This window comes from Alcaligenes sp. Me129 (genome assembly GCF_050487245.1).
Classification (GTDB): domain Bacteria; phylum Pseudomonadota; class Gammaproteobacteria; order Burkholderiales; family Burkholderiaceae_B; genus Alcaligenes; species Alcaligenes phenolicus.
Window position 1 is genome coordinate 1 of the sequence record NZ_JBKQGX010000012.1, and the last position, 55947, is coordinate 55947.

The window sequence follows — 55947 nt, forward strand, 5'->3', positions numbered from 1 at the left end:
CGCCCCCAACAGCGCCCCGCTGTCGGTGGATGATATTCAACGGGTCGAGCGAGCACGCGATTTGCTCAGCTCGCAACTGGACCAGCAAATCACGGTGGAGTATCTGGCCACGACGGTAGGCATTAACGAGCACAAACTTAAAGAAGGTTTTCGCTATCTGTACGACAACACGCCTATCGGCCTGCTGCTTGAACTGCGTATGCGCAAAGCCTATACCTTGCTGGAGTCCGGCCAACAAGTGGCCCAGACCGCTTGGCAAGTCGGCTACAAATACCCCAATAATTTTTCCGTCGCCTTTACGCGCTACTTTGGCCGCTCGCCCAAATCCATTTTTGGCAACAAGCGCGCCTAAACCTTTGTATTTCCGCTGTTTTCGGCCTCTGCATTCATAGAGGCCCACCCTTCTTTCGGGCCGCCCCCTGCGGCCCTCTCCCTGAAAAGTTCCCCTTCTGCTTTGACAAATTCCTGCAATTGCAGCGGATTTCCGGTCCTGCATAGGAATTGCTCCGTCCTGCATATCAATCTAAGTGATAACTATTCTCATTAATGTGAATAATATCCCCGTGCCTTTCCTCACCTTTTGAGACAAGGGGTGAGCCTGGCCAGCAAACGGGAAGTATTTCCTCACGACAGATTGTTATTTTTCGCACGGAGCCCTGGTTCGTTTTATGTCCGCTACCCTTTCACCCTACACAAAAAAACACGCGCTCAAGCCGCTGGTGTATGCCTTGATTCTGGCCTCCTGGGCCGGGCAGACACAGGCCCAAAGCGTGGGCAGCGCCCCACCCTCCTTCCGTCAGGACGAGAGCCAGGAAGACACGGACAGAGCCACTCGTCTGGACACTATTACCGTCGTACGTGAAACCCGCGATGAGGCCGGCAAAACCGATGTATTCGAGAAAGACGTCTCCAATGTGTACGCCGGCAAGGAAGAAATCGAGCTGTACAAGGGCAGCTCCGTGGGGGATTTATTCAAGGGCCTGAACGGTGTGTATGCGGGGGACTCGCGCAATAGCGGCGCGCTGGACCCGAACATTCGCGGTATCCAGGGTGAAGGCCGAATTCCCCTGACGATTGACGGCACGGAACAGGCAACATCAGTCTGGCTGGGACCGGCCGGGGTGGCCAACCGCAACTATGTTGATCCCAATATGATCAGCAGCATTCTGGTGGAAAAAGGCGTGTCGGCAACGTCGGGAGCTAGCGGGATTGGCGGATCGGTGCAGATCCGCACGCTGCAGGTTGAAGATATTGTCAAACCGGGCGAGACCTTCGGGATTGAGCTGAAGGCGGAGACAGCGACAAACTCGACCAAGCCGAATGAGCGGGCTTTTGGGATTTTCGGAAAGGACTATCGCGATATTCCGGGAGCAACCTTTCATAAAGGTGGCACGAATGGTGTTGTTCTACCTGACAACATCTCGCCAGACCGTATGCCGAAAGTCGGAAATAGCGGCAAGAACTTCAATTTTGAAGACCACTCCTATCGCCTGGCCATCGCCACACAGCAAGAAAATTTTGATCTGCTAGCCGCATACAGCTACCGCAGTCGCGGCAACTATTACAGCGGTAAGAAAGGTAGTGACAAGTACGAGAACGACACCTGGCAAGAGGACGCAAATAGCGACTACAACCCGTCGTACTCCTTCCCCAGAGTGAGCTACATCGCCAAGTACTACCGTCCTGGTGAGGAAGTTCTGAACACATCCAGCGAACTGGAAACCACGCTGCTGAAAGGCACTTTGCGCCTACCTCACGATCAAGCCATTGATATGAGCTACATGCGCAGCAACCATACCTTTGGCGAAAACGTGCCATGGAACGTGGTCTGGGCAATCCATGCCCTGGATGGCTATGGTGAAAAAAATATCCTCCAAACCGAAAACCCATATAGCAAGGTCAAACAAGACACCTGGAACCTGAACTACTCCTGGAATCCCGAAGGCAGTCGTTTCATCAACTTGAAGGCCGGAGCCTGGATTACCCAAAGCGATAGTGAGCGTCATCAGAATGGCGACATCATTTATGGGATTCAAGGCCAGGGCTTGAACAACGGACGCGATGGTGACTGGGACAACTACACAAATTGCCATGTCCTGGGCACAAACGGCTCTGAATGCGCTTGGGTACCTCCTACCGCCCCAGAAAAGCTCCCCAATACAGATGGGCGCTTCAACATCGTCCCCAGAGCTTTGCAAATTACTGACCATAGGCGTAGCGGGCTGAACATCAGCAACGCCATGACATTGCACCCAACTCTGGACCTGGGCTTGTTCGCTGATTTCACCCGAGAAAAACTCAAGCAGCATGATGCTTCGGAGAAGCTCGAGAACCTGAATGAATTGACCTGGGGCGTGAACCACATGGGGCCTCGTTCAGGCACCCGCCAGCAATGGAATTTTGGTTTTAACTTCGACTGGCGGCCTGTGGACTGGCTGCAAGTGAATGCTGGCGCACGCTATAGCGACTACTGGTCGTACGACGACAAGCTGGCCGAGATGCGTAGTCAGCAGCATAAGGACTGGGCTATTCAGCCTGCCCTGAAAGGCTATAACTACCAGGTTCAGCGCTTAATGAGCAATCAAGAAGTTGCTGATTACGAAGGCCAAATCATTGAAAAAACATTGCCCATTTACAAGCAATATGAAGAAAACTGGCAGTTCATTTCTGACTTAGATCCAAGTCTACTAGAGGCCGTCTTCGGGCATACAAGCAAAAAAACATTTGAAGAAATATTAGGTAATACATTCCATGAAGGAAAAATCAACGGCTATCGCTATATCGAAGAAACGGTTTTTGTTCCCTCTGGAGAAAGTCACAAAGGTTTTACTGCCAATAACCCCTTTACCAATGGAGAAATTGACTCAACAGAGCAAGTCACCGATGCGCAGGGACAAAAGGGCACAGTAGACAAATACATTGCCTCGATAAGCAATCGCAAACCTGTTTACCAAGACGAATCTGAAATATCCAATAAATGGGAAGAACCTAAAAAACAAAAAGACCATGCATGGGTTCCCCACATTGGGCTGACAGCCTTCATTACAGACGATATTCGTCTTTATGCCCGATACAACGAATTTGTACGTTTTCCAAGCCTGTTCGAGTCCTCCATGGCCTTGGCTGGCGGCAGCAAGCGCTCGACCGGAACCGCTAATCGTCCTGAGCATGCCTACAACTGGGAAATCGGCTATGTCCACAATCTAAGCAGCTACTTTCCAAGTCTGGAATATGCAGACATCAAAATCAATTACTTCAACAACCGGATCAAAGACTATATAGACCGAGACTGGGACTTCAATACCGTGCAGTTTGACGAGAAAAAGATGTCCGGTATTGAACTGCAAGCTCGCGTGGATAGCGGTAAATACTTTGCCAACTTTGGCGGCACATACCGCTTGAAGCAGCAGCTATGCGACGCCGATTACGCCCAGACGTTTATGCCCATCCCTGGAGCCGCAGGAAGCGACCGCATACCTGCCTGCGTTGATGGCGGCTTCCCTCGCACCTTTGCCAGAACCAGCCTGCAACCGCAGTACTCCCTGAATCTGGATGTCGGTGCACGCCTGCTGGAAAAGAAACTACTGCTCGGAGCACGTGCGGTGTATCACAGCGCTGCGAAAAACAAAGATGAAGGGCATTTTGGTGGCCTTGGCTGGGCATTTAACAGAACGAACTACTGGAACCCCATTTTGGTCTTCGATGCCTACGCCAGCTATCAGGTACAGAAAAACCTGAATGTGGACGTGGCGATCAGCAATCTAACTAATCAGTACTACCTGGACCCTATGGCCCGCACCTCCATGCCGGCCCCCGGACGAACGGTACGCGTCGGTATGACAGCACGTTTTTAAGTTAATCGGTTTTTTTGGTCGTTTTCGTAAAAACGCCCTTTTTCTTCACTTAATGGAGTTCGTAATGAAAGCAAGTCTGAATGTACAAAAACTGGCTATTGTTTCGGCTTTCCTGCTGGCCTCCGCCAGCAGCTTCGCTGCCCCCGTCGCGGGTGGCTCCTCGAAAGCATTTGTAGTGGCGGATAAGCCGTCCACGATGATGGCTCAGGGCGAAGCTGGTATCTCCATGCCAGGTACTGACCCTTATGACGCCACCAAACAATCAGGAGTGGTGAGCTTCAAAAGCGGTCCTCTTTGGCAAACCAATCAAGTGCTGGGTGGTTCTGATGGCAATGGATATATTCAAATGCCGTTAGGAACAAACATTGCTGAAACATGGCGCCATACCATCACCAGCGGTGTAGGAGCAGGCACTCAAATTTACGCCTATCGCCAACTGAACAATCCTCTGCCAGGCTACCCCCACTTCGGTGGCGAAGTAGTTGCCAAGGTTTCCGGCCAGGAAGTGTATTTTGGTGAGTGGGCTCCCCGCATAGCCGGCACACCCCCAGCAAGCAGCACGGATCTGAACCTGAGCCATGCTGACCGCACGGTGTTCTACACCGGCGAAAACCCAACCACAGCCATGCCTAACCTGGTCAATGCCAAGTACGACGTTGTAGGTGTCAACCAATACAACCCCGGCACCCAGGCTGGTATCTCCAAAGGTACCCTGACCGCTAACTACGCTGGCGGCTCAGGTACGTTGACAGGCTTGGTCGGCACCGTACTCTTCAATGGCACAACCATTAGCTCCAACGGTACCTTCGCCCAAGATCTTGCCGATTCTTCCAAAATCCGCGGTCAGTTCTACGGCGCTGCCGCTGATGCGCTGGCTGGTATTTACTACAACACCCCTGGTGGCACTAAAGACATGGCCTTCGGCGGTGCCAAGCAGTAATCCGCCTCTGACAACACGCTAGTGTTGCCATAAGAAAAGGGGGATCGACAAGCTCGATCCCCTTTCTCTCCGGACCCTGCGTCCATCTCCCCTTTTTCTTGCAAGGTTTTCATTCATGCATGGGCGAGCCCTTCCCCTTTTGTGCCTGCTGCTGGCCATGGCATCCAGCGCGGTGCAAGCCAACGACGACGATACGCGCCGACTTCTGAATCAAATCGACCGCAATCTGAACGAACGCGAACGCTCCCATTTAGTGGAAGAAACCCCGCCCGATGTGGACCCGTCGGCCCTGATCACCATCAACGGCACAACCTATAGCGTCGATGCCACGCTGACCGATCTGGAACCGGCCATTTATGTCGCCATCAATCTGCAGCAGTGGGCCAAGGTGGATCAGTTTGTAGAAAAATATCAGGAGCTGCCCGGCCACAACCCTGCCCTGGTGCTGATGGCTCAAGGGATGGTGGCCCGTAGCAAAGACAATCACAGCCTGGCGATCAGCAAGCTGCGCCAAGCTCAGGAAAGCGATCCCACTATGATGCGCGCCAAGCTGGAACTGGCCCGCCTGTTGTTCGAGGACTATCAATCCAGCGAAGCCAAGGAGCTGTTCAGCCAGATTTCCTCTGCCGGTATTCCTGATGAAGTACGGCCCGTAATTGAAGGCTTCCAGGGTGCCTTGCAGGACCGCAATGCCTGGCACGGTTCCGCCTCGATTGGCTTGGGCTACAACAGCAATATCAACAAAGAAAACGGCCAGCAAGACACCTTCTTTACCTGCTATTTCTTTGGGTGCTTTCCGTCAGTGCGCAAGATGCCGGACCCGGTCAAATCCACCGCCATGGTCTACGACCTGACCTTGAACCGGCGTTTCCAGCTAAGCGGCAACCACAACCTACTACTGCGCGGCCTGAGCTACGGCAATCTGTACGACAAGCACAAGGAAGCCGAGCCCAAGAATATTTATTACAGCGACAACACCAGCATTATTTACGCGGGCTACAACTATCAGGACGCTAAAAACGATCTGTCGATTACGCCCTTGTTCGAGAACAATTACACCAACCGTCGCACCAGCTATCAGTCCTGGGGCGGGCGCGTGGACTGGAAGCACAATCTTAGCGACAGGCTGCAAGTAGGCGTGAATGCCCAGCACAAGAGCCTGTCCTACAAAGGCGATTTACGGCAGTACTTTGAAGGCGTCAAAGAGAACCAGATAGGCTTGTACGGCTCGTATCTGATTGATGCCAAAACCGTGGTCTACGGGGGCCTGAATTACACCCGTAATCTGCAGTCTCAGCAAACCGCGCAAAGCCGCAGCTATATGGCAAACCTGGGAATTTACAGGGCCTTTGATGCGGGTTTCAATATCAATGCCACGGCCCTGTACCGGCAGACCCGTCACGATGCCGAGGACTTGTTCCTGGGCGGGCTGCGCAAGGACCGTCAGCAGATTTATATCCTGAACGTAGGCATGCCGCGCTTTGCGTTCAAAGGCATTACGCCCAATTTGTATGTGAAACACACTTTCAACAACAGCAATATCGACTGGGCTTTCAAATACAAGCAAACCGAAGTCGCGCTGAAGCTGGAAAAGCGTTTTTAAGCAAGGACTTCTTCGACCTCGGCGGCTGATCGGGTGCCGTCCCTTTTTAGCATCAAGCGCCTGAAGCGACAGGTATCTTTTTTAGTGACAGGGAGCGTCGTGCCACTGTTGAAAGAAGCGTTTTCAATGAGGTATCGGGGTTCTGTGGCAGGTCTCAAGGCCCAGCGGCAGCGTGTAGATCAGCCCTTCCCGTGATGCTGCTCCAGGAGACAGGACGATAAGGTCTTATTCCCTGGATCAAACACTTAACAAGCATGAGACTATGATGAACTTGCGGGGCAGACCGCCCTGCATTTGCTTTGTCTGCTTGCGTTGCGCCCTATTGCGCCCCCAGCGCGGACAAAAAAAACCACAAAAATTGCCAAGTGAAAGCCCGGTTGACCATCAGTCGGGATATAGTCGAGCAATCGATTTTCCTTAGCAGACAGAATACTTATCCCTTGGAGTCTTTCCCCATGCTTGGCCAAGAAAAAGAAACTCGCTCTGATACCAGCCCTCAAGACAGCGCCTTTCTGGAAGAAAAAGCCTTCCGCGCCCGTACTGTGCTGGTCTTTGGCACCATCACGGATAAGCTCGCCTCGGAAACCGTGCGCAAGCTGCTGGCGCTGGATGCCGAATCCACCGCCCCCATCACCATGATCGTGTCCTCGCCGGGTGGTCACCTGGAATCGGGCGATGCCATCCATGATGTGGTGCGTTTTATTTCCTCGCCCGTCACCATGGTGGGTACCGGCTGGGTGGGCAGTGCTGCTACCCACCTGTTCCTGGGTGCCGCCCGCGAGCGTCGTGTGTGCCTGCCTCAAACCCGTTTTCTGATTCACCAACCCAGCGGTGGCGCCGGTGGTCAGGCCAGCGATATGGCCATTCAAGCCCAGGAAATCATGAAAGCGCGTGAACGTATCGCCCAGGTAATTGCCCGTGAAACCGGCCAGCCTATCGAGCGTGTGCGTGACGATATCGAGCGCGACAAATGGATGAGTGCCGAGGAAGCCATTGAATATGGCCTGATCTCACGCATTATCGAACGCCGTGACGAACTGCTGCCTGCCAGCAAGTAATGACCATTTGAGGGCCCCATCATGCTGACTATTCTTGGCAGAGAATCCTCCATCAATGTACGCAAAGTCATGTGGACCTGCGCGGAGCTGAATCTGGAATTTGAGCGGCAGGATTGGGGCATAGGCTTCAAGGACGTCAACACGGACGAATTCCGTGCGCTGAACCCCAACGCAAAAATCCCCGTCCTGCTGGATGGGGAACGTGTGCTGTGGGAATCCCATACCATTGTGCGTTATCTGGCCAACCGCCAGGCACCGACGGCCTTGTATCCGCAAGATGCCTGGCAAAGAGCCAAGGTGGATCAGTGGCTGGACTGGCAGGCCTCCGAGCTGAACCCGACCTGGACATATGCGTTCTGGAGTTTGGTGCGTCAATCGCCCAAGCATCAGGACGCCGCACAGGTTCAGGCATCCTTGGCTGCCTGGACCCAGGTAATGGGAATTTTGGAAAAACACTTGGCGCAGACCCAGGCCTATGCCGCCGGAACGGAATTCACCCTGGCCGATATCATTCTGGGCCTGTCCATTCACCGCTGGCTGAATACGCCGTTTGATCGCCCGGTACTCAAGGCAGTCGAAGACTACTACCACCGCCTGGCCGCGCGGCCTGCCTTTATAAAGCAATGTGCCGGTTTCCCCTAAGCGGTACTTTGCCTTAGCTGACCAAAGCCGCCCACTATGTTCGCGGCTTTTTTATGTGTCATTGACGCTCGGGGCCACTTGACGCCCGTTTAAAAACTAGAGATGTAGACATAGACGAAACCATACGAGTTGGCTGCGGTGCAGTCATTATGCAAAACGACAAAATCCTGCTGCTCAAGCGTGTGCGTGCACCAGAAGCTGAGCACTGGGGGATACCGGGCGGCAAAGTGGACTGGCTGGAAACCCTGGAGCAAGCCGTTACACGGGAGATTATGGAAGAAGTGGGTTTGCGTCTGGAGAGTCTGGAGCTACTGGTCAATGTGAACCAGATTGATGCCGACAAGGGCGAGCACTGGGTGGCGCCAGTTTATTTGGTCAAATCCTTCACCGGCCAGGCCGTGGTGCAGGAGCCTGAGAAGCACAGCGGCATGGACTGGTTTACATTGGATCAACTGCCAGAACCCTTGACGGTGGCGACCCAGGTGGCGGTGGCTGCAATCAAGAAACGTAGGGAGTGAAACTGCCAAGTCAGAAGCAGCACTAATACCAAGGTGGGCGGCAGGATCAGGAACAAAGACAAAGATAAACCAGCCAGATCAAGATCCACGTGTAGTTTGGTGCCAGATAACTGGCGAATGCCTCATCAGTCGGCCCCCACTTTTGTAATATACTTTTCCGCATGCGCGCCCTGGGTCCCCGTTTCGTTTCCCGCGAAATCCGAGTTTGGCAACTTCTGTTTTGCCTGGCTCTGCTGGCCTACGTCTGTCGCGCCATCGTCCCGGCAGGCTACATGCCTACCCGCTCAGGACAAGACAATGGCTTTGCCATTACCTTCTGTACGGCTGGCAATGCTGCCAATACGCTCTGGATTGATCTGGTCGGCCAGGATGGCCAGGCGGATTCCGATACGCATCACAATCAACAGGACTGCCCCTTTGGTATCGCGGCCTCCCCCGCCTTGTTGCCGACCCTGGATGCGCCTATTCTGATCAGCCTGATCAGGTACCGGCCGGTTTTGTTAGCCCAGAGCAACCAAACCCTGCCACCGCTGCCGGCACAAGGCCCTCCTTTAGGCTCACGCGCCCCGCCTTTATTCCTCGCTTGATGTGTTCCCGTCCTTTGACGGTTTCTCTTTTTTATCTAGCCGAGGTTTTCAATGTCGATTTCTTCTACGTCTTTCCGTGCCACTCTGGGCATGGCTGCCGTGCTGTTCGCCTCTTCCGCTGTGGCACACGTTTCCCTGCAAACCAAGCAAGCCCCGGTGGGCAGCAGCTACAAGGCGGTTCTGTCCGTACCGCATGGCTGCAAAGGCTCTGCCACCACCAAAATCCGTGTCCGTATTCCTGAAGGTGTGGTCGGTGTAAAGCCACAGCCCAAAGCAGGCTGGACCCTGGAAACAGTAAAAGGTGACTACAAGCAGGCCTACACGCGTTGGGGTGCCAAAGTCAGCTCCGGCGTTCAGGAAGTGGTCTGGACTGGCGGCCCCTTGCAGGACGAGCACTATGACGAGTTCGTGTTCATCAGCTATTTGGGCGATGAACTCAAGCCCAATAGCACGCTCTACTTCCCGGTTGTTCAGGAATGCGAACAAGGCGTGGAGCGCTGGATTGATCAAGCAGCTCCGGGCACCAAGGAAGCGGCTGACCATTCCGACGCCCCTGCTCCTGCGCTACAACTCTTGCCCAAGCCTTAAACACCCAGGCGGCTGGTGCCCTTGGGCATCAGCCTGAAGGAGATCTTATGCAAACGCAGACCCTGCGTAGGCAGGCAGCTTGCCACCCACTGCTCGTGCTACTGCTTGCCTTGCCGTTGCTGGCCTGGGCGCCGGTGCTGTATGCCCATGCATCCTTGGTCGCCAGCAAACCCGATAGCGGCACGGTGCTGGCCCAGGCTCCCAGTACAGCCAGCCTGAGCTTCAATGAGACCGTATCGCCCTTGCTGATGAAGTTGATTCGTCCCGATGGTTCCTCCAAGGAGCTGGAGGACGTTCTGACACAAGACCAGCGACTGGAACTGGCCTTGCCGCCCATGGAAACCGAAGGCACGTATGGGCTGAGCTGGCGGGTTATTTCTGCTGACGGTCATCCCGTAGGCGGAACGCTGACGTTTTCCATTGGGGCGCCCAGCTCAAATCTGGTGGACAGCACCCACAGCAATCCCCTCAGAAATGGACTGATCTGGCTTGCCCGACTTCTGGGCTATGTGGGCCTGTTTACGGGGATAGCTTGGGTGGTCTACCGCGCCCTGGCTCCAGCATCAAACAACACATCAGCGAGTCAAGCTCATATCGCGCCACGCATGCTGACTTTAGGGGCCGTCGCCTTATTGCTGAACCTGGGCTTGGTGGGTGTCGATGCCCTGGACTTGCCTCTGTCCGCCCTGTTCGGCACGGCCGCCTGGCAAACGGCTGCATCGACCTCCATGGGCCTGGCGGTGCTGCTGGGCTGGCTAGCTCTGGCCTGTGCCGCCTTATCCTGGAAAGCGACACACTCCGCTAGCCAGAAATGGCTGGCTGCTTTGGCGCTGATTCTTCTGGGAGCTTCCCTGGCGTCCAGCGGACATGCCAGCACAGCAGATCCCGCCTGGTTGTCCCGCCCCAGTGTCTGGCTGCATGTCGTGGCGCTGACACTGTGGATTGGTTCCTTCCTGCCTTTGGTTTATGCACTTCAGCATGCTCAAGAATCCCGCTTGCTGACGCTGTTCTCGCGCTGGATTCCCGCTGTCCTGCTGGTTCTGGTCCTGAGCGGAGCCGCGCTGATCTACGTGCAATTCGATCAACTCGCTTCGCTCTGGGAAAGCCGATATGGACAAGTGCTCAGTGCCAAGCTGATTCTGGTCCTGCTCTTGCTGGGTTTGGGAGCCTACAACCGCTATCGTCTGACTCAAGCCGTCTTGCAACAGCGTAGCGATGCCCGACAGGCTCTGCGACGTGTGGTTCGTCTGGAATATGTGTTGGCGGTGCTGATCCTGGCCGTGGCCGCATTATGGCGCTTCACCCCGCCCCCGCGCGCCCTGGCCCAACTAGTTCCACCCAGCGTTTCCAGCCATATTCATACCGAAGCCGGTATGGCAGATCTGTTGTACATCCCGGCCTCCACCCAGCACCCAGCCATTCTGACCGTCTCTTTATACGAGCCGGATTTCAGTCCCCTGAAGGCTCAAGAAGTGGAGGTGATTTTCAGCAACCCGCAAGCCGGGGTGGAGTCCATTACCTTTCCGGCGGAACTCACGCGACAAGATCAATGGGAAGTGAGTAATATCGAGCTGCCGCATCTGGCCAGCTGGAATATTCGTATTCAGGTGCTGATTTCAGACTTTGAACGCATACACCTGGATAGCACGCTGGATTTGCAAGCCAACTAAACCCGGCGTCCCGGAATCAGAACGGCTTCATAAAACGTTTGGTGGCCTCAATAAAGGCGCGAACATTGGTATGATGTTTGCGCCCGCCTTCAAACAGTAAAGACACCGGCAAGGCAGGCGCCTCATCATCGCGCAGCAAAGGCACCAGCCGCCCTGCCTCTATCTCGCCCGCTACCTGGTAAGACAAGGTGCGCAACACACCCAGACCATCCACCGCTGCGGCAATTGCCGCATCTACATGGCTGACAGACAGGCGCGGTACACCACCCACACGGCGCACTTCGTCCAGCCCCCAACCGCGATGCGGCCCGCCTTCATCCTCGACCCAAATCAAATCGTGATGCCGTAAATCTACCAATGAAGCCGGTCGGCCTTTACGCACCAGATACTCGGGACTGGCGCTGAAAACACGTCGAACTTCTCCGACCGGCACCACATGCAAGGAGCTGTCCGGCAAGTCGGCAATGCGGACCGCTATGTCAATCCCTTCCTCCACCAATCGCACCAAGCTGTCGCGCAGGATCAGGCGGATTTGCAATTGCGGATACAGGCGCAACAACTCCAAAACCACCGGCATCACATACATTTTTCCGAACATGACCGGGGCCGTTACCGTCAGGGTACCGCTGGGCTCAGAACGACTCCCCTGCACGCTTTCCACGGCCTGATCGATCTGGGCGATTCCCGCCCGACAACGCTCCAGAAACAGGCTGCCCTCTTCCGTCAGCCGCACGCTGCGCGTGGTGCGCATCAGCAATTGCACGCCCAAGCTGGCCTCCAGCGCCGCGATGGTGCGCGACACCGTAGTGGGCGACATATTCATGCGCCGCCCGGCTTCAGCAAAGCTGGCCTGCTCTGCCACACAGATAAAAGTACGTAGTGTTTTCAGCCTGTCCATGCGCCCCGCCTTTAAAGACTATCCTCAAGAATAGCAATAATGAAGTGCAATTCTAGGCGATTGTTTCGTACTGCCATAGAAAGCAGAATGAATACCTCTTGTTTATGACTGGTGAACTGCCATGAAGCTCTATCACTACGCCCTGTCCGGGCACGCCCATCGCGCCGCCCTGTTTCTGTCTTTAAGCGGCTTGCCCCATGAGTTGATCGAGGTCGACATGGCGGCCAAAGCGCACAAGCGAGCAGAATTTCTAGCCTTGAATGCTTTTGGGGAAATTCCCGTGCTGGATGACGATGGCCGGATCATTGCCGACTCGCTGGCAATTCTGGTCTATATCGCCCGCAAGATCGGACCCTCGCACTGGCTGCCCAGCGATCCCTATCAGGAAGCGCAAGTACAACGCTGGCTGTCTGTGGCCGCAGGCAAGATTGCCTACGGCGCTTGTGCAGCTCGATTGGTGACTGTGTTTGGCGCCAACTTCAACCCTGAAGAAGTGATTACTCGCGCCCATGCCACCTTGGCGACCCTGGAACACAGCCTGAAAGACCAGCGCTGGATTACCGGAACAGAAGAGCCCACGATTGCGGACATTGCCCTGTACAGCTATGTAGAACGCGCCCCCGAAGGCAATGTGGATTTGTCCAGCTACCCCTGCGTTCAAAGTTGGCTACGCCAGATCGAGGCCTTGCCCGGCTTTATTCCCTTTCAGAAAACCCGCGCCGGGCTACAAGCCTGACGGACGCCCTTGGAGCAGAAATACATCATGAACTTCAACAAACTGGAACTGGACCATATAGGCATACGGGTAACGGACCTGGACATTGCAGAGGCCTTTTACGCCAAGCTGGGTTTTCTGCGCGACCCCGACGAGTTTGCGCCTCAAGCCAAAGCTTGCGGCCTGGTTCATGCCAACGGAATGCGTATTCACTTGATCTATAACGGCTTGGCCGCAGAGGAAGGCAATGTATTGCTGGATGCACCTGTGAAGCGGCCCGGCTACACCCATGCCGCCTTCATTATCGACAGCATGGACGAGTTGCTGAGTTGGCTGGCGCGGGAGAATATTCGCGTCAGTGAAGGCCCGGTAATGATGGGGCATGGCCGTCGCATGGTCTGCTTTATCCGCGACCCGGATTTGAATGTGCTGGAATTTAACGAGATTCTGGCGGCCTAGCTTGGTCCACAACGTAGATCCATTCCAGCCCCGGCAAATATCCAAAACTTGCTGGGGCTTTACCCCAGCTTTTTCTGACAAACCTATCGCAGACTAGCGCATCAAGGCTTCGATCGTCGCAACAGCCACCGCCACCCCATCTTCCTGCTCCATATCCCGCGCGATCTGTTGAGCGCGTGCTCGCACCGAGTCTTGCTGAGCAAAGGCCAAAGCCGCTTGCAGTTGAGCGCTATTGACCCGTTTGCCCGATAAAGGCTCCGGCGCGACACCCCAGATCGCCAGCCTGTGCGCCCAAAAAAACTGATCACCGGCAAAGGGCAAAACAATGGACGGCACACCCGCTCTGGCTGCTGAATGCGTGGTTCCCGAGCCGCCATGGTGGATAACAAGGGACATGCGGGGGAATAAATGCTGATGCGGCACCTCGCCCACCTTGAAGAAATTGTCTGGCAAGACCGCCTCTTGCATACCACTCCAACCGGGGCTGAACACCACGCGGCGACCTTGCATGGCTTCAATCATCATCTGGATAAAGTGCACGCGATCAAACCCGGCCATGCTGCCAAAACCTATATAAATCGGTGCCTCCCCCGCTGCCATAAAAGCTTCCAGCTCCGCATCCATCGTCCAATCCCCAGACGGCATGATCCACTGACCACACAAGCGCGCATTGTCTGGCCAGTCCCTGGGCGGAGCCAGCAAGCTGGGAGAGACACCGTACAACATGGGATGGTCGGACCAGACCTTGTTCTGGGCGGGCAGCCCACAGATTTGTTGCCGTGCCTGATTGGTAACTCGCTTGAACGCCCGCCACAGTAGTGCATTTACCCACTCATGGCTGCGTTTGTTCAAAAAGCGCGGCACCTTGGTCGGTGGCAAGAAGGGAGAGGAAAAGGCAGCGGTGGGAGTGATGGGTATCAGCCCGGTACCAATGGCCTTAATGCCGCGACGCTCTGCCACGGACAGCCCCACAAAAGCGGCCAGACCCGAAACGATAATCGCGTCACAACCCTCGCTGGCATCCAGCACGGTTTGCATCCAAGCGGGTGTGTTGACATTGGCAATCGCCGACAGCGCCTTGGCCGTTTGTTGAAAACCGCCCTTTTCCTGCACCGCACTGGACAGAATCTGCCCAGGCATCAGGGCCTGCCGTATATCACCCGCCAGAGGCAGGCAAGGCACACCCAAGGTTCGGGCAGAGCTTAAAGTACCACCGTCCGCCAGCAGGCAGACTTCGTGCCCCGATGCCATCAAACCCGCCGCCAAGGTGGCAAGCGGACGTACATCCCCCTCGGTACCATAAGTCACAAGCGCAAATTTCATGATCTGGCCTTGATAGCGATAACAGCTAGCGATAACAGCAATGGCATCATAACATTGCACGTCGTATACTTATGCAATTCGTATACTTTTAAAACTACCATGACTACAGACCATGATCCGGGTCGCCGGGAACGCAAACGCCTGCTCATGCTGGAACAGATACGCCAGACAGCGGCCACTCTGTTTGAGCAGCACGGCTACGAGGCTGTGACCATGGAGCAGATTGCAGACCGGGCCGATATCGCCAAGCGCACCTTGTACACGCACTTCCCCAGCAAAGAGGCGGTGCTGGCGTTTCATGTGGATGCGCAGCTAAAGCAGGATCTGGCCTATCTGCAACATGAGGTGGCTCAGTGCCCTACGTTTCAGACGCAGGCTTTGTGCATTCTGCGTGCCTCGGCAGACTGGTGCACCGAACACCCAGAGTTCTTGAGAGCCTATCTGCGCCATCAATTGCTGAATACAGGCACAGCCAGCAAGGACAGTGACATCACTCAAACCTGGCAGGCATTGATTGCCTTAGCCCAAGACTCGGGGGAGTTGAATCCGTCACTAAGCCCCGAGCAACTGGCCCACTGGTTTCATCACCTGTACTTCGGAGCCATGCTGCGCTGGCTGAATCAGCCCGAGCTGTCCTTGCATCAGGAATTCGAGGACATGACCCAGTTGTTCTTGCAGGGTGCGGCAGTAAAAGGCACGGCATAAAAAAGGCAGGAAGGGCCCCTGCTTTTTCGTGACTGACCTGACGAATCAGAATCAAGTCGCGTCATCGTAAATAGCGCGGCAAATCAGAATCAAGCCGCACTATCATGGCTAAGCAGGCAAATCTGAATCAAGCCATACCATCGTGACTATCCAGGCGAATCAGGTTCAAGCCGTACCATTCAGCGCCATCAACAAGCGATCCAAAGCCTGCTCATAAACACGCTGCGCCGCTTCATCGTTCGTAATAGAAGCAGGCAGACCGCTACCATGGGCATGGTCGATCAAGATGCCCAGCCATAGTTCCGGCTCCTCGGTGCAGTCCGCCAGCAAGCTACGCAAGCGCTGGGTAATCTCCTGCGTCACCCCGGCAAAGGCAGCTGGATCGCTGAAGATGGCCACGGTCAAATGCGGATGACGGCTAACCGCCTGGTGATAGCGCAGCAAAATCCGGCGCAGTTCCGAGCCTTCCTGCTCATCCAGACCTTGCAGCACCTGGGCATACACCCGGTCGGACAAGACGCGCAACAAGCCTGCCCGATCCGGCACGTGGTTGTACAGACTCATGGGGGTCACGCCCAGACGGGCGGCCAAAGCACGCATACTCAAACCTTGCTCGCCGCCCTCGTCCAGAAGCGCCAGCCCAGCGTTCAGAATATCGTCCAATGTCAGGCCGGCACCTCCAGCCGGACGTCCTCGCCCCCGGCTCATGACTTGAACTGATAACGAGACTGTACCAAGCCGGAAGGAAAGCTCTGGCTGGAGAGCAAACGCCAATCCATATCCTGATTCACATCGCCAAACAGTCGGCGGCCTTCACCAATAAGAACCGGCATGGTGGAAAGAATCATCTCGTGCACCAGACCAGCCCGCAAGAAGGACTGGATAAGCTGGCCGCCGTCTACATAAATACGTTGCAGATTTTCTGCTGCCAATTGCTCCATCAGTTGCTCGGGAGTCTGGCGGGAGAAACGGACTTTGCCTTGCAGATGCTCAGGAACCGACGTGTCGGCCAGTTGTCTGGACAAGACCACCACAGGCAGCTGGTAAGGCCAGACGTCAAAAGTCAGGACTTTCTCGTACGTCCCACGTCCCATGACCACCGCATCCTTGTCCGCAATAAAAGCCATATAGCCGTGATCTTCCGCAGGATCGCTGCGCTCCAGTAACCAGGCAATGTCGCCGTCCGGTTTGGCGATGAATCCGTCCAGGCTGGTTCCGATGAAAACGTGTGCAGTGCTCATGATCTACCCTTTATATATACGGTGTATATTTTATAGATAAATCTGCAACTGGAAATAAAAATCTGCGCTCAGGTCTCTCCCGCTCCAGCGCTGTCTGCCTTAGCGCACAAAAAAACAGGCCGCATCACACGGCCTGTGGTCCCTCTGTTGATCGGATACCCTCTTTCTGGCAGCCATGCCGCCCGCAATTTAACGGGCCAGTAACCGACTGGCCTCAAGCCTGGCTTCGCCTTCATCAACGACAAAGCTGAATTGCAGGCCCAGCACCCGGCCCAAGGTCTGCTGTGCCAGGCGTGCTGCAGCAGGAATGGCCCGCCCCTTGTTGATCACTACCATGCCAGCGCACAAATCCTTCAAGCGCTGTTTGTTCTGCTTGAAGAACAAGGCGCGTTGCTTGCGATCCTCGTGGCTTTCCTCATGGGCATGGTCCCCACCGCCCAACCTGTCAGTCAGCAAGACAAAACGTTGGCCCCGATTCAACAAGGCCTCCAATTGATCCTGCGCCTGTTGCGGCGTTTGCTGCGAGCTGTGTTCTCTTAGAAACACCAATGGAAACTGCGTGTCATCAACTTGCATAAGCGGCTCCTTGCCATCAATAAAGACAGCCAACATCGAAGCGGCGCACGCCCAGATGCGGAGGGCTTCCGAAAGCATGCATCAAGCCGCTAGGTAAATACAGCCAAGCGGTATCGCGCAACAAATACGGTCGAACCGTTGCGCCTTCACCTCTCATCACAGTCTGGACTCCACAAAATCGCGCAGTTGGGGATCTCGAATCTCCAAGGCATCAAACAAGCCTAGTGCTTTCAGAGCCGGCAAGGCCGCCACAATATCGTTCAAGGCGCACTGGCGTTGAGCGTCGCTGACATCAGGCTGGCGCAAGGCGGCAGCATTAGCCAGAAACGCGCCTACCGTGCCTTTACGAATGGTGGTGCCATCAATCTGAACTTCACTGGCGTGATCGGGAAGAATGTCATGGGCTTGCATGTGTCACTCCTTTATTCATCAAGGTTTTCAGTGTAAGCAGAAAGGTTTTGGCAGCTGTACACTATATCGGTCAATAGATAACAAAATTACGCCATGCCTGAACGCAAGATTGGTTTGCATGATTTTCTGAACTTTCCCGAGCACCCCGTCCTGTTCGCCGTCACCGGCAACCATGACTCGGAGCTGTCCTCGCGCCCCCATCAACACGCTCGCGGGCAGTTGTTCGGCTCCCTGCGCGGCCTGCTTTCCGTTGGAGTGGAGGACGCCGTTTGGGTAGTACCTGCCATCCATGCCGTCTGGCTGCCGCCGCACGTCCTGCACTCGGGCCAATCGCATGGCCCTTTTCATGGCTGGAGCGTCTATATAGACGAAGCGGCCTGCGCCGATCTGCCTTCCCAGGCCTGCACCTTGCGCACCTCCGGCCTGCTGCGTGAAGCCGTGCTGCGCGCCTGCTCCTGGGATTTGATTCCCGCCGCGCCCTTGCCCCAAGCCCAGGCTCATATTGCCTCCGTCATTCTGGACGAAATCCGCAGTCTGCCCATCGAACCTTTTGGGCTCCCGCTCCCCCAGGACCCGCGTTTGCAACGCATTGCCCGCGCCCTGATTGCCGACCCCAGCAACAATCAGGGCATGGAACATTGGGCCGACTGGGCGGCGGTCAGCCTGCGCACTTTAAGCCGCCGTTTCGTGACAGAAACCGGCTTTAACTTCACCGCCTGGCGTCAACGCGCCCGCCTGATGCGCTCCCTGGAGATGCTGGCAGCCGGTGTGCCGGTCGCTACCATTGCCTACGATCTGGGTTATTCCAGCCCCAGCGCCTTTATCAGCCTGTTTCGGCGCAGCTTTGGTCACACCCCGGCGAACTACCGCAATCAACTGTAAGCCCCTCAAACCGCTTTACGACTCATCAGGAATGCCATAAAGTGATTGAGTAATAATCCACGCATCACTTTCAGACATGGGATGACCGAGATGGAAATGCGCCAATTACAGATTTTTTGTGCGGTTGCAGAGCATGGCAGCTTTACTGCCGCTGCCCAGAAGGTGCACACCGTGCAATCGAACGTCACCATGCGCATCAAAGAACTGGAGGCCGAACTGGAACAGCCATTGTTCATACGCCAGAAAAGTGGTGTGGTGCTGACTCCGGCTGGCCATACCTTTCTGGCCTACGCCCGCCGTATCTTGCAACTGACCGAAGAAAGCCGTGCCGCCCTGCAAGACACCGGCACTCCCAGCGGTCTGCTGCGTCTGGGCTCCATGGAGACCACGGCCGCCATCCGTCTGCCCCAGGTTTTGACCCAATACCGCGAACGCTATCCCCAGGTTCAGTTGTCCTTGCAAACCGGCACCACGGCCGAGCTGATCAAGGCCATTGAGACCCACCAGCTCGATGGTGCGTTTGTCGGTGGCTTTCATCAAAACGCCGCCCTAACTCAAGAAGAAGTGTTTGAAGAAGAACTGGTACTGGTCAGCAGCAAGGCGGTGGAATCCCTGCCTGCCTTGATTGAAAAAATTCCCCAACAAACCGTACTGGTCTTTAGAACCGGCTGCTTTTACCGCTCTACGCTGGAACACTGGTTTTATCAGGCTGGGCTGGTGCCCAACCAGATCATGGAAATGGGCACACTGGACGGCATTCTGTCCTGCGTAGCCTCGGGCATGGGCATTACCTTGCTGCCCAAAGCCATCGCCCAGAACAGCAGCTTGCGCCTGCCCGTGCAATGCCACGAACTGCCGCCTGACCTTGCGCGAGTAAAAACCGTGTTTATCCGTCGTGCTGATGCCAATCCTGGCTCGGCCCTGCGCAGCTTTGTGGCCCTGGCCCAAGCGCAGTTCGCCCAATTACCCAAACTGGATCAAGGCGAAGCCGCACTGTTGAGTTGACCGGTCAGCCTGTGGGTCTGTCCAGCCGCTCCGCACAGGCTATGCAGCTGTAAAGCGTCAGGACAAGCCCAAAACCAGCTCCTCGACCCGCTTTGCCGCAGGCACAATGCTGTGGATCTTGCCCACGCCCTGACCGGCATACAAAGACAGTTTCCTGGCCATTCTGTCCTTATCAATTGCCCGCGCCCCACCCCCGACCAGACGCAGCACATTCCACTTGTCACGGTTGGGAATCACGCGATGCGGCGTGCCATAGGTCCAGCCAAACGAATAGCCGGTGCGATATTCCGTATCGTCCGTGCTGGCTTCCAGAATCTTTTGCTTGTAGAGCGGATGCGCGTTGGACTCCTCGCTGGCCAGAAAGGCCGTGCCCACCAATACGCCGGAAGCCCCCAGGCTCATGGCCGCCCTGACATCCTGGCGGGTCGTAATCCCGCCTGCCGCCAGTACGGGACGACCTTGCGCACAGTCCAGAATCGCGGGTAGCAAAGACATCAGGCCAATCGTGCCGCGATTCAGATGGCCACCACCCTCACTGCCTTGGGCGACGATAATGTCGGCCCCATGCGCAATCGCTTTACGAGCCAGAGCCACCGTGCCGGTTTGCACCATCACAATCATGCCGGCGTCTTTGGCGCGGGGAATCATGTCGGCGGAATAGTCCTCGGCATAGAACAGCGACAAGATGCGGGGCCGCTCCTGCAGGATCACCTGGAATTGGGCCTCGAACACTTCCGGGCCACCAAACTGCGGCACTACATTCACCCCGAAAGGCTGGTCTGTCAGCGCCCTGGTTTCGCGCAGCCATTTACGCAGCATCAAAGGTGCCAGGCGCAAGCCGCCCAACACGCCCATCCCGCCCGCATTCGCTACCGCCGCCACCAGTTGCGGCCCGGAAATAGCGGCCATGCCTGCCAGAAAAATCGGGTACTGCACTCCGCACATCTGCGTGATGACATTGCCCGCAAAGTCTCGATTTGCTTCGCTCATGATTTACAACTCCACCTGTTTGCCCAAGATGCGACGCAAGGCCAGATTCTTCAGTACAAAATGGTTTTTGAATGCCCCGAAAAGGTGCAAGACCAGCCCCGCCAAAAAAGCCGTGCCGCCAATATTGAACAGCACATCAACCACGGCCTTGACCTGCTCATTCGGGCTGATCAAGGTAGGCAAAGCCAGACCACCAGGAAGCTCCACCGCCACGCCAGCCGCCGCACGGGACAGCCAGACGGCGACGGGCAGCAGCACCATCGCCAAGGTCAAGGCTGTCGCCACGGAACGGGCCACTATTACTTCCACCGGGTTGGGCGAGCCCACCGGCAAGGGATGAAAAGAGGTCACACGTGCCCAGAAGCGGTAGATGGAGATCAGAAACAGCAGCGTCCCCAGCAGATTTTGCAGCTGTACCAATCGCGCATCGCCGGGGCTTTGGGCCATGGCCACCCCCAAGCCCAGAATGGAAAACAGCAAGGCCGCTACAAGCCAGTGCAGCACAATAGTGATGGGCGAGAACCTGAGTCCGTTGTCTCGCAATTGCATGATTACCTCCTTGAAAAGGTCACCGGGGGCAAGCCCCCTGCGGTGACACGCTGATAGTGATACTTAGTGATTCACCAGACCCGACGCCCCAATGCCGGTATGCGCCCGCACAAACTGATCCTCGAAACGGGCTTGCTCCAGCGCTGCCTGGGCGCTGCGGTCGGTCACCGAGCCCAGCCAGGTAAAGAAGAACGCTACGTTCATGGAAATAATGGCGGGATAGTCATAGGGGAAAATCGCCTGCTCATTGCCCAGCACCTTGACCCAGACAGCCGGTGACAAAATCACCAGACCAACGGCACTCAACAGCCCAGCCACGCCACCGATCAAGGCACCGCGCGTGGTCAAACCCTTCCAGAACATGGACAAGGCCAGAATCGGGAAATTGACGGACGCCGCGACCCCGAAGGTCAGCGCCACCAGAAAGGCAATGTTTTGATCCTTGAACAAGATGCCCAGCACCACAGCCAGCACACCCAGGCAAACCGAGGCAATCTTGGAGACGCGGCGTTCCTTGGCCGGGTCCACCTGATTTTTCTTGATGACCATGGCGTACAAGTCATGGGAGATGGCCGAGGTTCCGGCCATGGTCAGCCCCGCGACCACCGCCAGAATCGTGGCGAAGGCAACGGCAGACAAAAAACCCAGAAACAGATCGCCGCCCAAGGCTTTGGCCAGGTGCATGACGGGCATATTGCCGCCACCAATCAAAGTGCCACCTAACTGGCCGCCTTCATAAAAGCTCGGGTCCTGGCCCACGATCACAATTGCTGCCATGCCCAGCACGCCCACAATCAAGAAGAAAAAGCCGATAAAGCCGGTTGCGACAAAAACGGATTTACGTGCCTGCTTGGCATCAGGAACGGTGAAAAAGCGCATCAGAATATGCGGCAAACCGGCAGTCCCGAATACCAGACCAATCGACAGCGAGATCATGGCAATCGGGTCGGAAACCAGCTTGCTGGGCAGCAAAATGGCCGCACCGTTCTTGTGAACCTCCACCGCTTTCACAAACAAGGCATCCAGCGAAAAACCAAAGCGACTCAAGGCCAGAACCGCCAGCAAGGTGCCACCCAGCAGCAAGAGCACAGCCTTGATGATCTGCACCCACGTCGTGGCTACCATGCCGCCAAAGGTCACGTAGATCACCATCAGCAAACCCACGGCAATCACGGCATGGTTGTATTGCAGGCCGAACAGCAATTGAATCAACTGCCCGGCTCCCACCATCTGCACCACCAGATAAAAACAGACCACGGTTAAGGAACCAAAGGCCATCAAGGTACGGATACGGTTCTGGTCCAAACGGAAAGAGCTGATGTCGGCAATCGTGATGCGGCCCAGATTGCGAATACGCTCGGCAAACAGGAACAGCAACAAAGGCCAGGCCACGAAAAAGCTGATGGCATAAATCATGCCGTCGTAGCCGTTAAAGAAAATCATGCTGGTCAGGCCCAGCAAGGCGGCGGCAGACATATAGTCTCCGGCCAGGGCCAAACCATTCTGAAAGCCCGTTACCCCGCCCCCGGCGGTGTAAAAGTCGTCCATGGATTTGGTCTTGGAAGCGGCCCAATAAGTGATGCCCAAGGTGCCAAGCACAAAGGCCAGGAACATCACAATGGCCGTGATATTGATGGGCTGCTTGTGCACCTCCTGCAAAGCAGCCGGGTCCGCTTGCACGGCAAAGGCCAGACCAGATAAAGCAAGCAGAACAGCAATGGAAGAAAGGCGGCGCATCATTTGGCCCTCTTCAGAATCAAGGCCGTCAGGGCATCAAACTCGCCATTGGCACGTCGGATATACAAGCCCGTCAGCAACCAGGTGCCCAGAATCAAGGCAAAGCCCAGCGGCCAGCCCACATTGATAATGCTATTTGCCGACAGCGTGGTCACCAGCAGCTGCGGCGCAAAACTGGCGACCAGAATAAAGGCGTAGTACGGCAGCAAAGTCAGCGCCGTCAACCAAGCTACAAAATGGCGTCTGCGTCGGACCAGTTCCTTGAATTGCGGCTGTTGCCGGATACCGGCCAGGGTTGTCATGGTGTTCACGTTGTCTCCTGAAGGCGTGTGGATGAATTTGTGTCACAGCGGCCTCAGAACCTTGGCTCTGCCACAGACCGCCGCTTATGTGCCTTGAAGATAGGCGCAGCCATAGATCAAGTAAAATGATGAATCCTGATGATTAAAATCTCTTTCCGTGATTTATAAACAGGCCATTCCCCTCGCGCCGCCAAGCTGCTGGCTTGTGGCCTCTTGGTCTCAAAGCCGCCCGGCACCGGCTCCTGCCAACATTCAGTCCGTGACTAGGGTAAATCTCAGGCCCATCTGAGCCGCCCTTGGATAGATCGTCTTTCGATTCATTATTAATGATCCATCGAATCACTATTCATCATTTTACATGATTCACTCAGTCTTCTATCTTCCCTACAGATAGCTCTGCTTTCCAGACATCAAACAAGGAGACTGAAACCATGACTCACCCTGCTGTCCATATCGATCACTATATAAATGGCCACATCGTGCCTGGCACATCGGGCCGCCACCTGGAGGTGACCAACCCGGCTACCGGCACCGTCACCGGCCATGTGGCGCTGGCCACCCATGCTGAAGTTGACGAGGCGGTTCAGGCCGCAGCGCAGGCTTTCCCTAAATGGGCCGACACCCCGCCCATTCGCCGTGCCCGAGTCATGTTCAAGTTTCTGCAATTGCTCAATGAACATAAGGACGAGCTGGCCCATCTGATTACTGCCGAGCATGGCAAGGTCTTTACTGACGCCCAGGGTGAAGTGGCACGCGGCATTGATATTGTGGAATTTGCGTGTGGCATCCCGCAGCTGCTGAAAGGCGATTACACCGAACAGGTTTCCAGCAATATCGACAACTGGACCCTGCGCCAGCCTTTGGGTGTAGTGGCCGGAGTCACCCCCTTCAACTTCCCCGTCATGGTGCCCATGTGGATGTTCCCGGTTGCCATCGCAGCCGGAAATACCTTTGTCCTTAAACCCAGCCCGACTGACCCCAGCCCCTCGCTGTTCATTGCCAATTTGTTCAAGCAAGCTGGTCTGCCCGATGGCGTCTTCAATGTGGTGCAAGGCGATAAGGAAGCAGTCGATGCCCTGCTGGAGCACCCGCAAGTACAGGCGGTGAGCTTTGTCGGCTCCACCCCGATTGCGAACTACATCTACGAAACCGGCGCCCGTCACGGCAAGCGCGTGCAAGCCCTGGGCGGTGCCAAGAACCATATGGTGGTGATGCCAGACGCGGACATCGACCAGGCCGTAGATGCCTTGATTGGCGCAGGCTACGGCTCCGCAGGCGAGCGCTGCATGGCCATCAGCGTGGCGGTATTGGTCGGTGATGTGGCTGACAAGCTCGTCCCCAAACTGATCGAGCGTACGAAAACCCTGAAAGTGCTGAACGGGGAAAACCTGGCCGCCGAAATGGGTCCCATTGTGACCCGTGCCGCACACGAACGTATCTCCAACTACATCGAGCTGGGCATACAGGAAGGTGCACAGCTGCTGGTCGATGGTCGTCACTTCCAGGGCAGCCAGGCCGGTGAAGGTTGCGAGGACGGTTTCTGGATGGGTGGCACCTTGTTCGACGGCCTGACGCCGGACATGCGCATCTACAAAGAAGAAATTTTTGGGCCGGTACTGGGCTGCCTGCGCGTGGCGGACCTGAAACAAGCCGTGGACCTGATCAATGCCCATGAATTCGGCAATGGCGTGGCCTGCTTTACCCGCGACGGCAATGTGGCCCGCGAGTTTGCGCGCCGCATCCAGGTCGGCATGGTGGGGATCAATGTCCCGATTCCGGTGCCTATGGCCTGGCACGGTTTTGGCGGCTGGAAAAAGAGCCTGTTTGGCGACATGCACGCCTATGGCGAAGAAGGAGTTCGCTTTTACACCAAGCAGAAATCCATCATGCAGCGCTGGCCAGAAAGCATCGCCAAAGGCGCGGAATTTGTGATGCCCACGGCGCAATAAGCACGGCTACCACTCATCCGCCAGCTAGTCCGGCAGCAGGTGCCCCCTGCTGCCAACGCTTCCTGTTTCACCCTCTTTACCCTTTTGATTCTTATGCTGACAGACGCTCAACGCGACATCATCAAGGCCACCGTGCCGCTGCTGGAAACCGGCGGCGAAGCCTTGACCACCCATTTTTATGAATTGATGCTGCGCGACTATCCACAGGTGCGCCCCCTGTTCAACCAGGCCCATCAAGCCAACGGCACCCAGCAACGCGCCCTGGCCAATGGCGTGCTGACTTACGCCCGCCATATCGACCAACTGGAAGCCCTGAGCCCCTTGGCCAGCCAGATCGTCAACAAACACGTTGCCCTGCAAATCCAGCCCGAGCACTACCCGATTGTGGGCACTTGCCTGCTGCAAGCCATACGCGAAGTCCTGGGCGAGAACGTCGCGACCAATGAGGTCATAGACGGCTGGGCGGCCGCCTACCAGCAACTGGCGGATTTGCTGATCGAAGCCGAACGTCTGATTTACGACGATATGGCCACCGCCCCCGGCGGCTGGCGGGGCGCACGCGCCTTTCAGGTGATACGCAAAGTCCCTGAAAGCCAGGAGATCACCTCCTTTTATCTGGAGCCGGTTGACGGCAAACCCGTACTGAACTTCAAGCCCGGCCAATACATAGGCCTGCGCCTGAAGGTCAACGGTGAAGAAATTCGCCGCAACTACTCCCTGTCTGCGGCCCCCAATGGGCGCAGCTACCGCATCAGCGTCAAGCGCGAAGCCCGTGGTCTGGCCTCCAACTTCCTGCACGATCAGATCCAGAAAGGCGACACGCTGAACCTGTTCCCACCTGCCGGACAGTTCAGCTTGCGTCACAACGACAGGCATCAGGTTTTCATCAGTGGTGGCGTCGGCATTACCCCCACCCTGGCCATGGTGGAGGCGGCCTTGCAGACCGAGCGCCCCATCACCTTTATCCACTACGCCCGCAATGTGCACGTCCACGCCTTTGCCAACCAGCTCACCACCTGGGCGAACCGCTATCCGCGTTTTCAGGCTTATGTGGTGTACGAAGAACACACAGCCCTATTCGGGCCGCAGCCCCATGCCATAGGCCGCCCTACAGCTACGCAACTGAGCCAATGGCTGCCCTGTGACGGCCAGTTCGATGCCTATTACCTGGGCCCCAAACCCTTTATGACCTTGATCAGACGCACTCTGCGCGATCTGGGCCTGCCCGACGAACAAAGCCATTACGAGTTCTTTGGCCCCGCCGAGGACCTGAACTGATACAGAGCCAACCACTTTGGCCTGCGTGTCGAGTGGATGGCCTGCCCGATTTCCCTACACTCTCATCAAGGTGAACCACCATGCCATTACTGAAATTTGATCTGATCCAAGGCCGCAACGACGAAGAACTGCGCCTGCTGCTGGACACCACGCACCAAGCCATGGTGCAAGCCTTTGATGTTCCTGCCAGCGACCGCTACCAATGCGTCACCCAGCATCGTCCCGGCGAACTGGTGCTGGAAGACACTGGCCTGGGCTACTCGCGTAGCAACAAAGTGGTGCTGCTGCACATCGTGTCCCGCCCCCGCAGCGAGATCCAGAAAGTCCAGTTCTACCGCTTGCTGGCAGAGCGGCTGGAACAGAACTGTGGCGTGTCGCCCAATGACCTGATCATCGCTCTGGTAGAAAACAGCGATGCAGATTGGTCCTTCGGACGTGGGCGAGCGCAGTTTTTGACGGGAGAGCTGTAATCCGGCGGCTGTGCATCAACTTTCCTGCCAGCCAGCTCCCAAGGATTTATACAGAGCAATGGCAGCCAGCACCTCGTCCCACTGGCTAAGCGTCAAGGCATCTCGTGCCTGATTGGCGCTACGCTGTGCCACCAGGATCGGCAAGTAGGCGCTTAAGCCTGCTTTATACAGTTGCGTCGCGTGCTCCAAAGCCTGTTCGCTATCGAGCAGTGCGGCCTGCAAAGACTTCTGACGTTGTACCTGGCTGTGCAGAGAGGTCAAGGCATCTTCCACCTCCCGCAAAGCCAGATGCACATCACGCTCATAAATCAGTTCAGCGGCTTGCGCCTTCGCTTGTGCCGCTTCGATGCCCGATTGCGCAAGGCCACCATCGTACAAGCTGTGCTCCGCTTGCAGCCCTGCCGCCCACAACAGACTGGCACTGGAAAAGATGTCGTGAATCACGCTGACGGCAGTCCCTATTCCCAAGGGAATCCGGAACGTCGGAAAGCGTTGTGCCTGGGCTTGACCTATATGCGCCGTGGCCGCAGCCAAACGCCGTTCATCTGCTCGCAAGTCTGGCCGGGAGCGAATCAGATCCGAGGGCAGGAACGCGGGCAATTGCGGCGGCACGGGCAAGGCAGGCGCGGGTTGCGTCAGAACCGCATGCCAGTCGCCCGGAAAGCCGCCCGCCAACACACCAATGCCATGACTGAAACGGGCAATGTCGGCTTCCAGTATCGGGAGCTGCGCCTGTGCCATTTCACGCTCGGCTCTGGCCTGCAAAAGTTCAGACTGACGAGCCAACCCGCGACGTCGGGATTGCTCCACCAACTGTTCGGTATCGCGCAGATTGCGCACATTGTCCCTGGCAATATCCAGCCGTCTTTGCGTCGCCCGCAAACCGGCGTAATGGCTGACCAACTCGGCAATCAAGCTGACCTGCAAAGCACCGTGGTCCTGCGCCAACGCTTCAATACCGGCATCGGCGGCCTCTATCGCCCGGCGAGTGCCACCAAACAAATCCAGCTCCCAACTGACATCCAGCCCCAACTGCCAGTTTCGTAACTCCCCTCCAGGTGGCGAGTCCAGAGCTTTACTATTGCGGCGCGCCTGCCCCGACGCCCCGGCTGATACCTGAGGGCCAAGATCAGCTGCAATCTGGCCGCGTTCAGCCTTGGCCTGCTTCAAACGAGCCACCGCAATATCCAGATCCTGATTACGGCTCAACGCTCTTTCCACCAGCGCATCCAGCGTCGGGTCCTGGAATTGCTGCCACCAGCGACGCAAGCTGTCCTGATCCTGCCTGGCAAAGCCTGTTTGTTCATGCAGCCACGCAGCGGGAAGCGGCTGTTTGGGCTCCACATAATCGGGGCCTACCGTCGTGCAAGCGGACAAGCTCAGAAGCAGCAGCACATAGGGTAAAAAGCGGCGTGCGCGGTGACGTTCAGGCATCAAAAAATTATCCATGCCCGCCTCTTAAAGCCAGCGCTGCAAAAAGGAACTGATGCGGCCTTGTGCACTGCCCGCACCCAGCGCGGGGCCGACAGCCACACTGCCTGTCATCCCGGCCGCCAACAGCACATCCGCCGGCAAATCATCAAACTCCACCCGTACCGGAATCCGTTGCGCTAAACGAATCCAGCTGAAGTTGGGCTCCACGCTGGGCAAGCCCTGCGCATCCGCTTGCTGATTGGCATCAGTAATACCGCGCCCGATGCTGCTGACATGGCCGGCTATCAAGCCTTCATAGCCCATCAAACGAATACGAGCCTCAGCTCCCGGCTCAATACCCTGCAGCTTGGTTTCCTCAAAATAGCCCGTCATCCAGAAACTATGGGCATCCAGCAAAGCCATATTGGCCTGCCCCGCCACCGCATAATCACCCGCGTTCAAACGCAGGCGAGTCACATAGCCATCAACAGGCGCGTACAGCACCGAACGCTCCAGGTCCAGCTTGGCCGCGTCCACAGCCAATTGCCGACTGCGCTGCTCGGCCTGGGCAATACGCACTGCGTGCTGGGCTTGCTGGATTTCTTCAGCAGGCAGCAGGCTTTCCATACCGCGACGGCGCTTGGCCTCTGCCGCCCTCTGGTTCAGGATGGCTGTTGCCGCCGCCAGTTCGGACTGCGCATGCTCCAGCGCCAGCTGAAAACGCGCCGGGTCCAGGCGATACAAGACATCCCCCTTGTGAACCCGCTGATTATCAGTAACCGCCATCTCCCGCACCGTCCCCGAGACTTCGGGCGCGATACGCACAATTTGTGCGCTGACCCGGCCATCCCGCGTCCAGGGCGCCCGCACATAGGCGTTCCACAAAGCCATCAGCAAATAGGCTGTTATCAACAGCAAGAAGGCCGTCAGCACAAACCGGCTGACTGGCTTGATCAAAGCAGAAAATTTAGACATACAGAATCAAGGCCGAGACAAGGGACAAGGACAAGGCAAACTCAAACAAGGCCGGGTGCCAAACATGGCGCAACACGCCTGTGTGCACCAGCACGTAACGCAACCCTAGATAAATAGGCACCGCCAGGCAGACGTAGACAAAAAAAGGCGGGACATACATGCCCGCCAGGGCAACTTCACTAAGCATGAACAGCACTTCCTGATTGAAGGGAAACAGACGCCGGGTGGCGCTCCAGCAGCATCGCAATATCCAGCAGCACAGCAGCCAGACGCAGGCCATCATGTTGCGGCTCAGCGTCCCGGCACTGCACGGCCTGAGCAAGACGCCGGGCATGGCGCGCTGCCAAACGGGGTTGATCAGCCCGGCGAGCCATATGACGCAAGGTAGTTTTCAGGGGCTGGGACACATGGGCAGGCACCTGGGCTTGTCGTACATACGACTGCAAGCGCAGCAGTTCCCAACCCAGATGCACGCTGTCCAGAGCCTGCGACAAGGCTTGCTGCATTTGCGCAGGCTGCGCCTTTAATCCGGCTCCCAATTGCGCAAGGCGATGTTGCTGTCGCCAGCGCCAGATCTGCGGTTGGAAACGTTTGCCCCGCAGAACCGCCAGACTGTTGGCGCGAATACGCATTTGCAGACGGCTTAGATCCCGACTCAGTTTGCGAGGCCAAAACAGCTGAAAACCCAGCAAGGTAAAGAAAGTGCACAGCAACCAGGCCACAGAACCATTCACGAACAGTTCGAAGTCGTAGTGCATGGGGTTGGATGGCGATGCCAAGGTCGTAAACGACACCAGATAGGCCACACCGACCATGGCGTATTTGGGCACCGTGGTGGCATAAATGGCGGGTAACCAGAACAGCGCCAGCACAATCAGCAGCAGTGGCAAGCCTTCGATCAAAGGCAGGACCACAAAGGTGCATAAAAAGGCCGCCACAATCGAAAGCGCAATGCCCTTGATAAACGCCATCGCCGCCGCAGGAGGATTGGGTGCCGGGGACAACAAGGCGCAGGCTGCCGCCAGACCGGCTAGCATCATATTGCCGTCCGTCCAGCCCGTCAGAATCCAGAATGTGCCCCCCAAGAGCACCGTCAGCATGGCGCGAACCCCGTTTTCCAGTGCCAGCGAAATATCCCGATAAAAAGGAATGGCGGGATATGTGCTTTGCGTGGGCAAACGATACAGAGCACGCAAGCTATCCAGGGCCGCCAGATAATCATCCAGCTGCTCAATCAGACGATCCCCGGCAATCAGAAACGGAGCCGGTTCTGCCAGGCGCTCCAAAGGACCGGTATTCAAGATTTCCTGCAAGCGGGCACGCAGCGGCATCAGCACGGCACTGGCCCGCTCCAAGCCGTCCGGGCCCTGTGAAATCAGTTGGGCAGCCTGCTTCCAGGCCTGCTCCCATTCTTGCCGCAAGGCCGCCAGGGCGGGCATGGGTGTCAAGGTTTGCGGAAGCGGGCCCGCGCCCCCCAACATGGCGGAAAACAGGCAGGCAATGGCATGCCGCAAAGCGGTTGCCCGGGCGGCCAAATCGGCAGACTCCGCCTTGCCAACCGACAACAAATCATCCGCCCCGTACACATCCATCATCAATTGATGCCGTACACGCTCCTGGTCACTCTCTGCCGTCTTGCACGCATGAAGGGCCGCTTGTCTGCCCGCCAGTACACGGGCTGTTTCCGAGGCCAGGCGCAATAACTGGGCCTGCAAGCGACTGCGTACGCTACGGGTACTGAACAAGGCAGACACCACGCCCAGGCACAGCACGCCCACCAGCACCGAGGAACCCCGCCCAATAACATGATCAAAGCTCAGTTGCGCTTGCCCCATGGCGCCGTATACCGCCAGGCCAACCGTATAACCTGCCAAGGCCGCCCCATAAGACTTGTAGTGGCGCAGCAAGCCCATGGCCATCACACACAGGCCCAGCCAGAACGCAAAACCCAGCAAGAACAGCCAAGGCTGCTGCCCGAAGGCACTCATCAACACAAAGGCGGCCAGCATTCCGACCAGGGTTCCCAGCACCCGCCAGGTTCCCTTGCCTATCACCGCGCCTTGCACCGGATTGATCACCAGTAGCACGCTGGATGCGGCAGAAAAAGGCGCATGCAGATCCAGCAAATAGGCTACTGACAAGGCCAGCCACGCGGCCAGAATGGAACGCAGGATGTAGCCTGCACGAGGGCTGGTGATATCCACGGAACTGAGGGCCAGACCCATCCGAACAAGAAAGGCTTTCAGCCCGGAGGCAGACTGCGGTGAGGGACTGGCAGACGACACAAGAGGACTCTTTACAGTGAAGAATGAAAATCACTATAAAAGTCCCCAATGCGTCCGAAAAGTGAATTTATTGCACTCACTCAAGTGCGTGACACGCACTTGAAAACCAATTTAAATTACAGCTTGCTGCGTTTGGCCGTCTGCGCATCGTCCTCGGTACACAAGCGATGGATGGTCATGCGTAACCATTGGTGGGCCGGATCTGTCTGCAGGCGCATGTGCCAGGCCTGCACCAACATGGCTGTCTCCATGGGTACAGGCAAATCAAACACTCGGATCGCCAAGCCCGCCGCTTTGGCACTGCTTGCCAGATGCTTGGGCAGCGGCAGCAAAAGATCGGAGTCATGCAAGGCAAACAGCGCGGTGTAGGGATTGGATACCACCAGGGCCACATTGCGCTGCAAGCCACTGGCCTGCAACAAGGCATCCAGGTTGGATCGGCCCTTGCCCCGCCGCGACACATTGATATGGTCCCAGCGCACAAAGCGTTCCAGCGAAATGTCTTCGTCGAAGATAGGATGGTGCTCCCGCGCGACACCCACAAAATGCGTCGTGAACAAGGGCTGTACGTGAATATCCGGCGCCAGCTTGCGTGAGGCGCTGATGAACAGATCAATACGGCCACTACGCAAGGCGTCGTCATCCATATCGTCCTCTTCGGGAGACAGGCGCAGCATGGCTTTGGGCATTTCCTTGGCCATGGCCTCCAGCAAATGACCCAAATGCACATTCACAAATTCGTCCGTCGCACGCACATTGAAACTGCGCTCCAGGGACAGCAGATCAATCTCGGTATTGGAACTTAACACCTGGGTTGCCTGCTCCACCGCTGCCCGCACTTGCTCGCGCAAGGCATAGGCTCTGGGTGTAGGCAACAGCTTGCGCCCTACTTGCACAAACACGGGATCATCCAGCGTATCCCGAATGCGGCTCAAGGTTCGGCTCATGGCAGGCGGGCTCAGATTCATGCGCCGTGCCGCTCCCATGACGCTGCCCTCCTCCAGCAAGGCATCCAGTGCGAACAATAGATTCAGATCAGGGCGAGCCATAGTCGAAGCCTTTCAAGGTTGCGTCAAACGAAATCGTAATGCCATTCAGATGATACTCAAAGCATGCACCCGCCTGCCATGTCTGGGGACGAAGACAGGTATACTCGCCCAGACCGTTTTTACAGGAACGGTCTTTTCACCGAGGGGAGCCTGGCGAGCAGGCTGAGAAACTGCCCGAGCAGATTGCACCGCAGTGACCCGTTGAACCTGATCCGGGTCATGCCGGCGAAGGGACGGGTCTGTACCTGCTCGCCGCTTGCTGCCGGATGGCTATCCTTGACTAGGAGTTGCTATCTTGTCTTCTGACCACTCTCCCTCCCCCGTCGGCCCGGTTGCCGCCACCCTGGCTGCCGTCATCCATCAAGACCGGATTTTGCTGATACGCCGCGCCAATAGGCCCGATGCAGGACGTTGGGCCTTTCCCGGCGGCAAGATTCGCGCGGGCGAAACCATCATGGCGGCGGCCCACCGGGAACTGGCCGAAGAAACCGGCGTACAAGGCCAGGCCCTGCAGATCTTTGATGCGCTGGATGTATTTGACCGCGAACCCAGCGCCACACCTTTGGCCTATTCGCATTTCATTCTGATTGCCGTGCTGTTCCGCTGGCAGCAAGGCGAGCTACAAGCGGGCGATGATGCGCTGGACGCGCGCTGGTTCAGCAATGCGGAGCTGGACAGTCTGGATGTAGCACACAGCTTTGATGTAGTCCGAGTTGCCCGTCGGGCACTGGCATTGGCTGCCACTCAAGATCAGGCAGGCCGCGCATGATTCCCAATGTATTGAGTATTGCGGGCACAGACCCGACCAGCGGCGCTGGTATTCAGGCTGATCTGAAAGCCATGTACGCCTTGGGCGCTTACGGCATGAGCGTGATTACCGCCGTGGTCGCGCAAAACACCCAGGGTGTGCGGCGTTTTGTGGCGCTGGAGCCGGACTTTGTGGCGGACCAGTTGGATGCGGTGTTTGAGGATGTGCGCGTGGATGCCATCAAGATCGGCATGATCGCCACTGCAGGGATTGCGGAAGCAATTGCAGACCGCCTGCACCATCACGGCCTAGACTGCCCGATTGTGCTGGACCCGGTCATGGTCGCCAAAAGCGGGGATCGTTTGCTCAGCCCCGAAGCCGTGTCCATCGTGCGCGACAAGCTGCTGCCCATGTGTACCCTGCTTACCCCCAACTTGCCCGAAGCGGGCGATCTGCTGCACAAACCGGAACCCGCCTCGCTGCAAGAGATGCACAGCACCTTAAGCGAACTGTGCTTGCTGGGCCCTGAGTGGGTGCTGCTCAAGGGCGGTCATCTGGATGGCCCGGACAGTGTTGATTTGCTGCAAGGCCAGGGGCAAAGCCATGTTTTTCAGTCGCCTCGCATCCCGACACGCAACACGCATGGCACGGGCTGTTCGCTGTCCTCCGCCATTGCTGCCCTGCTACCGGGCCGCAGCGTGCCGGCTGCGGTAGGCTTGGCCAAGGAATATTTGAATGGCGCTTTGGCCGCGGCTGACCAATTGCAGATCGGCCTGGGGCAAGGTCCGGTCCATCACTTCCATGCTTTGTGGCCAAAGCTGGAACCCCTCAAAACATCTTGAACTCAAAAGCCAGGCCGATTTCAACCTGTGGACCGCAGCACATCAAATCGGCCGGGCTCTCTGGCCCAGGCTCTCCTTTTAATGCGCCCGCTCCCCACTGGGGTAGGCCGGCCAATCCGCTGTAACCCGTAAAGCAATCAAAAGCGCAGCAAACAACATCACGCTCCCACCCGTGAGGAACACCATAGGAACACCGCCCAGGCCGAACATGAAGCCACCCATTGCCGCCCCCGCAGCAATCGAGGACTGCACCGCCGCCACCACCATGCCGCCTGCGACTTCCGCCTGATCGGGCATGGCATTGGCCACCCAATTGGACCAGGCCACTGGCACCCCTCCGAAAGCCAGTCCCCATAACGCCACCAGCCACATCAAGCCCATATTGTGCACCGGCAGCCAGACCATGCCCCAGGCCGCCAAACCCACCAAGGCGGGCATCACGACCAAAGTCACCCGCAAGCTGCGTTCCATCAGCCAGCCCGCCAACAAAGTGCCTACGAAATTCGCCAGTCCGAAGCCCAGAAGCATCAAGGCCAAGCCATCCATATCAATAGAGGCAAAACCTTCCAGCGCCGGACGAATAAAGGTGAACAGGACAAACTGCCCCCCATGGGCCAGCACACAGGCAAACATACCGATCGCAATACCGGGCCTGCGCAGCAAATCCAGTACCGTTGCAGTGCGTGCATGCTGACGCGGTGCCATGCTGGGCAAGGTCAGCCACTGAAACACCAAGGTCAAAACACCAACCGCCGCTGCCGCAAAGAACGCGCTGCGCCAGCCGAACAGGCCCCCCAGATAACTGCCTAAAGGGACCGAAACCACCGTCCCCACGGCAATCCCGCTAAAAATAATCGACAAGGCACGCGGCACTAATGTGTTCGGCACCAAACGCATGGCAACGGCTGCCGCCATGCTCCAAAAGCCGCCCAGGGCAATCCCCAGCAGGACCCGCATCAAGAGCAACACTGTCAGGCTGGAGGACAACGCCACCAGCAAGTTCGATGCAATCATCAGCAGCGTAAAACCAAGCAACACATTACGCCGGTCAAAACGACGGGTCAGCGCTGGAACCAGCAGGCCCGAAAACAAAGCGACCACCGCCGTTACTGTGACGGCCTGCCCTGCCAAGCCTTCCGATACACCCAAATCTACGGCCATCGGTGTCAGCAAGCTGGCGGGCAAATACTCCGCCGTCAACAAACCAAACACACCCATGGCCAATGAAAATACAGCTACCCAGGCAGGTTCCATGACCGGGGCCCGCAAACTGGCATTACACACATCACGACTCATCGCTACTTCCCTGGAGAAACAAAAACAGCTCCCAGTCTAGAGATCAGAAACCGGATGATCTATGATGATCAGTCTTGAAAATTTGATCGAAACGCCGAACATGACCGAGCAAGAACAATTCGCCCTGTCCTCCGACCTGATCAGTGAACTGCTGACCGGTATGCGCTTGCGTGGGGTGCAATACCGCCGGATTCAAACTGGGCCTCATTTTGGGCTGGGTTTTGAAGAACGCCCCGGTCATGCCTACTTTCACTTTCTGGCTGTAGGTTCGGCATTTCTACGTACCCGTGATGGCACGATTCACAAGCTTTCAGCAGGCAGCACCGTGTTTCTGCCGCAAGGTGAAAGCCATCAAATCCTCTCCAAAGAAGAAGTCTCGGTTCAACACATAGACAGCTTTGAGGCCGCTCCACTGGGACAAGCCGTCAGCGGTGTCAGCACATGCCCTAGTTCCTACCCCACCCCTAGCGCAATTTTGTTCTACGGTTGCATGGAGTTTGATCTGGGCGGCATGCACGGACTGGGCAAACTCATGCCCAGCGCCATGATTGCCAATACTGGGGCCCAAAACTATCCTGGCCTGCTGCCCATTCTGGATTCCATGAAAGGGGAAATCTGCGCGGGCCGCATTGGCTATGCCGGCATCATGGCCCGCTTGGCCGAAGTGGCGGCCGCCATGATTGTTCGCGGCTGGATTGAATCCGGCTGCGGCAATGCTTCCGGCCTGGTGGCTGCCTTGCGCGATCCTCGCTTGGCACGTTCCATTCTGGCCCTGCACCGCCAACCTGGCTACGAATGGACAGTGGCAGAGTTGGCAGCACAATCTCACCTGTCTCGTTCCGTCTTTGCCCAACGCTTTCAGGCCACCTTGGGCATGTCTCCACTGCGTTACGCCACAGAATTACGCATGGGTCTGGCCAGCCAATGGCTGAGTCAGGAAAAACTGTCTATTGAAACGATTGCCCAGCGTTTGGGCTATACCTCGCAGGCGGCGTTCAGCCGGGCCTACAAGCGTCTGAAAGGACAGGCTCCCGGTGCCAGTCGGCAGTCCAGAACCTGACCCGCCCCCTCCTTCCCGGACAGACGCTTTAGCCACCGGACAAGCATCCCAGACAATTTCCGGCGCATTTCTGGATTTCCAGCCCGACAGCCCTGAGATTTTTATTAGAATAATGTGCTGACTAATTACTCCTATAATTCAGAGCACATGACGGTGTTAACAGGATGAATCAATATTTATATTTCCTGACATCAAACATTACTGTTTTGTCATGTTCACCTCATAGTCGGCATTAGCCTTTTTGATCAATCCATTTCTGGAATGGATGAGTCTGCCACTTCATAAATCTCCGAGAAGCCAAATGTGGAATTGTTTACTGATTGAAGACGACCGGGAAAATGCCCGGTATTTAGTGAATGGCTTATCCGAGCTGGGCTATTCGGTGGTAACCAGTCATGATGGCGTTTCCGGTTTGGAAAATGCCATGAAAGACGTATGGGATGTGATTATTCTGGATCGCATGCTTCCCAACAATGTCGATGGCCTGTCCATTCTTTTTACTTTGCGATCTTTAGGTAAAAAAGTCCCCGTACTGGTATTAAGTGCCTTATCCGGCGTAGACGACAAAGTTGATGGTTTGAAAGCCGGTGGCGATGATTATTTAATCAAGCCCTTTTCCTTTCAGGAATTGGCCGCCCGCCTGCACGCCCTGATACGCCGCAGCAGTGACAATGCAGAAATCAAGAATCTGCAGGTGGATGATCTGGTCATGAATATCCGCAACCAGAAAATCTCCCGTGGCGACGAGGTGCTGGAGCTGCAACCTCGTGAAATCAAGCTGCTGTCCTACCTGCTGATGAACAGCCACAAGATCGTTACCCGCACCATGCTGCTGGAAGTGGTCTGGGGCTACAACTTCGACCCGCAATCCAATGTGATTGATGTGCTGGTCAGCCGTTTGCGGCGCAAGGTCGACAAGGAAGGCGCAACGCCTCTGATCCATACCGTGCGTGGCCGTGGCTACGTACTTAGCGACAAGGACAGCATCGACGGTTTCAAGCTAAAGCGCTGCGATGATTGATTTCATCAAACGCCTGTGGGAGTCCACCTCCTTCCGGCTGACCTTGAACTACAGCATCCTGGCCATCTTCACCACGCTGTTTTTAATCGGCTTCTTCTACGTTCAGGTGTTTGGAGCCTTGCGCGACGAGCACCTGCGGCAAATCAACGTCGCCGTACAGCGGCTTAGCATTGCCTACGAAGTCGGCGGGCGCGAAGAGATCCTGCGCATGATCGAGCTGACCCTATCGGACCGGATTGATTCGGGCCAGGAAATCTATCTGCTACTGGACGAATTCAATCACACCCTGGTGGGCAATATCAGCGAGATCCCCGGCCTGAACAACCTGCCAGAACGACAAGTAGTGGAAGTGCAGATCAAGCATATCGACGCGCTATCCGAAGGCAATGTCCGCGTCACCAAACTGTCCGGCGGCGAAACCCTGGTGGTTGGCCACGAGCTGGGCACCTTGATCGAGCTACGCGCCATGCTTAGCCGCATCATCGTCACCTCCATGATCCTGGCCTTGATGCTGGTAATTCTGGGCGCCTATGTCTTTAGCAATGAGCTGAAATACCGTGTGGGCCGCATCCGCCTGCTGACGGAACAGGTGGGTGCGGGGGATATTTCCAAGCGCATCACCTCCGAGAGCGAGGACGTCTTTGGTCTGATCCACCACGACATCAACCGCATGCTGGACAAGATCGAGAGCCTGATGCAAGGCGCGCGGCATATCTCCGATACCGTGGCCCACAATATCCGCACCCCGCTCACCCGCATCGTTGGCAAGCTGCGTGAAACCCAGAACCTGCCTGGCGTCCCCCCGCATGTCCGGGAAGCACAGCAAGACGCGATTGAAGAAGTAGAGAACCTGAGCGTGCTGCTGGGCAAGCTGCTACAAATTGCCGAGCTGAATGCCGGTGTGCAAAGACAGAACTTCAAGGCCTGCGATCTGGAAGTGATTGCCGAAGACGTTCTGGACTTGTACAGCTTTTTCGCTGAAGAAAAGGGCGTCACGCTGCAGAAAAAGAAAATCGACAGAGTCATTATTAATGGCGACAGCAATTTATTAGCCAGTGCTTTAGCCAATCTGGTGGATAACGCTGTTAAATACGCCCATTCCCATGCCAGCGTTGAAATTAAAAAACGCTTTGACAATAAAATCTCCATCATTGTGGAAGATGATGGCCCGGGATTACCAGAAAGCGAATATGAAAACGTAGGCAAGTATTTTTATAGATTCAATAATGATAGTGAAGGATTTGGATTGGGATTAACCAGCGTTGCCGCCATTATTGAATTGCACCGGGGCCAGCTGATTTTCTCCAAAGGAGTATCCGGCTTGAAAGTCACCATTGTGCTGCCTGTTTAAGCCTTACCAAACCATTCAAACATGACCAAAAGGTAATGAAACTGTCACCCTAAGCCCTCTCCTGCTCCGCTAAGCTAGCCTCATTTTTAATCGCTCTTTTTCAGGGTTTAAAAAAATCATGCTTGCTTTAGGGGAATGAGGAGATTCATGAGCAGACAAAAATATTATTCAGCCGGCCTGATGGTGGGAGTAGGCGTATTTACCGTCCTGATGGGACAGAAATACTCCTTGGGCACCATGGCCCGCATGGGACCGGGCTACTTCCCGTTTCTGCTGGGCATCGTGATGATTGTGCTGGGCGCTCTGTACCTGTTTGTAGAGACCGCCGCACACGACGATGAGCAGGAGGAAGACTACGGCCCGCCGCAATGGCGTGGCTGGCTGGCGATTGTGGGCGGCATCATCGCCTTCATTATTCTGGGTCGCTACGGCGGACTGGTTCCCGCCACCTTTGCCCTGGTGTTCATCTCTGCCATGGGCGACAAGGAACATTCCTGGCTCACCGCCCTGCTGCTGTCCATTTTCGTGACGCTGCTGGGTGTGGTTATTTTCTCCTGGGGGCTGGAGCTGCAATTCCCCCTGTTCACTTGGGGCTAAGCCATGGAAATTCTATCTAACCTGATGCACGGCTTTAGCGTTGCCTTTCAACTGGACAACCTGATGTGGGCCGTGTTTGGCGTGTTCATGGGGAACCTGATCGGGGTGCTGCCCGGCATGGGTGTGCTGGCAGCCATCTCCATCCTGTTGCCCCTGACCTACGCCATGACCCCGACCGCCGCCCTGATTATGTTGGCCGGTATTTACTATGGCTCCCAGTACGGTGGCGGCATTACCTCCATCATGCTGAATCTGCCCGGTACCGCCTCGCACGCAGTGGCGTGTCTGGACGGCAACCCCATGGCCCGCAACGGCAAAGCCGGATCGGCTCTGTTCATGTTGATGTTGTCCTCCTTTTTTGGGGCCACCATCGGCATTCTGGCCATGATTCTGTTCTCGCCCGCGCTGGTCGATATTGCATTCAAATTCGGCCCGGCTGAATACTTTTCCATGATGATGCTGGGCCTGCTGGCCGGTGCCACACTGGCCAAAGGTTCTGCCATCAAGGGCGTGGCCATGGTCGTCATGGGTTTGATCTTTGGCGTGGTCGGTACGGATGTGAACAGTGGTGTATCGCGCTTTGACTTCAATATTCCGGAGTTGCAGGACGGCTTGCAGATTGTGGCGCTGGCCATGGGCCTGTTCGGTATTGCGGACTTCCTCAAGAACATCAACCGGATCAATAGCGGCCACACCAAGGCCATTGGTAAAGTCTCCACCCGTTCCCTGCGTCCGGAAAAAGGCGATATCAAGCAATCCAAAGGCGCTCTGGTGCGCGGTACTGCGATTGGTGCGGCTTTCGGGATTCTGCCCGGCACTGGCCCGACCATTGCGTCTTTCATTGCCTACGCCACGGAAAAGAAAGTTGCCAAGAACCCCGAGCGCTTTGGACGTGGTGCGATTGAGGGCATTGCTTCGCCCGAAGCCGCCACCAGTGCCTCTACCCAGACCAGCTTCATTCCTACCCTGAGCCTGGGTATTCCCGGCGACCCGGTCATGGCCTTGATGCTGGGCGCGCTGATCATTCACGGCATCCAGCCTGGCCCGCAAATGGTGGTCGAGCATGCCGATATGTTCTGGGGCCTGATCGCCAGTTTCTGGGTGGGCAACATCCTGCTGCTGGTGCTGAACCTGCCCTTGATCGGCATGTGGGTTCGCCTGCTGTCCGTGCCCTTCAAGTACCTGTACCCCGCTGCCTTGTTCTTTGTGTGCGTGGGTGTCTATAGCACCAACAACAACCTGTTCGATGTGAATATCGTGCTGCTGTTTGGGGTGCTGGGTTACTTCTTCATGCGCCTGCGCTTTGAGGCGGCCCCCTTGCTGCTGGGCTTTGTCTTGGGACCGATGGTAGAAGAAAACTTCCGCCGCGCCCTGCTGCTCTCGCGTGGTGATCCGATGATCTTCCTGGAGCGCCCGATCAGCATGGTCTTTATCATTGCCTGCATCTTGCTGATGCTGGGACTGAGCTACTCGTTCTGGCGCTCGAACAGCCAGAAGAAGCTGGGAGCCCTGGCCAAGGCTTGAAGCGCTGGCAACCACTAGTCATGGAAAGGTCGGCTAAACGCATTGCTTTTACCGCAGCCTCCATAAGAAAAAGCCGGGCTCATTTGCCCGGCTTTTTTGTGCCTGCCCCTATCCAGGACTGCAACACGCCTGTGCACTCTTCCTGGCGGAACCAAACACCAGATGACTTAAGGCCGCCAAAGCAAAGGCAGTTAGCGCACCGTACACCATGACCCAGCCAAAACCAGCAATCAGGGCTGCATGAACCGCCTCGACAGGATCGGCGGCATTCGCCAGCAAGGCGCTGCTTTGCGACACGATATTGATGTCGCCAGAGGCTACTTTTTCAGCCAGATGACGCAGTTCGCCATCAACAGCAATACCCAGGCGAGCACGCAGATCACCCATGATGCCTTGCACCAGAACAAAGCCCATCACGGCAATATTGAAGGCCAGGGAGATCATGCGGGCACTGGTATCCGCCCCCGACGCCATACCGGCGCGTTCAGCCGACACCGAGGCGGTAATTACATTGGTGGTCGTAGTATTGGCCATGCCCAGACCAATCCCGGCCAGCACACAGCCTGGCAGAATCAGCCAGCCCGGTTGGTCGGAAACACTGCCTATCTTCATCACTACAAAGCCCAGGCCAATCAAGAACAGACCTAGCGTAATGACTCCACCCGGCTGCCAACGCTGTGCCAGACGCTCGGCAAACGGAGGCACAAACAAGGTCGGCAAGGTGTACGCCAACAAGGCCAGGCCAGTTTGCACACTGTCATACCCCAGCCCCACATGAAAGTAGATGGGCAAATAGATGATGAAGGGCCAGAAGCTGAAGTTCTGCCCCATCGAGCCCAACAAGGCACCGGAGAAACTGCGGATACGAAATACGGAGAACTCCAGCATGGGCCTAACACTGCGCTGCTCCACGATTACAAAGGCAATCATGCTAAGGACGGACAGGGTAATAATGCTCAAGGCTGGCAGGCTGGCAAAGCCCAGCACCGGCCCCTGAGTGACAAACAGCACCAGGCAAAACACGGCCAAGGACAAGGTGGCAATACCGGCTACGTCCAAGGTGCTGGCGCCCGGATCACGCGACTCCTGTACGCCAGCGCGCGCCAGCAGCAAGGTAATAATGGCCAGTACGGCGTGAATCAAAAACACCCATTCCCAGCTGGCCAGAGTCAGAATCAGGCCACCCACAATAGGCCCAAAACCCAGCCCGGCACCAAAGACCACACCCCACCACGCAAAGGCCTTGCCACGCTGTTGTCCGTCCCGAAACTGGTTCGACAAAATCGCGATCTGGCAGATCAGCATCATGGCAGCGCTCAAGCCTTGCAGAAAACGTGCGCCAATCAGAACAGCTGCACTTTCCGTCAGTCCGCACACCAGGGAAGTGATCCCGAACGCCACAATCCCGATCGTAAAAATGCGCTTGCGGCCGTAGCGATCCGCCAAAGTGCCTACCCCCATCAGAATGGTCGTCATGGCAATGGTGTAGGCTGCCATCACCCATTGCAGTTGCCGGAAACTGGCCCCCATGACCTGTTCTATGGTGGATAAAATCGGCGGCACGCTGGAGATCTCCAGGCCCAGCATCAAGGCTGACAAGCACACGGCAGCCAAGGCGTAGCGGCCCTGACTCGAGATAGAGGGAGTCATCGTTATCTTTCCAAAAAGTCGTCAATACACGTCGCCGTCCCGGCGAGCCAAAGTGCGGACACCAAAACCCAAAAGCTCGGGACCGCTCAGTCAGGAGAGATAGTAGGGACGGGCCAGCCATTCATCAATGCTATGATCAGGCATATCAGTAACAACAAATATGGATAGATCATGAGCCGCCCTGTTCTGGATGTGGAATCCGTACAAGCTTTTGTGAGCATTGCCGAGTTCCAAAGCTTTACCAAAGCCGCAGAAGCCTTGGGCACCACACAAGGCGCGATCAGCGTGAAGCTGAAACGCCTGGAAGAGCGCCTGGGTTACAAGCTGATCGAACGCACTCCAAGGCTGGTACGGCTGTCTGCTCAAGGTACGGTTTTCATTAATCCCGCACGGGAATTCATTGCTGCACACGACCGCGCCAGAGCCGCCCTGCTCTGCGATTGCCGCCGCTTTCGTTTGGGAATTGCCCAGCACGTTGCCGGGCCGGAAGTCCCTACTTTGTTGTCCCGTCTGAATGAACGAGACCCTGCCCTGACGATTGAAGTTCGCCTGGAAAGCTCGCATCGCTTGCTGGAAGATTTTGACAAGGGAGAGCTGGATGCCGTCATCGTGCGCCAGGAGGATCATCGCCGTGACGGAGAGGACCTGGGGCCTGAGCACTTTGCCTGGTTTGCGGCACCCTGCTTTCATCAGCAAGAAGGCAAACCTTTACGGCTGGCCGCCCTGGCTCCCTGCTGTGGCGTGCGGGATATTGCGACACACGCGTTAAGCACTGCCGGGATTGAGTGGAATGAAGTGTTTGTGGGCGGTGGCCATGCGGCCGTAATGGCGGCGGTCTCTGCCGGTTTGGCGGTCGCGGCATTTTCATGCCGCCTGGCGCCGCCAGATGCAATTGATGTGGGCCAACGTCTGGGACTGCCAGCCCTGCCCCCTTCCCGGATTGTGTTGCACTCAACGCTGACCGATCAACGCTCGCGGGAAGCCTTGCGGACCTTGGCAGCGGCTTATCGGGAGCATCGCTCTACCCGACTGACGGGGGCTGCATCGTCCTGATCAGCACAGGTTCAGGCGGCCAGAAGTAAACGTGAAGTTCGCCCAGCCCCGCCAGCATGAGCACCCTTTAAAGCACAGTGGGATTGGGCGCATCCCCATACACGTCTTTGGGATCAAAGGTCTTGGCGGACTCCACAAAAACCAGATCCTGACCCTTGCTATGCTCGACACCAACCGGCACCTGTCTGTAGAAACAGGAGTAATAGCCTACGTGGCAACTGGCCCCGGAACCGGCTACCCGCACACGTAACCACACCGCATCCTGGTCGTCGTCGATACGCATTTCCTCTACCGTCTGCACCAGTCCACTGCTGGCACCTTTATGCCAGAGCATTTGACGCGAGCGGCTCCAGTAATGGGCTTCACCGGTCTGTATGGTTTTTTCCAGGGCTTCCCGGTTCATGTAACCCAGCATCAAGACCTCGCCATTGTTAGCGTCTGTCGTGATGCAGGCAATCAGGCCCTGTTCGTCAAATTTGGGGGCCAGTTCGTGGCCCTCCTCCACCTGCTCTACCGAGATTCGGCGGTTTATTTGTACTGCCATATTGTCAGCAGATCTTGTGTCTTGTCCTTTAGCCTTCATGTTTTCTCCTTGTCATCATGGGCTCCGGGCGATATTCACAATCCGGATTCAGGCAGCGTCCGTACACCACATGACTATGTTCCATAACCTGAAAGCCCCGCTCCTGAGCAATCATTTTTTGCTGCTGCTCGATCGTCTGATCATGAAACTCCTGCACACGCCCGCAGTCCGTGCAAATCAGGTGATCATGGTGCTCGCCATCGTCCAGCTCATACAGCGCCCGGCCGGATTCGAAATAAACCTGCTTTAGCAAGCCTGCCTGTTGCAGCTGGGTCAGCACCCGGTAGACAGTCGCCAGGCCAATCTCACTGCCTTGCCGGATCAGTTGGCGATACACATCGTCTGCCGTCAAATGACGAATGCCGGGGGCCTGGAATATCTCAAGAATCTGGATACGAGCCGTCGTCACCTTCAGGCCTCGCTCTTTAAGCTCTTTTGAATCCGTCACGACGTACTCCTTGCTGAACGGGCGGTTAAGGGACTTCCAGAAAACGCAGCGGCCTGCCTTGAGCCTGCCCTTCCAGGACTTCATCACGAACAACACAATGGCCGCGCACAATGGTGTGAATCGGCCAGCCCACAACTGGCATGCCGTCGTAGGGAGACCAGCCGCTGACGCTGGCAATCCAGTCATTGCGGACGCGGCGGCGTGCCTTCAAATCCACAATACTGAAATCCGCATCAAAACCCAGGGCTATGCGTCCCTTGCCTTCCAGTCCAAAAATCCGGGCAGGTCCGGCACTGGTCAAATCCACCAGTCGCTGCAAACTCAGGCGGCCTGCGTGTACATGGTTCAACATCACGGGCAGCAAGGTTTGCACGCCAGTCATGCCACTGGGTGAGGCGGGATAGGCTTGAGACTTTTCCTGCAAGGTATGAGGTGCATGATCGCTGCCAATGACATCCACCACGCCCGAACGAATCGCCTGCCACAGCGCGTCTTGATGAACCTGCCCGCGCACCGGGGGATTCATTTGCGCCAGGCTGCCCAGACGCTCATAACAGTCGGGAGCTTGCAGACTGAGATGGTGTGGGGTGACTTCCACCGTTACGCGATCTTTGTGCGCGGCCAGAAACTGCATTTCCTCTGCGGTAGACACATGCAACACGTGCAATCGGCGCTTCACCTCTGCCGCCAGACGAACAATGCGTTGGCTTGCCTTCAAGGCACTTTCCACATCACGCCAAACCGGGTGTTGGCGCACGTCGCCACTATCCAGGGCGATATATTTGCGTTCACGCAGCCTGGCCTCATCCTCGGCGTGTACTGCCAGCCGTCTGCGACCATGACGCAAGATGCGACGCAGCACGTCGTCCTCATCCGCTAATAGGTCTCCAAAGGAGCTGCCCATAAAGACCTTGATGCCTGCACAACCTGGGAGCTGTTCCAGTTCCTGCAAGGAATCGGCATTCAAGGCAGAACCACCGATATAAAAGGCATGATCACACCAGCTTCGGCCTTGAGCAGCATCCAGCTTGGCTTGCAAATCGGCAGCACCCAAGGTCAAGGGATAGGTGTTGGGCATTTCAAAAACCGCCGTAACGCCGCCCAGGACTGCGCCCCGTGTACCCGCTTCCAGATTCTCTTTGTGCTCCAGCCCCGGCTCTCGGAAATGCACCTGACTGTCGATCACCCCTGGCAAAACATGCAGGCCATTAAGGTCCAGCACACAGTCTGCACTCCAGCCGGGCAACAAATCACCAAGAGCCGTAATCCGGCCTTGCGCACAGGCGATGTCGAGACGCTCGGCCCCATTAGGAGTCATTACCGTAGCGCCACAGAGCAGCAAATCGGCATGACGCAAAGTATGCTGCCTGGCGGTTTCTGCAGCCTCAGAGGTAGAGGCCTTCGGGATTACTGGCGTCATGGTTTTACCTTTGAGGCTTCTACATCCAGAGCGTCTTGTGCCGTCAAACGAATCCGCTCCATCATGTGAAACAGACCATTGGCGCGATTCGGTGACAAGTGCTGCTCCAGTTCAATTGCCCGTAAAAAATCAGGGGGATGGGACAGGATTTCTTGCGGCAAACGCCCCGAGTACACCTGCATCAATAAAGCCAATAAGCCGGTGACGATGGCGGAATCACTACGGGCCTGAAAAAACAACTTGTGATCACGCAATTCAGACACCATCCAGACCTGTGCCTGACAACCGTGCAGACGGTTCATCTCGGTACGCCATTCGTCCGGGAAGTCCGGCAAGGAGCGCCCCAGATCAATCAAATATTCGTAGCGGGCCATCCAGTTCCCCAGGAACTGGAAACTCTCCACAATGGCTTGCTGGGCTTGAACTATGGACTCTTCTGGTGCTGCATCCTTACCCACGGTCTTCTCCTGCTTGCTTGAGCGATTGCCCACCCCGATCATCAAGAGCTGGAACAGGGTCATGCCCGCCCGGATGCCAAGGGTGACAACGAACAAGGCGCCGTGCAGCCAGCCAAGTTCCTTTGAGGGGGCCATGCGCCTGCAAAGCCTGAATCGCATACTGGGAGCAAGTTGGATAAAAGCGGCAACGTGGCCCCAGCAATGGGCTAATAAAAAGCTGATAGCCGCGAACAAGCAGGACTAGAACATTCATGGCGCCACGCCCCCGCTCAGTCGCAGAAAAGGCATCCCTTCCGATGAAGGAGTTTTGAACGCCACTGCATCATGGGGATGCAGACTCTCCAGATGTCGGACCTGAACACCAGGATTCTGATAGTCCCCCAAGGCCGCTGCTATACGACGCGCCGCGTCTTCCACAAACATCAGGTTCTGACCATTCAAGGCGGCAAAGGCTTGCTCGTCTGCTCGTTTGACGGCGGTTTGCAAGGGTGTTGCCAATGACTCTTCAATGCGATCAATCAGCGTCAAAAACCCAAAGTCCTCACTGTCTTCCGATACTTGGATCTGAACCAAAGCCTGACTGCGTTGGCTATGGGGAGTGGCTAGGCTGGCGTGATTGTGCAACCAGGCAGCTACCTCATCTGCATGCAAGACAGGTTGCTTTCCAAAAGCCTGCATAAAGCCCTGTTCAATCAACTGCCGAGCCAGCGCAGCCGAACAAGGACAGGTCGATGAATAAGCTATCTGAACCTGCACCTTGCACATAAAGATACCGTCCAAAAGTCTGGCCTCCAGCGCGACGGGATAGGACTTCCAGCCTGCCAGACCCTGCGTGACCAAGGCAGGCCGTCGCACCAATAAATCAAAGCGAAAACACAGTCGTGCACTGCGCGTTCCACAGTCCTGCTGGCTATCCACCATGCCTTGCAAAAGACGCCGCAGCCCTAACGGTGACAAGGACTGTTCTGGCGGCAAGTCATTCAGCAAGCGGTACAGCCTGGACATATGTATCCCTTTTACATGTGCCAAGGGCAAATCAACCTGAGCATCCACCCGCGCATGCAACTGCTGCTTATAGCCTCGTTCAAACACGGTAATGGGCAGGTCGATTCCCTCCATACCCACCCAGGAAAGCGGAGTCAGGCCATGAGAGAAATCATTCAAAGCCGGGTCGGGAAGTACAACAGTCATACTCAACATCCAATCAAAAGGCCTTGCTCACGCTGGCAAAGACCTGGCAAGACCTCAACGCCATCAAGGCCAGTCTGAAAACGGATTCGTCCATGTTGTCCAGGTGCTGGGGCCGCTGGCCATTTCTTCATCGCTTAACAGGCAGGCATCGAAACGGGCGCGCAGTGCTTCCTCGTCCATATCCATGCCAATCAGAACCAACTCCTGACGCGCATCCCCTACTCGTTCGTCCCATTTTTCCTTGATCAGCGCTACCGCTTCGGGATCCTCCGGCCAGCGTTCAGGCGGCATGGACGCCCACCAGTAACCCGCCACGTGATAGCGAGCCACCGCGCCAGCCTGTGACCAGGAGCCCGCCAGAGTCGGGAAGTTCGCCAACCAGAAAAAGCCTTTGGAGCGCACCACCCCAGGCCATTCACTTTCGACCAATTCCTTGAAACGCTGCGGGTGGAATGGACGGCGTGCACGGTAAACAAAATTGCCTATGCCGTACTCTTCGGTTTCCGGGGTATGAGTACCACGCAATTCCTGCAGCCAGCCTGGGGCCTTGGAAGCCTCTTCAAAATCGAACAAACCGGTGTTCAGAACGCGGTCCAAGGGCACCTGGCCGAACTCGGCTGTTTCAATACGAGCACGGGGATTCAGACTGTTCAGAATGGCCATCAGGCGCTCGCGTTCTGGCTCGCTGATCAAATCAATCTTGTTCAGAACCAGCACATCACAGAACTCGATCTGCTCAATTAACAGGTCCACAACGGTACGCGCATCTTCTTCACCCAAAGATTCGCCACGGGACTGGATGCTGTCTTGCGAGCTATAATCGTGCAGAAAGTTAAAGGCGTCCACTACCGTGACCATGGTGTCCAAGCGCGCGACTTCACCCAGGCAGCGGCCATCCTCGCCCTCAAAGGTGAACGTTTCAGCCACGGGCAGTGGCTCTGAAATGCCGGTGGATTCAATAACCAGCTGATCAAAACGCCCTTCCTTGGCCAGACGGTCCACCTCCAACAACAAGTCCTCGCGCAAGGTGCAGCAAATACAGCCGTTGCTCATCTCCACCAGTTTTTCATCGGTGCGCGATAGCTCGGCACCACCGTCACGAACCAAAGCGGCATCAATATTGACCTCGCTCATATCGTTCACGATGACGGCCACGCGGCGGCCTTCGCGATTGTTCAGGATGTGGTTCAGCAAAGTCGTCTTGCCCGCCCCCAGAAAACCGGACAAAACCGTTACGGGAATGCGGGCTGCGGGATCGACTGGCGTGTTATCGAGGGTCATCGTCATTTCTCTTCTTCCTTGAGGCATCAATGGGCCGTTCCTTGCAGAGGACTTCTGTCAATTTTGAGATGTTATAACATAACAATAATTGACCAAGAAAAAACCCTCTTGCAAGGAGGGCTTGACGACCAGGACAGAGAAACCGGTTTTCACAAAGCAAGGTCACAGGAATCTGGAATCTGGAATCAGGTGTCAGGTGTCAGGTGTCAGGTGTCAGGTGTCAGGTGTCAGGTGTCAGGCACGTAGCGTAGCTCTGTTTGTGTTGCACGCCACTGCTTGAACAAATCAGACCGATGCCGGGGATAAGACTCCTCCAGACAGACCAAGCGCTGTATCCTGTCCGTCCGGAAATGCCGGAAGTCCCCTTTCAATTCGCACCAACCCACCAGAATCCGGAAGTGCTGAAAGTAGCCCAAGGAAAAAGGCCAGATCACTCTCTCCGACTCCTGGCCTGCCCCGTCTACATAAATGATGCGCAGCTTGCGCTGCAAACGAATCGCTGTACGCGCAATGCCGAGATCAACAAGCTCAGCATCCTGAATCACTCTAGGCCCAACCCGTAAAGCGGTGCTGTCCAGGCTGTCTCTCAAGCTATCGGGCAAGACCGCAGAGATCTTGGCCATGGCATCGCCAGCCGCTTTGGTCAGCGGCTCGTCCGCAAACTTTTCTACCCAGCGAAAACCCAGTATCAAGGCCTCCAGCTCTGCTTGAGAAAACATCAAGGGTGGCAGCATGAAACTAGGTCGCAACACATAGCCGACTCCCGGCTCCCCTTCTATATCGGCACCTTGCACCTGCAAGGAAGCAATGTCCCTATATAAGGTCCGAATGCTGACGCCCAACTCTTGGGCCAGCCGCGCACCACTCACCGGACGTTTGTGCCGGCGTAGCACTTGTAAAAGGGAAAGAAGTCGTTCTGCTCGGGCCATGCCAGATACTGCCATTTTTTGGCAGTATGGTCACCCATAATGATCTGCTCAATCACCTTGTTGGAGCGATCATGAATCACCCAAACCTTTTGCTGCTCTATGTCCAAGACCCCGCCGCCAGCAGCCTTTTCTATGAGAAGCTGCTTCAAAAAGCGCCCGTTGAATCCTTCCCCACCTATGTCGCGTTTGAACTGAACACGGGCCTGACCCTGGGTTTGTGGTCTACCCAGGCAGCCAGCTTTGTCTCATCCGGAACTGGGCATCGCTCCGAGCTTTCTTTTTTAGTGGACGATGATGCGGCTGTTGATCAGCTGTATCAAAACTGGGTGACTGCGGGTATCACCATAGAGCAAGAGCCCATGACAGCCGTTTTTGGGCGCACATTCGTTGCACTGGACCCGGATGGACACCGATTAAGAGTCTGCACAGCAGCGTAAGACTGACGCTGCATTACTTGCAAAGCCGTCGGACTCCAAAGAACAAGGGCTATCCTGGACTTGATCCAGATAGCCCCTGCTCACTCCAGGCTCTGCGAACAGCACAAATCAATCTGTCACCATCGCTCTGCGCATAATTTTCTGCGCGACTGACGAAGATGCCATCGTTCCCAAGGTGCCGTAATGCGCTCCCCAAGACCCCACATCCCCGCCGCTGCGCGTACTTAAAAAGACATCCGCCACCTCTTGAGAGCTATAGCGCAGCAGCTCCGCCGCCTGCAAGACGCGGGCGACGGCTTCGGTCATGGGGCGGGCCAGGAACTCGTCCTCGATCGCCGCTATCACCAGACGCTCGGTGTGCTGCACCAAAGCATCGAAGCGCTTGTCTTGCCCGGCCAAGGGTCTGATTTCATTGAAAACCGCCTCCACCGTAAGCGGATCTCTGATCATGGCGCGCCGCACATCCATGCACATCATATTCGCCGTCCCTTCCCAAACGCTGTTCAAGGGGGCCTCTCGATACACACGGGCCATGGGGTTTTCTTCAATAAAGCCATTGCCGCCGTGACATTGCAAAGCCTCATTCGCAATGGAGGGGGCGCGCGAGCAATTGAAGTACTTAGCCGCAGGCGTGGCCACCCGAGCTAGCAGCCTTTCGTGGTCACTGCTTTGCATCAGGTCAGTGGCCTTGGCCACGCGCAAGGACATCAAGGTTGCCGCTTCCACTTCTACCGCCATATCCGCCAGCACATTGCTCATCATGGGCCGATCGGCAATGGAGGTTCCAAAGGCCTTGCGTGATGTCGTGTGACGCAGGGCCAAGGTCAGCGCCTGTCGCATCAAACCCGCCGAGCCAATCGCAAAATCCAGACGTGTCAAATGCGAGTGCGACAGAATTTCCCGAATACCGCGCCCTTCTTCCCCAACCCGAATTGCCAGCGTGCCCGCATACTCCACTTCACTGGACGCGTTGGAACGATTGCCCGCCTTGTCCTTCAAGCGTTGTACAAAAAAGCGGTTATAGCTGCCGTCCGGCAAGGTACGGGGCAAGAAGAAACAAGTAACACCGCCATTGACTTTAGCCAGCGTAAAAAAGCCATCAGACTGCGGCACTGAACAAAACCACTTATGCCCCGTCAGCTCATACCAATGCGCCGTAGCGCCGTGATAATCCGCGCTATGGGAGAAGCGCGCAGTAGTCTGCGTCTCGCGCAGATCTGAACCGCCCTGCTTTTCTGTCATCGCATAGCCAATGACCACCGAGGGCTTGTCCCCCACTTCGCGACGACTGTATTCGTAGCGCGTCCCTTTGAGCTTGACCGCCCAGATCGCCAAAGCAGGTTCAGCCTCGAAACCGGCATACGCCGCATACGCCATGCCGGTCGGACAACCCGTACCATGCTCCACCTGATTCCACAGATAGGACAAGACCGCACGAGCGAAGTGGCCGTTTTTCTCTTGCGTACGCCAGCTTAAATTCGGCACCTCGTGCTGCCAGGCCAGGGTCATCAATTCATGCCAGCTGGGGTGAAATTCCAGCCAATCAATCCGGTTGCCGAAGCGATCATGAGTTTTAAGTTCAGGGATATGACGGTTCGCCAAACGGGCCAACTCCTGAACATTGTCATCACCAGCCACCGCCCCCAAAGCCTGACAACACGATTCGGCCCACGGGGCTTCGCGGCGAATGGCCTCAGTTAACACCTGATCACCCGTAAAAGCATTGAAACCACTGGCGGGCAGAGCCTGATTCAAAACCTGATGCGTGCTGTAACGATCCTCGGGCGCATTCAAAATGCTGGGGGGAAGCGCTTGGTTCATGGTTGTCTCCGAACTGTTTTTCTAAGGCGTGGCAGAAAGGACTGCCACGCTGGCGCACGCCATCTGGGCAATCTGGTCAGCCAGCGCAGCCACTTGGCGCTGGTAACTGTCCGTGCCATCGTGCTGCTGACGGCTTAGAGGAGAAAGCGGGCCAATCAGCCCTTCCATGAAACCGCCCACAATGACGGTAGCCGCAATATCGGGCTGCACATCCTGGCGCATCTCCTGGGCATCTTGCCCCATGGAAACAATGGAGTGAATGACCTGGCTGATCGCGGCGCGATACACCAGACGAGCCGCGTCGATTTCCTTATCGCATGGCTCGGCAATCAAGGCATACGCCAGACGAGGATTACGCATGGCGCGTTTTACGAATGTTGAGACTGCGGCATGCAGGCGCAGCATAGAGGCTCCGTCAGCCTGCGCAATGTCTGTGAGTACATCCACCTCCCGCTGAGACACCTGCGACAGCACTTGCGCGAACAACTCGGCCTTGGACGGGAAGTAGCGATAGACCGTCCCAGTGGCCATACCCGCCGCAGCCGCCACACTGGCCACTTGGGCTTCCTGCCAGCCACCTTCACTGACCAAAACACGAGCGGCTTCCAGGATACGGCTACGATTGTCTTGCAGACGAGCTTCAACGGCGGGGGTTTGACGATAGGCCATAAAGAAGTGAACCTCGATTCATTACATGAGTGAATCCTAGTTCATTTCTTTATGGTGGACAAGAATTTCTTTAAGCAGAGGTGTCAAAATACTCGCCTACTGGCATTGCAGGCGGCTTGGGAGCATCTGTTATTTAAAGCAACACAATCAGCAGCCCCAATAAAACTGCCCCCAGCAACAGCGATGGCAAAGCCATCAATACTGTTTGCTGGGGGCAGTCTGAAACTAGCTAGCGCGAAGGTATCAAACCAATCAGGCCGACAGTTCCTTGCGAACGATTTCAGCACCGGCGCTCAGGGCGTGCAGCTTGCCACGAGCCACGGCGCGTGGCAAAGGTGCCATACCGCAGTTGGTGGAGGGGTACAGCTTGTCAGCGTCCACAAACTTCAGCGCCTTGCGCAGTGTGTTGGCCACTTCGTCAGCGGTTTCAATCACGTTGGTGGCCACGTCAATGGCGCCAACCATCACTTTCTTGCCACGGATCAGTTCGATCAAATCCATAGGAACGTGGGAGTTCTGGCATTCCAGAGAAATGATGTCGATCTTGGATTGCTGCAGCTTCGGGAAGGACTCTTCGTATTGACGCCATTCCGAACCCAGGGTCTTTTTCCAATCGGTGTTGGCCTTGATGCCGTAACCGTAGCAAATGTGCACGGCGGTTTCGCATTTCAGACCTTCAATGGCACGTTCCAGCGTAGCAATACCCCAGTCATTCACTTCGTCAAAGAACACGTTGAAAGCAGGTTCGTCAAACTGGATGATATCCACGCCTGCGGCTTCCAGCTCTTTGGCTTCCTGGTTCAGGATCTTGGCAAATTCCCAAGCCAGTTTCTCACGACTCTTGTAGTGGTTGTCGTACAGCGTATCGATCATGGTCATGGGGCCAGGCAGCGCCCATTTGATCGGCTGCGAGGTTTGCTGGCGCAGGAACTTGGCATCGTCCACAAATACGGACTTGGGGCGATTCACAGCACCGACAACGCTTGGAACGCTGGCATCGTAACGGTCACGAATACGCACGGTCTCACGCTTTTCAAAGTCCACGCCTTCCAGATGTTCGATGAAGGTAGTGACAAAGTGCTGGCGGGTTTGCTCGCCGTCGCTAATCAGATCGATACCGGCGTGCAATTGTTCTTGCAAGGACAAGCGCAGTGCATCTTTCTTGCCTTCGACCAGGTCCTCACCTTCCAGTCTCCATGGCGACCACAGTTTCTCGGGTTCAGCAAGCCAGGAGGGTTTAGGCAAACTGCCAGCGGTGGAGGTGGGTAGCAATTTTTTCATAATTAAATAACCTTGTTGTTTTTGATGAATCAAAGCGCGTAACTGGCTGCCCATTGATCAAGAATAACTTTGTATGGCTTGATAAAACTCTCTTCGGTAAACCGGCCCTGCTCAACCGCCAGACGGCTACGTTCTTCACGATCGTAGACAATTTGCGTAACCGAATGATCCGCATTTTTCAGGCTGGGCTGATAGCGCATTCCTGCTGCCGAATTGGCATTGTAAATCTCGGGGCGGTAGATTTTCTGGAATGTCTCCATCGTGCTGATGGTACTGATCAATTCCAGATTCGTGTAGTCACTGAGCAAATCACCACGGAAGTAAAAGGCCAAAGGCGCCACGCTATTTGGGGGCATGAAATAACGAACCTGCAAGCCCATTTTCGCGAAGTACTCATCGGTCGGCGAGAACTCATTTTGCTGGTATTCGACGCCCAATACCGGATGCTGATTACCTGTACGGTGGTAGACCTTGCTGCTGGATACGCTCAGGCAAATCACGGGGGATTTGTTGAAATTTTCCTGATACAGCTTGGAGTTCACGAAAGCCTTGAACAACTTGCCATGCAAGTCACCAAAGCCTTCCGGGGCGCTGAAACCGTTTTTGTTCTTGTTGTGCTCCAGCAGAACCACACTGAAATCGTAGTCACGCACATACGAAGAGAAGTTGTTACCCACAATCCCTTCAATACGCTTGTTTTCTTTGTGATCAACGATACTGGTTTTCAGAATTTCGATGGTCGGAAACGTAGAACCATTGCCTTCAACATCAATATCAACAGAGACAATATCCAGTTCAACTGAATAACGGTCCCCATTCGGGTTGTCCCAATGCGCCAAACTATTGAAGCGATTGTCGATCATCTTCAGAGTATTGCGCAGGTTTTGCTGACGGCTTTCACCACGGGCCAAATTGGCAAAGTTAGTGGTGATACGTGTGTTATCGGCTGGACGGTAGTTTTCATCAAAACGGATGCTTCTGATGCTGAACGCGAATTCTTTATTCATTTTTATGTATGCCCTAATTTCTGATTTCAATCTCGAATTTATTTTCGAGCCAAGTCATTGATCTTGAAAAATAAATTCATCTTATTTATGTACACTCTGTGCTGATTGTCTGAGCTGCTTCGGGGGGCTGCACTGCTTACTCTCTTTTTCCTGGTAAAGCCAGAAAACAGGTTTGAATCAGCCTCAAAAAAAGTCCCGGCATTTGGCCGGGACTTTCCGCCAAACTCAGCTCATGACCTGATCAGGCACTTGCCCGCAAAACTTTCGCTGCGGCCACCATATTGGTCAAAGCGGGAATCACCTCAGCCCATTGACGTGTCTTCAAACCGCAGTCGGGGTTCACCCACAAACGTTCTGCTGGCACGCGCTCGGCGGCTTTTTTCATCAAATTCACAATGTGCTGCTCGGTCGGAATATTGGGCGAGTGAATGTCGTACACGCCAGGGCCGATCTCGTTGGGGTACTGGAAGTTCTCGAAGGCTTCCAGCAATTCCATATCCGAGCGGCTGGTTTCAATGGTGATCACGTCCGCATCCATATCGGCAATGGAAGAAATGATGTCGTTGAATTCCGAGTAACACATATGTGTGTGGATTTGCGTCTCATCG

At 56.0% G+C, this 55947-nt stretch carries 57 protein-coding genes and 1 riboswitch (1 of these 58 only partly in view); of the genes, 27 read left to right on the top strand and 30 right to left on the bottom strand.

Going from position 1 to position 55947, the window contains the following annotated elements; all coding sequences use genetic code 11:
- The 10 genes from ACLPGZ_RS13110 to ACLPGZ_RS13155 form a co-directional block, all read left to right on the top strand.
- On the top strand, positions 1–352 hold a 352-nt coding region (locus tag ACLPGZ_RS13110; protein WP_429641461.1), incomplete at its 5' end, for a helix-turn-helix domain-containing protein.
- 316 nt (positions 353–668) lie between these two features.
- Positions 669–3854 (top strand): TonB-dependent receptor domain-containing protein, encoded by a 3186-nt coding sequence (locus tag ACLPGZ_RS13115; protein ID WP_239055527.1) that lies wholly within the window; start codon positions 669–671, stop codon positions 3852–3854.
- A gap of 64 nt (positions 3855–3918) precedes the next feature.
- A complete protein-coding gene (locus ACLPGZ_RS13120) occupies positions 3919–4794 on the top strand; it encodes a Slam-dependent surface lipoprotein (RefSeq protein WP_115635211.1) in 876 nt (291 codons plus the stop codon).
- A 115-nt stretch (positions 4795–4909) separates the two neighbouring features.
- On the top strand, positions 4910–6397 hold the full coding sequence (locus ACLPGZ_RS13125; protein ID WP_035267977.1) for a surface lipoprotein assembly modifier: 1488 nt from the start codon (positions 4910–4912) through the stop codon (positions 6395–6397).
- 455 nt (positions 6398–6852) lie between these two features.
- Positions 6853–7455 (top strand): ATP-dependent Clp protease proteolytic subunit, encoded by a 603-nt coding sequence (locus ACLPGZ_RS13130; RefSeq protein ID WP_009454612.1) that lies wholly within the window; start codon positions 6853–6855, stop codon positions 7453–7455.
- A 21-nt stretch (positions 7456–7476) separates the two neighbouring features.
- Positions 7477–8097, top strand: coding sequence for a glutathione S-transferase family protein (locus ACLPGZ_RS13135; RefSeq protein ID WP_035267982.1), 621 nt, complete (start codon positions 7477–7479; stop codon positions 8095–8097).
- 110 nt (positions 8098–8207) lie between these two features.
- Positions 8208–8615, top strand: coding sequence for an NUDIX hydrolase (locus ACLPGZ_RS13140; protein ID WP_009454615.1), 408 nt, complete (start codon positions 8208–8210; stop codon positions 8613–8615).
- Between the two features lie 161 nt (positions 8616–8776).
- Positions 8777–9202 carry a DUF2946 family protein gene (locus ACLPGZ_RS13145; protein WP_343212388.1) on the top strand — a complete coding sequence of 142 codons (426 nt, stop codon included), beginning with the start codon at positions 8777–8779 and terminating at the stop codon, positions 9200–9202.
- 51 nt (positions 9203–9253) lie between these two features.
- Positions 9254–9790 carry a YcnI family copper-binding membrane protein gene (locus ACLPGZ_RS13150; protein ID WP_239055525.1) on the top strand — a complete coding sequence of 179 codons (537 nt, stop codon included), beginning with the start codon at positions 9254–9256 and terminating at the stop codon, positions 9788–9790.
- Positions 9791–9837: 47 nt separating this feature from the next.
- Entirely contained in the window at positions 9838–11460 is a 1623-nt protein-coding gene (locus ACLPGZ_RS13155; protein WP_239055524.1) for a copper resistance CopC/CopD family protein, read from the top strand.
- Positions 11461–11476: 16 nt separating this feature from the next.
- On the opposite strand, the gene ACLPGZ_RS13160 is transcribed toward ACLPGZ_RS13155, so the two are convergent.
- Positions 11477–12358 carry a LysR family transcriptional regulator gene (locus ACLPGZ_RS13160; protein ID WP_239055523.1) on the bottom strand — a complete coding sequence of 294 codons (882 nt, stop codon included), beginning with the start codon at positions 12356–12358 and terminating at the stop codon, positions 11477–11479.
- A 121-nt stretch (positions 12359–12479) separates the two neighbouring features.
- Here ACLPGZ_RS13160 and ACLPGZ_RS13165 point away from each other — a divergent pair, with 121 nt between their 5' ends.
- Both ACLPGZ_RS13165 and ACLPGZ_RS13170 read left to right on the top strand, forming a co-directional pair.
- Complete coding sequence (locus ACLPGZ_RS13165; RefSeq protein WP_060185913.1) at positions 12480–13094, top strand: glutathione S-transferase family protein; 615 nt, start codon at positions 12480–12482, stop codon at positions 13092–13094.
- 27 nt (positions 13095–13121) lie between these two features.
- A complete protein-coding gene (locus ACLPGZ_RS13170; protein ID WP_060185914.1) occupies positions 13122–13532 on the top strand; it encodes a VOC family protein in 411 nt (136 codons plus the stop codon).
- A gap of 93 nt (positions 13533–13625) precedes the next feature.
- Here the strand turns inward: ACLPGZ_RS13170 and ACLPGZ_RS13175 are convergent, their stop codons facing one another.
- Entirely contained in the window at positions 13626–14855 is a 1230-nt protein-coding gene (locus ACLPGZ_RS13175) for a glycosyltransferase (protein WP_429641465.1), read from the bottom strand.
- Positions 14856–14954: 99 nt separating this feature from the next.
- On the opposite strand from ACLPGZ_RS13175, the gene ACLPGZ_RS13180 reads away from it, so the two are divergent.
- Complete coding sequence (locus ACLPGZ_RS13180) at positions 14955–15560, top strand: TetR/AcrR family transcriptional regulator (RefSeq protein ID WP_239055521.1); 606 nt, start codon at positions 14955–14957, stop codon at positions 15558–15560.
- Positions 15561–15725: 165 nt separating this feature from the next.
- On the opposite strand, the gene ACLPGZ_RS13185 is transcribed toward ACLPGZ_RS13180, so the two are convergent.
- From ACLPGZ_RS13185 to ACLPGZ_RS13200, 4 genes are all read right to left on the bottom strand, one after another.
- Positions 15726–16268: a TetR/AcrR family transcriptional regulator gene (locus tag ACLPGZ_RS13185; protein WP_083053697.1), complete on the bottom strand. Its 543-nt coding sequence runs from the start codon at positions 16266–16268 to the stop codon at positions 15726–15728.
- Positions 16265–16801 carry a dihydrofolate reductase family protein gene (locus ACLPGZ_RS13190; protein ID WP_035267990.1) on the bottom strand — a complete coding sequence of 179 codons (537 nt, stop codon included), beginning with the start codon at positions 16799–16801 and terminating at the stop codon, positions 16265–16267. Before ACLPGZ_RS13190 ends, ACLPGZ_RS13185 begins: the two co-directional genes overlap by 4 nt.
- 189 nt (positions 16802–16990) lie before the next feature.
- A complete protein-coding gene (locus tag ACLPGZ_RS13195) occupies positions 16991–17377 on the bottom strand; it encodes a hypothetical protein (RefSeq protein ID WP_060185918.1) in 387 nt (128 codons plus the stop codon).
- A gap of 156 nt (positions 17378–17533) precedes the next feature.
- Entirely contained in the window at positions 17534–17788 is a 255-nt protein-coding gene (locus ACLPGZ_RS13200; RefSeq protein WP_239055520.1) for a hypothetical protein, read from the bottom strand.
- 93 nt (positions 17789–17881) lie between these two features.
- Here ACLPGZ_RS13200 and ACLPGZ_RS13205 point away from each other — a divergent pair, with 93 nt between their 5' ends.
- Complete coding sequence (locus ACLPGZ_RS13205; protein ID WP_137430942.1) at positions 17882–18670, top strand: AraC family transcriptional regulator; 789 nt, start codon at positions 17882–17884, stop codon at positions 18668–18670.
- 81 nt (positions 18671–18751) lie between these two features.
- Positions 18752–19675, top strand: coding sequence for a LysR family transcriptional regulator (locus ACLPGZ_RS13210; RefSeq protein ID WP_429641468.1), 924 nt, complete (start codon positions 18752–18754; stop codon positions 19673–19675).
- Between the two features lie 57 nt (positions 19676–19732).
- Here ACLPGZ_RS13210 and ACLPGZ_RS13215 read toward each other — a convergent pair whose 3' ends face one another.
- The 4 genes from ACLPGZ_RS13215 to ACLPGZ_RS13230 all read right to left on the bottom strand — a co-directional run bounded on the left by ACLPGZ_RS13215 (position 19733) and on the right by ACLPGZ_RS13230 (position 23253).
- Positions 19733–20665 (bottom strand): NAD(P)H-dependent flavin oxidoreductase, encoded by a 933-nt coding sequence (locus ACLPGZ_RS13215; RefSeq protein ID WP_239055518.1) that lies wholly within the window; start codon positions 20663–20665, stop codon positions 19733–19735.
- Positions 20666–20668: 3 nt separating this feature from the next.
- Entirely contained in the window at positions 20669–21214 is a 546-nt protein-coding gene (locus ACLPGZ_RS13220) for a cytochrome b (protein ID WP_239055517.1), read from the bottom strand.
- Positions 21215–21277: 63 nt separating this feature from the next.
- Entirely contained in the window at positions 21278–22954 is a 1677-nt protein-coding gene (locus ACLPGZ_RS13225) for a cation acetate symporter (RefSeq protein ID WP_042479954.1), read from the bottom strand.
- Positions 22951–23253, bottom strand: coding sequence for a DUF485 domain-containing protein (locus ACLPGZ_RS13230; RefSeq protein ID WP_239055684.1), 303 nt, complete (start codon positions 23251–23253; stop codon positions 22951–22953). The genes ACLPGZ_RS13225 and ACLPGZ_RS13230 overlap by 4 nt, the downstream gene beginning before the upstream one ends.
- 431 nt (positions 23254–23684) lie before the next feature.
- Here ACLPGZ_RS13230 and ACLPGZ_RS13235 point away from each other — a divergent pair, with 431 nt between their 5' ends.
- From ACLPGZ_RS13235 to ACLPGZ_RS13245, 3 genes are all read left to right on the top strand, one after another.
- Positions 23685–25202 carry a CoA-acylating methylmalonate-semialdehyde dehydrogenase gene (locus ACLPGZ_RS13235; protein WP_239055516.1) on the top strand — a complete coding sequence of 506 codons (1518 nt, stop codon included), beginning with the start codon at positions 23685–23687 and terminating at the stop codon, positions 25200–25202.
- Positions 25203–25295: 93 nt separating this feature from the next.
- Positions 25296–26480 carry an NO-inducible flavohemoprotein gene (hmpA, locus tag ACLPGZ_RS13240; protein ID WP_239055515.1) on the top strand — a complete coding sequence of 395 codons (1185 nt, stop codon included), beginning with the start codon at positions 25296–25298 and terminating at the stop codon, positions 26478–26480.
- 80 nt (positions 26481–26560) lie between these two features.
- Positions 26561–26950 carry a tautomerase family protein gene (locus tag ACLPGZ_RS13245; protein WP_239055514.1) on the top strand — a complete coding sequence of 130 codons (390 nt, stop codon included), beginning with the start codon at positions 26561–26563 and terminating at the stop codon, positions 26948–26950.
- Positions 26951–26965: 15 nt separating this feature from the next.
- Here the strand turns inward: ACLPGZ_RS13245 and ACLPGZ_RS13250 are convergent, their stop codons facing one another.
- The 5 genes from ACLPGZ_RS13250 to ACLPGZ_RS13270 all read right to left on the bottom strand — a co-directional run bounded on the left by ACLPGZ_RS13250 (position 26966) and on the right by ACLPGZ_RS13270 (position 32672).
- Complete coding sequence (locus ACLPGZ_RS13250) at positions 26966–28399, bottom strand: efflux transporter outer membrane subunit (protein ID WP_239055513.1); 1434 nt, start codon at positions 28397–28399, stop codon at positions 26966–26968.
- Between the two features lie 9 nt (positions 28400–28408).
- The gene (locus tag ACLPGZ_RS13255) at positions 28409–29338 is read right to left on the bottom strand and encodes an efflux RND transporter periplasmic adaptor subunit (RefSeq protein WP_429641471.1); all 930 of its coding nucleotides are present in this window, start codon (positions 29336–29338) and stop codon (positions 28409–28411) included.
- The gene (locus ACLPGZ_RS13260; RefSeq protein WP_035268004.1) at positions 29331–29525 is read right to left on the bottom strand and encodes a DUF1656 domain-containing protein; all 195 of its coding nucleotides are present in this window, start codon (positions 29523–29525) and stop codon (positions 29331–29333) included. The genes ACLPGZ_RS13255 and ACLPGZ_RS13260 overlap by 8 nt, the downstream gene beginning before the upstream one ends.
- Positions 29518–31623, bottom strand: a complete 2106-nt coding sequence (locus tag ACLPGZ_RS13265) for an FUSC family protein (protein WP_239055511.1) — start codon at positions 31621–31623, stop codon at positions 29518–29520. Before ACLPGZ_RS13265 ends, ACLPGZ_RS13260 begins: the two co-directional genes overlap by 8 nt.
- A 116-nt stretch (positions 31624–31739) precedes the next feature.
- Positions 31740–32672, bottom strand: coding sequence for a LysR family transcriptional regulator (locus ACLPGZ_RS13270; RefSeq protein WP_239055510.1), 933 nt, complete (start codon positions 32670–32672; stop codon positions 31740–31742).
- 132 nt (positions 32673–32804) lie between these two features.
- Positions 32805–32923, top strand: a riboswitch (TPP riboswitch).
- A gap of 44 nt (positions 32924–32967) precedes the next feature.
- On the opposite strand from ACLPGZ_RS13270, the gene ACLPGZ_RS13275 reads away from it, so the two are divergent.
- On the top strand, positions 32968–33441 hold the full coding sequence (locus ACLPGZ_RS13275; protein WP_239055509.1) for an NUDIX hydrolase: 474 nt from the start codon (positions 32968–32970) through the stop codon (positions 33439–33441).
- Positions 33438–34262 carry a bifunctional hydroxymethylpyrimidine kinase/phosphomethylpyrimidine kinase gene (gene thiD, locus ACLPGZ_RS13280; RefSeq protein ID WP_035268007.1) on the top strand — a complete coding sequence of 275 codons (825 nt, stop codon included), beginning with the start codon at positions 33438–33440 and terminating at the stop codon, positions 34260–34262. Before ACLPGZ_RS13275 ends, thiD begins: the two co-directional genes overlap by 4 nt.
- Before the next feature lie 78 nt (positions 34263–34340).
- On the opposite strand, the gene ACLPGZ_RS13285 is transcribed toward thiD, so the two are convergent.
- Complete coding sequence (locus tag ACLPGZ_RS13285; RefSeq protein WP_429641474.1) at positions 34341–35558, bottom strand: MFS transporter; 1218 nt, start codon at positions 35556–35558, stop codon at positions 34341–34343.
- Positions 35559–35619: 61 nt separating this feature from the next.
- Here ACLPGZ_RS13285 and ACLPGZ_RS13290 point away from each other — a divergent pair, with 61 nt between their 5' ends.
- The 5 genes from ACLPGZ_RS13290 to ACLPGZ_RS13310 all read left to right on the top strand — a co-directional run bounded on the left by ACLPGZ_RS13290 (position 35620) and on the right by ACLPGZ_RS13310 (position 41111).
- The gene (locus ACLPGZ_RS13290) at positions 35620–36618 is read left to right on the top strand and encodes an AraC family transcriptional regulator (protein WP_060185926.1); all 999 of its coding nucleotides are present in this window, start codon (positions 35620–35622) and stop codon (positions 36616–36618) included.
- A gap of 301 nt (positions 36619–36919) precedes the next feature.
- On the top strand, positions 36920–37639 hold the full coding sequence (locus ACLPGZ_RS13295; RefSeq protein ID WP_035268013.1) for a response regulator transcription factor: 720 nt from the start codon (positions 36920–36922) through the stop codon (positions 37637–37639).
- Positions 37632–38990 (top strand): sensor histidine kinase, encoded by a 1359-nt coding sequence (locus ACLPGZ_RS13300; RefSeq protein ID WP_429641476.1) that lies wholly within the window; start codon positions 37632–37634, stop codon positions 38988–38990. The genes ACLPGZ_RS13295 and ACLPGZ_RS13300 overlap by 8 nt, the downstream gene beginning before the upstream one ends.
- 147 nt (positions 38991–39137) lie before the next feature.
- The gene (locus ACLPGZ_RS13305) at positions 39138–39587 is read left to right on the top strand and encodes a tripartite tricarboxylate transporter TctB family protein (protein ID WP_081251521.1); all 450 of its coding nucleotides are present in this window, start codon (positions 39138–39140) and stop codon (positions 39585–39587) included.
- A 3-nt stretch (positions 39588–39590) separates the two neighbouring features.
- Positions 39591–41111: a tripartite tricarboxylate transporter permease gene (locus ACLPGZ_RS13310; protein WP_021446689.1), complete on the top strand. Its 1521-nt coding sequence runs from the start codon at positions 39591–39593 to the stop codon at positions 41109–41111.
- A gap of 108 nt (positions 41112–41219) precedes the next feature.
- Here the strand turns inward: ACLPGZ_RS13310 and ACLPGZ_RS13315 are convergent, their stop codons facing one another.
- Positions 41220–42761, bottom strand: coding sequence for an MFS transporter (locus ACLPGZ_RS13315; protein ID WP_429641478.1), 1542 nt, complete (start codon positions 42759–42761; stop codon positions 41220–41222).
- A gap of 171 nt (positions 42762–42932) precedes the next feature.
- Here ACLPGZ_RS13315 and ACLPGZ_RS13320 point away from each other — a divergent pair, with 171 nt between their 5' ends.
- Positions 42933–43814: a LysR substrate-binding domain-containing protein gene (locus ACLPGZ_RS13320; RefSeq protein WP_035268022.1), complete on the top strand. Its 882-nt coding sequence runs from the start codon at positions 42933–42935 to the stop codon at positions 43812–43814.
- A 67-nt stretch (positions 43815–43881) separates the two neighbouring features.
- Here ACLPGZ_RS13320 and hisI read toward each other — a convergent pair whose 3' ends face one another.
- The 8 genes from hisI to ACLPGZ_RS13360 all read right to left on the bottom strand — a co-directional run bounded on the left by hisI (position 43882) and on the right by ACLPGZ_RS13360 (position 50124).
- Positions 43882–44358, bottom strand: a complete 477-nt coding sequence (gene hisI / locus ACLPGZ_RS13325; RefSeq protein ID WP_226348880.1) for a phosphoribosyl-AMP cyclohydrolase — start codon at positions 44356–44358, stop codon at positions 43882–43884.
- 28 nt (positions 44359–44386) lie between these two features.
- Positions 44387–44845: a ferric iron uptake transcriptional regulator gene (gene fur, locus ACLPGZ_RS13330; protein WP_115635190.1), complete on the bottom strand. Its 459-nt coding sequence runs from the start codon at positions 44843–44845 to the stop codon at positions 44387–44389.
- 25 nt (positions 44846–44870) lie between these two features.
- Positions 44871–46265 (bottom strand): dihydroorotase, encoded by a 1395-nt coding sequence (locus ACLPGZ_RS13335; protein WP_115635188.1) that lies wholly within the window; start codon positions 46263–46265, stop codon positions 44871–44873.
- Positions 46262–46819, bottom strand: coding sequence for a SufE family protein (locus tag ACLPGZ_RS13340; protein ID WP_258866308.1), 558 nt, complete (start codon positions 46817–46819; stop codon positions 46262–46264). Before ACLPGZ_RS13340 ends, ACLPGZ_RS13335 begins: the two co-directional genes overlap by 4 nt.
- Positions 46716–46976 (bottom strand): membrane protein insertion efficiency factor YidD, encoded by a 261-nt coding sequence (gene yidD / locus ACLPGZ_RS13345; protein ID WP_115635186.1) that lies wholly within the window; start codon positions 46974–46976, stop codon positions 46716–46718. The genes ACLPGZ_RS13340 and yidD overlap by 104 nt, the downstream gene beginning before the upstream one ends.
- Positions 46973–47914 (bottom strand): GTP cyclohydrolase FolE2, encoded by a 942-nt coding sequence (gene folE2 / locus ACLPGZ_RS13350; protein ID WP_115635184.1) that lies wholly within the window; start codon positions 47912–47914, stop codon positions 46973–46975. The genes yidD and folE2 overlap by 4 nt, the downstream gene beginning before the upstream one ends.
- 63 nt (positions 47915–47977) lie before the next feature.
- Positions 47978–49201 (bottom strand): zinc metallochaperone GTPase ZigA, encoded by a 1224-nt coding sequence (zigA, locus tag ACLPGZ_RS13355; protein ID WP_115635182.1) that lies wholly within the window; start codon positions 49199–49201, stop codon positions 47978–47980.
- Between the two features lie 221 nt (positions 49202–49422).
- Positions 49423–50124: a helix-turn-helix transcriptional regulator gene (locus ACLPGZ_RS13360; protein WP_115635248.1), complete on the bottom strand. Its 702-nt coding sequence runs from the start codon at positions 50122–50124 to the stop codon at positions 49423–49425.
- Positions 50125–50195: 71 nt separating this feature from the next.
- Here ACLPGZ_RS13360 and ACLPGZ_RS13365 point away from each other — a divergent pair, with 71 nt between their 5' ends.
- Positions 50196–50561 carry a VOC family protein gene (locus ACLPGZ_RS13365; protein ID WP_302356515.1) on the top strand — a complete coding sequence of 122 codons (366 nt, stop codon included), beginning with the start codon at positions 50196–50198 and terminating at the stop codon, positions 50559–50561.
- A 108-nt stretch (positions 50562–50669) separates the two neighbouring features.
- On the opposite strand, the gene ACLPGZ_RS13370 is transcribed toward ACLPGZ_RS13365, so the two are convergent.
- The 5 genes from ACLPGZ_RS13370 to metE form a co-directional block, all read right to left on the bottom strand.
- The gene (locus tag ACLPGZ_RS13370) at positions 50670–52382 is read right to left on the bottom strand and encodes an acyl-CoA dehydrogenase family protein (protein ID WP_321386599.1); all 1713 of its coding nucleotides are present in this window, start codon (positions 52380–52382) and stop codon (positions 50670–50672) included.
- 21 nt (positions 52383–52403) lie between these two features.
- Entirely contained in the window at positions 52404–53051 is a 648-nt protein-coding gene (locus tag ACLPGZ_RS13375) for a TetR/AcrR family transcriptional regulator (protein ID WP_035268038.1), read from the bottom strand.
- Positions 53052–53303: 252 nt separating this feature from the next.
- Positions 53304–54332: a methionine synthase gene (locus ACLPGZ_RS13380; RefSeq protein ID WP_009454664.1), complete on the bottom strand. Its 1029-nt coding sequence runs from the start codon at positions 54330–54332 to the stop codon at positions 53304–53306.
- Positions 54333–54361: 29 nt separating this feature from the next.
- Positions 54362–55339, bottom strand: a complete 978-nt coding sequence (locus ACLPGZ_RS13385) for a DUF1852 domain-containing protein (RefSeq protein WP_088452654.1) — start codon at positions 55337–55339, stop codon at positions 54362–54364.
- 241 nt (positions 55340–55580) lie between these two features.
- Positions 55581–55947 carry the 3' portion of a 5-methyltetrahydropteroyltriglutamate--homocysteine S-methyltransferase gene (metE, locus tag ACLPGZ_RS13390; protein ID WP_321386595.1) on the bottom strand. Its footprint extends 1925 nt past the window's final position, so only the last 367 of its 2292 coding nucleotides appear in the window; the start codon falls outside the window, past its right edge; it ends in the stop codon at positions 55581–55583.

Coding starts and splice junctions, on each gene's coding strand:
- ACLPGZ_RS13145 (WP_343212388.1), top strand. CDS start 8,777: ATGCGCGCCCTGGGTCCCCGTTTCGTTTCCCGCGAAATCCGAGTTTGG.
- ACLPGZ_RS13235 (WP_239055516.1), top strand. CDS start 23,685: ATGACTCACCCTGCTGTCCATATCGATCACTATATAAATGGCCACATC.
- ACLPGZ_RS13215 (WP_239055518.1), bottom strand. CDS start 20,665: ATGAGCGAAGCAAATCGAGACTTTGCGGGCAATGTCATCACGCAGATG.
- hisI (WP_226348880.1), bottom strand. CDS start 44,358: ATGGCAGTACAAATAAACCGCCGAATCTCGGTAGAGCAGGTGGAGGAG.
- ACLPGZ_RS13200 (WP_239055520.1), bottom strand. CDS start 17,788: ATGCAAGCCCATGACATTCTTCCCGATCACGCCAGTGAAGTTCAGATT.
- ACLPGZ_RS13135 (WP_035267982.1), top strand. CDS start 7,477: ATGCTGACTATTCTTGGCAGAGAATCCTCCATCAATGTACGCAAAGTC.
- ACLPGZ_RS13155 (WP_239055524.1), top strand. CDS start 9,838: ATGCAAACGCAGACCCTGCGTAGGCAGGCAGCTTGCCACCCACTGCTC.
- ACLPGZ_RS13245 (WP_239055514.1), top strand. CDS start 26,561: ATGCCATTACTGAAATTTGATCTGATCCAAGGCCGCAACGACGAAGAA.
- ACLPGZ_RS13125 (WP_035267977.1), top strand. CDS start 4,910: ATGCATGGGCGAGCCCTTCCCCTTTTGTGCCTGCTGCTGGCCATGGCA.
- ACLPGZ_RS13250 (WP_239055513.1), bottom strand. CDS start 28,399: ATGGATAATTTTTTGATGCCTGAACGTCACCGCGCACGCCGCTTTTTA.
- ACLPGZ_RS13210 (WP_429641468.1), top strand. CDS start 18,752: ATGACCGAGATGGAAATGCGCCAATTACAGATTTTTTGTGCGGTTGCA.
- ACLPGZ_RS13180 (WP_239055521.1), top strand. CDS start 14,955: ATGACTACAGACCATGATCCGGGTCGCCGGGAACGCAAACGCCTGCTC.
- ACLPGZ_RS13120 (WP_115635211.1), top strand. CDS start 3,919: ATGAAAGCAAGTCTGAATGTACAAAAACTGGCTATTGTTTCGGCTTTC.
- ACLPGZ_RS13255 (WP_429641471.1), bottom strand. CDS start 29,338: ATGTCTAAATTTTCTGCTTTGATCAAGCCAGTCAGCCGGTTTGTGCTG.
- folE2 (WP_115635184.1), bottom strand. CDS start 47,914: ATGACTGTTGTACTTCCCGACCCGGCTTTGAATGATTTCTCTCATGGC.
- ACLPGZ_RS13195 (WP_060185918.1), bottom strand. CDS start 17,377: ATGCAAGTTGATGACACGCAGTTTCCATTGGTGTTTCTAAGAGAACAC.
- ACLPGZ_RS13310 (WP_021446689.1), top strand. CDS start 39,591: ATGGAAATTCTATCTAACCTGATGCACGGCTTTAGCGTTGCCTTTCAA.
- ACLPGZ_RS13365 (WP_302356515.1), top strand. CDS start 50,196: ATGAATCACCCAAACCTTTTGCTGCTCTATGTCCAAGACCCCGCCGCC.
- ACLPGZ_RS13270 (WP_239055510.1), bottom strand. CDS start 32,672: ATGGCTCGCCCTGATCTGAATCTATTGTTCGCACTGGATGCCTTGCTG.
- ACLPGZ_RS13285 (WP_429641474.1), bottom strand. CDS start 35,558: ATGAGTCGTGATGTGTGTAATGCCAGTTTGCGGGCCCCGGTCATGGAA.
- ACLPGZ_RS13370 (WP_321386599.1), bottom strand. CDS start 52,382: ATGAACCAAGCGCTTCCCCCCAGCATTTTGAATGCGCCCGAGGATCGT.
- ACLPGZ_RS13165 (WP_060185913.1), top strand. CDS start 12,480: ATGAAGCTCTATCACTACGCCCTGTCCGGGCACGCCCATCGCGCCGCC.
- ACLPGZ_RS13385 (WP_088452654.1), bottom strand. CDS start 55,339: ATGAATAAAGAATTCGCGTTCAGCATCAGAAGCATCCGTTTTGATGAA.
- ACLPGZ_RS13115 (WP_239055527.1), top strand. CDS start 669: ATGTCCGCTACCCTTTCACCCTACACAAAAAAACACGCGCTCAAGCCG.
- ACLPGZ_RS13380 (WP_009454664.1), bottom strand. CDS start 54,332: ATGAAAAAATTGCTACCCACCTCCACCGCTGGCAGTTTGCCTAAACCC.
- ACLPGZ_RS13160 (WP_239055523.1), bottom strand. CDS start 12,358: ATGGACAGGCTGAAAACACTACGTACTTTTATCTGTGTGGCAGAGCAG.
- ACLPGZ_RS13185 (WP_083053697.1), bottom strand. CDS start 16,268: ATGAGCCGGGGGCGAGGACGTCCGGCTGGAGGTGCCGGCCTGACATTG.
- ACLPGZ_RS13225 (WP_042479954.1), bottom strand. CDS start 22,954: ATGATGCGCCGCCTTTCTTCCATTGCTGTTCTGCTTGCTTTATCTGGT.
- yidD (WP_115635186.1), bottom strand. CDS start 46,976: ATGAATGTTCTAGTCCTGCTTGTTCGCGGCTATCAGCTTTTTATTAGC.
- ACLPGZ_RS13220 (WP_239055517.1), bottom strand. CDS start 21,214: ATGCAATTGCGAGACAACGGACTCAGGTTCTCGCCCATCACTATTGTG.
- ACLPGZ_RS13190 (WP_035267990.1), bottom strand. CDS start 16,801: ATGAGCACTGCACACGTTTTCATCGGAACCAGCCTGGACGGATTCATC.
- ACLPGZ_RS13150 (WP_239055525.1), top strand. CDS start 9,254: ATGTCGATTTCTTCTACGTCTTTCCGTGCCACTCTGGGCATGGCTGCC.
- ACLPGZ_RS13175 (WP_429641465.1), bottom strand. CDS start 14,855: ATGAAATTTGCGCTTGTGACTTATGGTACCGAGGGGGATGTACGTCCG.
- ACLPGZ_RS13260 (WP_035268004.1), bottom strand. CDS start 29,525: ATGCTTAGTGAAGTTGCCCTGGCGGGCATGTATGTCCCGCCTTTTTTT.
- ACLPGZ_RS13290 (WP_060185926.1), top strand. CDS start 35,620: ATGATGATCAGTCTTGAAAATTTGATCGAAACGCCGAACATGACCGAG.
- zigA (WP_115635182.1), bottom strand. CDS start 49,201: ATGACGATGACCCTCGATAACACGCCAGTCGATCCCGCAGCCCGCATT.
- ACLPGZ_RS13130 (WP_009454612.1), top strand. CDS start 6,853: ATGCTTGGCCAAGAAAAAGAAACTCGCTCTGATACCAGCCCTCAAGAC.
- thiD (WP_035268007.1), top strand. CDS start 33,438: ATGATTCCCAATGTATTGAGTATTGCGGGCACAGACCCGACCAGCGGC.
- ACLPGZ_RS13315 (WP_429641478.1), bottom strand. CDS start 42,761: ATGACTCCCTCTATCTCGAGTCAGGGCCGCTACGCCTTGGCTGCCGTG.
- ACLPGZ_RS13300 (WP_429641476.1), top strand. CDS start 37,632: ATGATTGATTTCATCAAACGCCTGTGGGAGTCCACCTCCTTCCGGCTG.
- ACLPGZ_RS13360 (WP_115635248.1), bottom strand. CDS start 50,124: ATGGCCCGAGCAGAACGACTTCTTTCCCTTTTACAAGTGCTACGCCGG.
- hmpA (WP_239055515.1), top strand. CDS start 25,296: ATGCTGACAGACGCTCAACGCGACATCATCAAGGCCACCGTGCCGCTG.
- ACLPGZ_RS13320 (WP_035268022.1), top strand. CDS start 42,933: ATGAGCCGCCCTGTTCTGGATGTGGAATCCGTACAAGCTTTTGTGAGC.
- ACLPGZ_RS13305 (WP_081251521.1), top strand. CDS start 39,138: ATGAGCAGACAAAAATATTATTCAGCCGGCCTGATGGTGGGAGTAGGC.
- ACLPGZ_RS13295 (WP_035268013.1), top strand. CDS start 36,920: ATGTGGAATTGTTTACTGATTGAAGACGACCGGGAAAATGCCCGGTAT.
- ACLPGZ_RS13230 (WP_239055684.1), bottom strand. CDS start 23,253: ATGACAACCCTGGCCGGTATCCGGCAACAGCCGCAATTCAAGGAACTG.
- ACLPGZ_RS13205 (WP_137430942.1), top strand. CDS start 17,882: ATGCCTGAACGCAAGATTGGTTTGCATGATTTTCTGAACTTTCCCGAG.
- ACLPGZ_RS13335 (WP_115635188.1), bottom strand. CDS start 46,265: ATGACGCCAGTAATCCCGAAGGCCTCTACCTCTGAGGCTGCAGAAACC.
- ACLPGZ_RS13375 (WP_035268038.1), bottom strand. CDS start 53,051: ATGGCCTATCGTCAAACCCCCGCCGTTGAAGCTCGTCTGCAAGACAAT.
- ACLPGZ_RS13170 (WP_060185914.1), top strand. CDS start 13,122: ATGAACTTCAACAAACTGGAACTGGACCATATAGGCATACGGGTAACG.